This window comes from Escherichia sp. MR (assembly GCF_005280595.1).
Taxonomy (GTDB): domain Bacteria; phylum Pseudomonadota; class Gammaproteobacteria; order Enterobacterales; family Enterobacteriaceae; genus Escherichia; species Escherichia ruysiae.
This window is the reverse complement of the sequence record NZ_SZVK01000006.1, coordinates 1-57,671: the sequence shown is the minus strand read 5'-3', so window position 1 is coordinate 57,671 and position 57,671 is coordinate 1. Positions and strand designations below refer to the sequence as shown.

Annotated in this window: 57 protein-coding genes (1 of these 57 running past the window's edge); 23 read left to right on the top strand and 34 right to left on the bottom strand. The window is 51.3% G+C overall.

The window, feature by feature from the left end:
- From cyoA to FC814_RS04310, 6 genes are all read left to right on the top strand, one after another.
- On the top strand, window positions 1-277 hold the 3' portion of the coding sequence (cyoA, locus tag FC814_RS04335; RefSeq protein WP_137325566.1) for a cytochrome o ubiquinol oxidase subunit II. It extends 671 nt beyond the left edge of the window; 277 of the gene's 948 nt are visible here — the last part of the coding sequence; the start codon falls outside the window, past its left edge; its stop codon occupies window positions 275-277.
- Between the two features lie 21 nt (window positions 278-298).
- A complete protein-coding gene (gene cyoB, locus FC814_RS04330; RefSeq protein ID WP_000467154.1) occupies window positions 299-2,290 on the top strand; it encodes a cytochrome o ubiquinol oxidase subunit I in 1,992 nt (663 codons plus the stop codon).
- The gene (locus FC814_RS04325) at window positions 2,280-2,894 is read left to right on the top strand and encodes a cytochrome o ubiquinol oxidase subunit III (RefSeq protein ID WP_000179822.1); all 615 of its coding nucleotides are present in this window, start codon (window positions 2,280-2,282) and stop codon (window positions 2,892-2,894) included. Before cyoB ends, FC814_RS04325 begins: the two co-directional genes overlap by 11 nt.
- Window positions 2,894-3,223: a cytochrome o ubiquinol oxidase subunit IV gene (locus FC814_RS04320; protein ID WP_000019801.1), complete on the top strand. Its 330-nt coding sequence runs from the start codon at window positions 2,894-2,896 to the stop codon at window positions 3,221-3,223. Before FC814_RS04325 ends, FC814_RS04320 begins: the two co-directional genes overlap by 1 nt.
- Window positions 3,224-3,234: 11 nt before the next feature.
- A complete protein-coding gene (cyoE, locus tag FC814_RS04315) occupies window positions 3,235-4,125 on the top strand; it encodes a heme o synthase (RefSeq protein WP_000971347.1) in 891 nt (296 codons plus the stop codon).
- A gap of 150 nt (window positions 4,126-4,275) precedes the next feature.
- Window positions 4,276-5,640, top strand: coding sequence for an MFS transporter (locus tag FC814_RS04310; protein ID WP_137325565.1), 1,365 nt, complete (start codon window positions 4,276-4,278; stop codon window positions 5,638-5,640).
- Between the two features lie 138 nt (window positions 5,641-5,778).
- Here the strand turns inward: FC814_RS04310 and yajQ are convergent, their stop codons facing one another.
- The gene (gene yajQ / locus FC814_RS04305) at window positions 5,779-6,270 is read right to left on the bottom strand and encodes a nucleotide binding protein YajQ (protein ID WP_001138897.1); all 492 of its coding nucleotides are present in this window, start codon (window positions 6,268-6,270) and stop codon (window positions 5,779-5,781) included.
- Between the two features lie 167 nt (window positions 6,271-6,437).
- Here yajQ and panE point away from each other — a divergent pair, with 167 nt between their 5' ends.
- Window positions 6,438-7,349, top strand: coding sequence for a 2-dehydropantoate 2-reductase (gene panE / locus FC814_RS04300; RefSeq protein WP_000705825.1), 912 nt, complete (start codon window positions 6,438-6,440; stop codon window positions 7,347-7,349).
- Window positions 7,312-7,902 carry a protein deglycase YajL gene (gene yajL, locus FC814_RS04295; protein ID WP_001276330.1) on the top strand — a complete coding sequence of 197 codons (591 nt, stop codon included), beginning with the start codon at window positions 7,312-7,314 and terminating at the stop codon, window positions 7,900-7,902. The genes panE and yajL overlap by 38 nt, the downstream gene beginning before the upstream one ends.
- A gap of 53 nt (window positions 7,903-7,955) precedes the next feature.
- On the opposite strand, the gene FC814_RS04290 is transcribed toward yajL, so the two are convergent.
- The gene (locus FC814_RS04290; protein ID WP_000668662.1) at window positions 7,956-9,404 is read right to left on the bottom strand and encodes a tRNA 4-thiouridine(8) synthase ThiI; all 1,449 of its coding nucleotides are present in this window, start codon (window positions 9,402-9,404) and stop codon (window positions 7,956-7,958) included.
- A gap of 205 nt (window positions 9,405-9,609) precedes the next feature.
- Here FC814_RS04290 and xseB point away from each other — a divergent pair, with 205 nt between their 5' ends.
- Genes xseB through yajO form a run of 4 tightly spaced genes read left to right on the top strand, consistent with a single transcriptional unit; the run spans window position 9,610 to window position 13,667 of the window.
- Window positions 9,610-9,852: an exodeoxyribonuclease VII small subunit gene (gene xseB, locus FC814_RS04285; RefSeq protein ID WP_137325564.1), complete on the top strand. Its 243-nt coding sequence runs from the start codon at window positions 9,610-9,612 to the stop codon at window positions 9,850-9,852.
- A complete protein-coding gene (gene ispA / locus FC814_RS04280; RefSeq protein ID WP_000347245.1) occupies window positions 9,852-10,751 on the top strand; it encodes a (2E,6E)-farnesyl diphosphate synthase in 900 nt (299 codons plus the stop codon). Before xseB ends, ispA begins: the two co-directional genes overlap by 1 nt.
- Window positions 10,752-10,775: 24 nt before the next feature.
- On the top strand, window positions 10,776-12,638 hold the full coding sequence (dxs, locus tag FC814_RS04275; protein WP_000006803.1) for a 1-deoxy-D-xylulose-5-phosphate synthase: 1,863 nt from the start codon (window positions 10,776-10,778) through the stop codon (window positions 12,636-12,638).
- Between the two features lie 54 nt (window positions 12,639-12,692).
- A complete protein-coding gene (gene yajO, locus FC814_RS04270) occupies window positions 12,693-13,667 on the top strand; it encodes a 1-deoxyxylulose-5-phosphate synthase YajO (RefSeq protein ID WP_001199776.1) in 975 nt (324 codons plus the stop codon).
- Between the two features lie 85 nt (window positions 13,668-13,752).
- Here yajO and pgpA read toward each other — a convergent pair whose 3' ends face one another.
- The 6 genes from pgpA to nrdR form a co-directional block, all read right to left on the bottom strand.
- A complete protein-coding gene (gene pgpA, locus FC814_RS04265; RefSeq protein ID WP_000154045.1) occupies window positions 13,753-14,271 on the bottom strand; it encodes a phosphatidylglycerophosphatase A in 519 nt (172 codons plus the stop codon).
- The gene (gene thiL, locus FC814_RS04260) at window positions 14,249-15,226 is read right to left on the bottom strand and encodes a thiamine-phosphate kinase (RefSeq protein WP_105281357.1); all 978 of its coding nucleotides are present in this window, start codon (window positions 15,224-15,226) and stop codon (window positions 14,249-14,251) included. Before thiL ends, pgpA begins: the two co-directional genes overlap by 23 nt.
- 77 nt (window positions 15,227-15,303) lie before the next feature.
- Window positions 15,304-15,723: a transcription antitermination factor NusB gene (gene nusB / locus FC814_RS04255; protein WP_000801125.1), complete on the bottom strand. Its 420-nt coding sequence runs from the start codon at window positions 15,721-15,723 to the stop codon at window positions 15,304-15,306.
- Window positions 15,724-15,742: 19 nt separating this feature from the next.
- A complete protein-coding gene (ribE, locus tag FC814_RS04250; protein ID WP_001021161.1) occupies window positions 15,743-16,213 on the bottom strand; it encodes a 6,7-dimethyl-8-ribityllumazine synthase in 471 nt (156 codons plus the stop codon).
- An 88-nt stretch (window positions 16,214-16,301) separates the two neighbouring features.
- On the bottom strand, window positions 16,302-17,405 hold the full coding sequence (gene ribD, locus FC814_RS04245; RefSeq protein WP_137325563.1) for a bifunctional diaminohydroxyphosphoribosylaminopyrimidine deaminase/5-amino-6-(5-phosphoribosylamino)uracil reductase RibD: 1,104 nt from the start codon (window positions 17,403-17,405) through the stop codon (window positions 16,302-16,304).
- 3 nt (window positions 17,406-17,408) lie between these two features.
- The gene (nrdR, locus tag FC814_RS04240) at window positions 17,409-17,858 is read right to left on the bottom strand and encodes a transcriptional regulator NrdR (RefSeq protein ID WP_000543535.1); all 450 of its coding nucleotides are present in this window, start codon (window positions 17,856-17,858) and stop codon (window positions 17,409-17,411) included.
- Between the two features lie 150 nt (window positions 17,859-18,008).
- On the opposite strand from nrdR, the gene FC814_RS04235 reads away from it, so the two are divergent.
- Window positions 18,009-18,548, top strand: coding sequence for a DUF3251 domain-containing protein (locus tag FC814_RS04235; protein WP_001093513.1), 540 nt, complete (start codon window positions 18,009-18,011; stop codon window positions 18,546-18,548).
- Between the two features lie 297 nt (window positions 18,549-18,845).
- Window positions 18,846-19,730, top strand: a complete 885-nt coding sequence (tsx, locus tag FC814_RS04230; RefSeq protein WP_010344683.1) for a nucleoside-specific channel-forming protein Tsx — start codon at window positions 18,846-18,848, stop codon at window positions 19,728-19,730.
- A gap of 37 nt (window positions 19,731-19,767) precedes the next feature.
- Here the strand turns inward: tsx and yajD are convergent, their stop codons facing one another.
- The 6 genes from yajD to queA all read right to left on the bottom strand — a co-directional run bounded on the left by yajD (window position 19,768) and on the right by queA (window position 25,705).
- Window positions 19,768-20,115, bottom strand: a complete 348-nt coding sequence (gene yajD / locus FC814_RS04225; RefSeq protein WP_000974807.1) for an HNH nuclease YajD — start codon at window positions 20,113-20,115, stop codon at window positions 19,768-19,770.
- Window positions 20,116-20,240: 125 nt separating this feature from the next.
- Window positions 20,241-21,212, bottom strand: coding sequence for a protein translocase subunit SecF (secF, locus tag FC814_RS04220; protein ID WP_000046637.1), 972 nt, complete (start codon window positions 21,210-21,212; stop codon window positions 20,241-20,243).
- A 10-nt stretch (window positions 21,213-21,222) separates the two neighbouring features.
- Window positions 21,223-23,070, bottom strand: a complete 1,848-nt coding sequence (gene secD / locus FC814_RS04215; RefSeq protein WP_000934830.1) for a protein translocase subunit SecD — start codon at window positions 23,068-23,070, stop codon at window positions 21,223-21,225.
- Between the two features lie 27 nt (window positions 23,071-23,097).
- Window positions 23,098-23,430: a preprotein translocase subunit YajC gene (gene yajC / locus FC814_RS04210; protein WP_000007629.1), complete on the bottom strand. Its 333-nt coding sequence runs from the start codon at window positions 23,428-23,430 to the stop codon at window positions 23,098-23,100.
- Between the two features lie 22 nt (window positions 23,431-23,452).
- Window positions 23,453-24,580 (bottom strand): tRNA guanosine(34) transglycosylase Tgt, encoded by a 1,128-nt coding sequence (tgt, locus tag FC814_RS04205; protein WP_000667317.1) that lies wholly within the window; start codon window positions 24,578-24,580, stop codon window positions 23,453-23,455.
- A 54-nt stretch (window positions 24,581-24,634) separates the two neighbouring features.
- Complete coding sequence (queA, locus tag FC814_RS04200) at window positions 24,635-25,705, bottom strand: tRNA preQ1(34) S-adenosylmethionine ribosyltransferase-isomerase QueA (protein WP_016159202.1); 1,071 nt, start codon at window positions 25,703-25,705, stop codon at window positions 24,635-24,637.
- 92 nt (window positions 25,706-25,797) lie between these two features.
- Between queA and acpH the strand changes: the two genes are divergently transcribed.
- On the top strand, window positions 25,798-26,379 hold the full coding sequence (gene acpH, locus FC814_RS04195; protein WP_137325562.1) for an ACP phosphodiesterase: 582 nt from the start codon (window positions 25,798-25,800) through the stop codon (window positions 26,377-26,379).
- A gap of 4 nt (window positions 26,380-26,383) precedes the next feature.
- Here the strand turns inward: acpH and malZ are convergent, their stop codons facing one another.
- The 5 genes from malZ to phoB all read right to left on the bottom strand — a co-directional run bounded on the left by malZ (window position 26,384) and on the right by phoB (window position 33,573).
- On the bottom strand, window positions 26,384-28,201 hold the full coding sequence (gene malZ, locus FC814_RS04190) for a maltodextrin glucosidase (RefSeq protein ID WP_170967943.1): 1,818 nt from the start codon (window positions 28,199-28,201) through the stop codon (window positions 26,384-26,386).
- Between the two features lie 153 nt (window positions 28,202-28,354).
- On the bottom strand, window positions 28,355-29,728 hold the full coding sequence (proY, locus tag FC814_RS04185; protein ID WP_010344685.1) for a proline-specific permease ProY: 1,374 nt from the start codon (window positions 29,726-29,728) through the stop codon (window positions 28,355-28,357).
- A 76-nt stretch (window positions 29,729-29,804) separates the two neighbouring features.
- On the bottom strand, window positions 29,805-31,124 hold the full coding sequence (brnQ, locus tag FC814_RS04180) for a branched-chain amino acid transporter carrier protein BrnQ (RefSeq protein WP_000149639.1): 1,320 nt from the start codon (window positions 31,122-31,124) through the stop codon (window positions 29,805-29,807).
- Between the two features lie 406 nt (window positions 31,125-31,530).
- Complete coding sequence (gene phoR / locus FC814_RS04175; RefSeq protein WP_000893608.1) at window positions 31,531-32,826, bottom strand: phosphate regulon sensor histidine kinase PhoR; 1,296 nt, start codon at window positions 32,824-32,826, stop codon at window positions 31,531-31,533.
- 57 nt (window positions 32,827-32,883) lie between these two features.
- Window positions 32,884-33,573, bottom strand: coding sequence for a phosphate response regulator transcription factor PhoB (gene phoB / locus FC814_RS04170; protein WP_000113933.1), 690 nt, complete (start codon window positions 33,571-33,573; stop codon window positions 32,884-32,886).
- Between the two features lie 189 nt (window positions 33,574-33,762).
- Here phoB and sbcD point away from each other — a divergent pair, with 189 nt between their 5' ends.
- The 3 genes from sbcD (at window position 33,763) to araJ (ending at window position 39,424) form a co-directional block, all read left to right on the top strand.
- Window positions 33,763-34,965: an exonuclease subunit SbcD gene (sbcD, locus tag FC814_RS04165; RefSeq protein ID WP_001221336.1), complete on the top strand. Its 1,203-nt coding sequence runs from the start codon at window positions 33,763-33,765 to the stop codon at window positions 34,963-34,965.
- A complete protein-coding gene (gene sbcC / locus FC814_RS04160) occupies window positions 34,962-38,105 on the top strand; it encodes an exonuclease subunit SbcC (RefSeq protein WP_137325561.1) in 3,144 nt (1,047 codons plus the stop codon). The genes sbcD and sbcC overlap by 4 nt, the downstream gene beginning before the upstream one ends.
- A 125-nt stretch (window positions 38,106-38,230) precedes the next feature.
- Window positions 38,231-39,424 carry an MFS transporter AraJ gene (gene araJ, locus FC814_RS04155; protein WP_032224900.1) on the top strand — a complete coding sequence of 398 codons (1,194 nt, stop codon included), beginning with the start codon at window positions 38,231-38,233 and terminating at the stop codon, window positions 39,422-39,424.
- 232 nt (window positions 39,425-39,656) lie between these two features.
- On the opposite strand, the gene mak is transcribed toward araJ, so the two are convergent.
- On the bottom strand, window positions 39,657-40,565 hold the full coding sequence (gene mak, locus FC814_RS04150; RefSeq protein ID WP_205713600.1) for a fructokinase: 909 nt from the start codon (window positions 40,563-40,565) through the stop codon (window positions 39,657-39,659).
- A 124-nt stretch (window positions 40,566-40,689) separates the two neighbouring features.
- On the opposite strand from mak, the gene rdgC reads away from it, so the two are divergent.
- Window positions 40,690-41,601 carry a recombination-associated protein RdgC gene (gene rdgC, locus FC814_RS04145; RefSeq protein ID WP_024165072.1) on the top strand — a complete coding sequence of 304 codons (912 nt, stop codon included), beginning with the start codon at window positions 40,690-40,692 and terminating at the stop codon, window positions 41,599-41,601.
- 355 nt (window positions 41,602-41,956) lie between these two features.
- Here the strand turns inward: rdgC and ppnP are convergent, their stop codons facing one another.
- From ppnP to FC814_RS04120, 5 genes are all read right to left on the bottom strand, one after another.
- A complete protein-coding gene (ppnP, locus tag FC814_RS04140) occupies window positions 41,957-42,241 on the bottom strand; it encodes a pyrimidine/purine nucleoside phosphorylase (protein ID WP_000941942.1) in 285 nt (94 codons plus the stop codon).
- A 71-nt stretch (window positions 42,242-42,312) separates the two neighbouring features.
- The gene (locus FC814_RS04135; RefSeq protein WP_001276432.1) at window positions 42,313-42,990 is read right to left on the bottom strand and encodes an AroM family protein; all 678 of its coding nucleotides are present in this window, start codon (window positions 42,988-42,990) and stop codon (window positions 42,313-42,315) included.
- Between the two features lie 257 nt (window positions 42,991-43,247).
- Entirely contained in the window at window positions 43,248-43,439 is a 192-nt protein-coding gene (yaiA, locus tag FC814_RS04130; protein WP_001142439.1) for a protein YaiA, read from the bottom strand.
- 49 nt (window positions 43,440-43,488) lie between these two features.
- Window positions 43,489-44,013 carry a shikimate kinase AroL gene (gene aroL, locus FC814_RS04125; protein ID WP_137325560.1) on the bottom strand — a complete coding sequence of 175 codons (525 nt, stop codon included), beginning with the start codon at window positions 44,011-44,013 and terminating at the stop codon, window positions 43,489-43,491.
- A 182-nt stretch (window positions 44,014-44,195) separates the two neighbouring features.
- Window positions 44,196-44,654 carry a YaiI/YqxD family protein gene (locus tag FC814_RS04120; protein WP_000158147.1) on the bottom strand — a complete coding sequence of 153 codons (459 nt, stop codon included), beginning with the start codon at window positions 44,652-44,654 and terminating at the stop codon, window positions 44,196-44,198.
- A 119-nt stretch (window positions 44,655-44,773) separates the two neighbouring features.
- Here FC814_RS04120 and proC point away from each other — a divergent pair, with 119 nt between their 5' ends.
- On the top strand, window positions 44,774-45,583 hold the full coding sequence (gene proC, locus FC814_RS04115) for a pyrroline-5-carboxylate reductase (RefSeq protein ID WP_010344698.1): 810 nt from the start codon (window positions 44,774-44,776) through the stop codon (window positions 45,581-45,583).
- Window positions 45,584-45,600: 17 nt separating this feature from the next.
- Here the strand turns inward: proC and adrA are convergent, their stop codons facing one another.
- The 4 genes from adrA to iraP form a co-directional block, all read right to left on the bottom strand.
- Window positions 45,601-46,716, bottom strand: coding sequence for a diguanylate cyclase AdrA (gene adrA, locus FC814_RS04110; protein ID WP_000484073.1), 1,116 nt, complete (start codon window positions 46,714-46,716; stop codon window positions 45,601-45,603).
- A gap of 101 nt (window positions 46,717-46,817) precedes the next feature.
- Entirely contained in the window at window positions 46,818-47,138 is a 321-nt protein-coding gene (gene psiF, locus FC814_RS04105) for a phosphate starvation-inducible protein PsiF (RefSeq protein WP_010344700.1), read from the bottom strand.
- Window positions 47,139-47,259: 121 nt separating this feature from the next.
- Window positions 47,260-48,672, bottom strand: coding sequence for an alkaline phosphatase (gene phoA, locus FC814_RS04100; RefSeq protein ID WP_137325559.1), 1,413 nt, complete (start codon window positions 48,670-48,672; stop codon window positions 47,260-47,262).
- Between the two features lie 101 nt (window positions 48,673-48,773).
- Window positions 48,774-49,034 (bottom strand): anti-adapter protein IraP, encoded by a 261-nt coding sequence (gene iraP, locus FC814_RS04095; RefSeq protein WP_000792977.1) that lies wholly within the window; start codon window positions 49,032-49,034, stop codon window positions 48,774-48,776.
- A gap of 460 nt (window positions 49,035-49,494) precedes the next feature.
- Here iraP and ddlA point away from each other — a divergent pair, with 460 nt between their 5' ends.
- Window positions 49,495-50,589 (top strand): D-alanine--D-alanine ligase, encoded by a 1,095-nt coding sequence (gene ddlA / locus FC814_RS04085; RefSeq protein WP_000413688.1) that lies wholly within the window; start codon window positions 49,495-49,497, stop codon window positions 50,587-50,589.
- A gap of 204 nt (window positions 50,590-50,793) precedes the next feature.
- On the opposite strand, the gene FC814_RS04080 is transcribed toward ddlA, so the two are convergent.
- On the bottom strand, window positions 50,794-51,006 hold the full coding sequence (locus tag FC814_RS04080) for a DUF2754 domain-containing protein (RefSeq protein WP_016159209.1): 213 nt from the start codon (window positions 51,004-51,006) through the stop codon (window positions 50,794-50,796).
- A gap of 259 nt (window positions 51,007-51,265) precedes the next feature.
- Between FC814_RS04080 and FC814_RS04075 the strand changes: the two genes are divergently transcribed.
- Window positions 51,266-51,574 carry a YaiY family protein gene (locus tag FC814_RS04075; RefSeq protein WP_000763150.1) on the top strand — a complete coding sequence of 103 codons (309 nt, stop codon included), beginning with the start codon at window positions 51,266-51,268 and terminating at the stop codon, window positions 51,572-51,574.
- A gap of 58 nt (window positions 51,575-51,632) precedes the next feature.
- Here the strand turns inward: FC814_RS04075 and yaiW are convergent, their stop codons facing one another.
- Entirely contained in the window at window positions 51,633-52,727 is a 1,095-nt protein-coding gene (gene yaiW / locus FC814_RS04070; RefSeq protein ID WP_000084714.1) for a surface-exposed outer membrane lipoprotein YaiW, read from the bottom strand.
- A 12-nt stretch (window positions 52,728-52,739) separates the two neighbouring features.
- Window positions 52,740-53,960 carry a peptide antibiotic transporter SbmA gene (gene sbmA, locus FC814_RS04065; protein ID WP_000477003.1) on the bottom strand — a complete coding sequence of 407 codons (1,221 nt, stop codon included), beginning with the start codon at window positions 53,958-53,960 and terminating at the stop codon, window positions 52,740-52,742.
- Window positions 53,961-54,311: 351 nt separating this feature from the next.
- Between sbmA and ampH the strand changes: the two genes are divergently transcribed.
- The gene (ampH, locus tag FC814_RS04060; RefSeq protein WP_000830753.1) at window positions 54,312-55,469 is read left to right on the top strand and encodes a D-alanyl-D-alanine-carboxypeptidase/endopeptidase AmpH; all 1,158 of its coding nucleotides are present in this window, start codon (window positions 54,312-54,314) and stop codon (window positions 55,467-55,469) included.
- Here the strand turns inward: ampH and iprA are convergent, their stop codons facing one another.
- Both iprA and FC814_RS04050 read right to left on the bottom strand, forming a co-directional pair.
- On the bottom strand, window positions 55,470-56,093 hold the full coding sequence (iprA, locus tag FC814_RS04055; RefSeq protein ID WP_024212617.1) for a hydrogen peroxide resistance inhibitor IprA: 624 nt from the start codon (window positions 56,091-56,093) through the stop codon (window positions 55,470-55,472).
- Window positions 56,094-56,178: 85 nt separating this feature from the next.
- The coding region (locus FC814_RS04050) for an autotransporter outer membrane beta-barrel domain-containing protein (RefSeq protein WP_301546355.1) at window positions 56,179-57,671 on the bottom strand (1,493 nt) is incomplete at its 5' end.

Genomic DNA, 57,671 nt, shown 5'->3' with positions numbered 1-57,671 from the left:
AACACCGGATCGTGCCGCATTCGACCAATGGGTCGCAAAAGCCAAACAGTCGCCGAACACCATGTCTGACATTGCTGCGTTCGAAAAACTGGCCGCGCCTAGCGAATACAACCAGGTGGAATATTTCTCCAACGTGAAACCAGATTTGTTTGCCGATGTGATTAACAAGTTTATGGCTCACGGTAAGAGCATGGACATGACCCAGCCAGAAGGTGAGCACAGCGCACACGAAGGTATGGAAGGCATGGACATGAGCCACGCGGAATCCGCCCATTAAAGGGGTTGAGGAAGAATAAAGATGTTCGGAAAATTATCACTTGATGCAGTCCCGTTCCATGAACCTATCGTCATGGTTACGATCGCTGCCATTATTTTGGGAGGTCTGGCGCTCGTTGGCCTGATCACTTACTTCGGTAAGTGGACCTACCTGTGGAAAGAGTGGCTGACCTCCGTCGACCATAAACGCCTTGGTATCATGTATATCATCGTGGCAATTGTGATGCTGCTGCGTGGTTTTGCTGACGCCATTATGATGCGTAGCCAGCAGGCTCTTGCCTCAGCGGGCGAAGCGGGCTTCCTGCCGCCTCACCACTACGATCAGATCTTCACCGCGCACGGCGTGATTATGATCTTCTTCGTGGCGATGCCTTTCGTTATCGGTCTGATGAACCTGGTGGTTCCGCTGCAGATCGGCGCGCGTGACGTTGCGTTCCCGTTCCTCAACAACTTAAGCTTCTGGTTTACCGTTGTTGGTGTGATTCTGGTTAACGTTTCTCTCGGCGTGGGCGAGTTTGCGCAGACCGGCTGGCTGGCCTATCCACCGCTATCGGGAATAGAGTACAGTCCGGGGGTCGGTGTCGATTACTGGATATGGAGTCTCCAGCTATCCGGTATTGGTACGACGCTAACTGGTATCAACTTCTTCGTTACCATTCTGAAGATGCGCGCACCGGGCATGACCATGTTCAAGATGCCAGTATTTACCTGGGCATCATTGTGCGCAAACATTCTGATTATTGCTTCCTTCCCAATTCTGACGGTTACCGTCGCGTTGTTGACCCTGGATCGCTATCTGGGCACCCATTTCTTTACCAACGATATGGGTGGCAACATGATGATGTACATCAACCTGATTTGGGCATGGGGACATCCGGAAGTTTACATCCTGATCCTGCCTGTTTTCGGTGTGTTCTCCGAAATTGCGGCAACCTTCTCGCGTAAACGTCTGTTTGGTTATACCTCGCTGGTATGGGCAACCGTCTGTATCACCGTGCTGTCGTTCATCGTCTGGCTGCACCACTTCTTTACGATGGGTGCGGGCGCGAACGTAAACGCCTTCTTTGGTATCACCACAATGATTATCGCCATCCCGACCGGGGTGAAGATCTTCAACTGGCTGTTCACCATGTATCAGGGTCGCATCGTGTTCCATTCCGCGATGCTGTGGACCATCGGTTTTATCGTCACCTTCTCGGTGGGCGGTATGACTGGCGTGCTGCTGGCAGTACCGGGCGCGGACTTCGTTCTGCATAACAGCCTGTTCCTGATTGCGCACTTCCATAACGTGATCATCGGCGGCGTGGTCTTCGGCTGCTTCGCAGGGATGACCTACTGGTGGCCTAAAGCGTTCGGTTTCAAACTGAACGAAACCTGGGGTAAACGCGCGTTCTGGTTCTGGATCATCGGCTTCTTCGTTGCCTTTATGCCGCTGTATGCGCTGGGCTTTATGGGTATGACCCGTCGTTTGAGCCAGCAGATTGACCCGCAGTTCCACACTATGCTGATGATTGCAGCCAGCGGTGCGGTACTGATTGCGCTGGGTATTCTCTGCCTCGTGATTCAGATGTACGTTTCTATTCGCGACCGCGACCAGAACCGTGATCTGACTGGCGACCCGTGGGGTGGCCGTACGCTGGAGTGGGCAACCTCTTCCCCGCCTCCGTTCTATAACTTTGCCGTTGTGCCGCACGTTCACGAGCGTGATGCATTCTGGGAAATGAAAGAGAAAGGCGAAGCGTACAAAAAGCCTGACCACTATGAAGAAATTCATATGCCGAAAAACAGCGGCGCCGGTATTGTCATTGCGGCTTTCTCCACCATCTTCGGTTTCGCCATGATCTGGCATATCTGGTGGCTGGCGATTGTTGGCTTCGCAGGCATGATCATCACCTGGATCGTGAAAAGCTTCGACGAGGACGTGGATTACTACGTGCCGGTGGCAGAAATCGAAAAACTGGAAAACCAGCATTTCGATGAGATTACTAAGGCAGGGCTGAAAAATGGCAACTGATACTTTGACGCACGCGACTGCCCACGCGCACGAACACGGGCACCACGATGCAGGCGGAACCAAAATCTTCGGATTCTGGATCTACCTGATGAGCGACTGCATTCTGTTCTCCATCTTGTTTGCTACCTATGCCGTTCTGGTGAACGGCACCGCAGGCGGCCCGACAGGTAAGGACATTTTCGAACTGCCGTTCGTTCTGGTTGAAACCTTCTTGCTGTTGTTCAGCTCCATCACCTACGGCATGGCGGCTATCGCCATGTACAAAAACAACAAAAGCCAGGTTATCTCCTGGCTGGCGTTGACCTGGTTGTTTGGTGCCGGATTTATCGGGATGGAACTCTATGAATTCCATCATCTGATTGTTAACGACATGGGTCCGGATCGCAGCGGCTTCCTGTCAGCGTTCTTTGCGCTGGTCGGGACACACGGTCTGCACGTCACTTCCGGTCTTATCTGGATGGCGGTGCTGATGGTGCAAATCGCCCGTCGTGGCCTGACCAGCACTAACCGTACCCGCATCATGTGTCTGAGCCTGTTCTGGCACTTCCTGGATGTGGTGTGGATCTGTGTGTTCACTGTTGTTTATCTGATGGGGGCGATGTAATGAGTCATTCTAACGTGAGCGGCGGCGCATCCCATGGCAGCGTAAAAACCTATATGACAGGCTTTATCCTGTCGATCATTCTGACGGTGATTCCGTTCTGGATGGTGATGTCAGGTTCTGCCTCTCCGGCCGTAATTCTGGGAACAATCCTGGCAATGGCAGTGGTACAGGTTCTGGTGCATCTGGTGTGCTTCCTGCACATGAATACTAAATCAGATGAAGGCTGGAACATGACGGCGTTTGTCTTCACCGTGCTAATCATCGCGATTCTGGTTGTAGGCTCCATCTGGATCATGTGGAACCTCAACTACAACATGATGATGCACTAAGAGCGGCGGTTATGATGTTTAAGCAATACCTGCAAGTAACGAAACCAGGCATCATCTTTGGCAACCTGATCTCGGTGATTGGGGGATTCCTGCTGGCCTCAAAGGGCAGCATTGATTATCCCCTGTTTATCTACACGTTGGTTGGAGTGTCACTGGTTGTGGCGTCGGGTTGTGTGTTTAACAACTACATCGACAGGGATATCGACAGAAAGATGGAAAGGACGAAGAATCGGGTGCTGGTTAAAGGCCTGATCTCTCCTGCTGTCTCGCTGGTGTACGCCACCGTGCTGGGTATTGCTGGCTTTATGCTGCTGTGGTTTGGCGCGAATCCGCTGGCCTGCTGGCTGGGGGTGATGGGCTTTGTGGTGTATGTTGGCGTTTATAGCCTGTACATGAAACGCCACTCTGTCTACGGCACGTTGATTGGTTCGCTCTCCGGCGCTGCGCCGCCGGTGATCGGCTACTGTGCGGTGACAGGCGACTTCGATAGCGGCGCTGCAATCCTGCTGGCTATCTTCAGCCTGTGGCAAATGCCTCACTCTTATGCCATCGCCATTTTCCGCTTCAAGGATTATCAGGCGGCGAACATTCCGGTACTGCCGGTAGTGAAAGGCATTTCAGTGGCGAAGAATCACATCACGCTGTATATCATCGCCTTTGCTGTTGCCACGCTGATGCTCTCTCTTGGCGGTTACGCTGGATACAAATATCTGGTGGTCGCTGCGGCAGTCAGTGTCTGGTGGTTAGGTATGGCCCTGCGTGGTTATAAAGTTGCTGATGACCGAATCTGGGCGCGCAAGCTGTTCGGCTTCTCTATCATCGCCATCACTGCCCTCTCGGTAATGATGTCAGTTGATTTTATGGTGCCAGACTCGCATACGCTGCTGGCTGGCGTTTGGTAACTGCGACTTCCCTGTTAAAAAAGGTGCTACGGCACCTTTTTTCTTAGCATTAGAAACATATCCCTCACGAAATATTTACTAAAAAATCCGCATGTTTACCCCATTCGTTTGCCGCTTTACACTAGTCGCGAATTTAAAACAGAGGTGGTAATGAACGATTATAAAATGACGCCAGGCGAGCGGCGCGCGACCTGGGGTTTAGGAACCGTATTTTCATTGCGTATGCTGGGCATGTTTATGGTTCTGCCGGTTCTGACCACGTACGGCATGGCTCTGCAAGGCGCCAGTGAAGCGTTGATCGGTATTGCGATTGGCATTTATGGTCTGACTCAGGCCGTTTTTCAGATTCCATTTGGCCTGCTTTCCGACCGCATAGGCCGCAAACCGCTTATCGTTGGCGGGTTAGCTGTGTTCGTCGCGGGTAGCGTGATTGCCGCGCTTTCCGACTCCATCTGGGGGATCATTCTGGGTCGTGCGTTACAAGGTTCTGGCGCCATAGCCGCAGCCGTTATGGCGCTACTTTCTGATCTGACTCGCGAACAAAACCGTACCAAAGCGATGGCATTTATCGGCGTCAGTTTTGGCATTACCTTCGCCATTGCGATGGTGCTTGGCCCGATCATCACTCACAAACTTGGGCTACATGCGCTATTCTGGATGATCGCTATTCTGGCAACGACCGGCATTGCGTTGACCATTTGGGTTGTGCCTAACAGCCGCACGCACGTACTTAATCGTGAGTCCGGGATGGTGAAAGGCAGTTTCAGTAAAGTGCTGGCGGAACCACGCCTGCTGAAACTCAACTTCGGCATTATGTGTCTGCACATGTTGCTGATGTCGACGTTTGTTGCCCTGCCAGGGCAACTGGCTGGCGCGGGTTTTCCGGCAGCTGAACACTGGAAGGTCTATCTGGCGACGATGTTAATCGCCTTTGGCTCGGTTGTGCCTTTCATTATCTACGCCGAAGTTAAGCGCAAAATGAAACAGGTCTTTGTCTTCTGCGTCGGGCTGATCGTGGTTGCGGAAATCGTGTTGTGGAACGCACAAACGCAGTTCTGGCAGTTAGTGGTCGGCGTGCAGCTTTTCTTTGTGGCGTTTAACCTGATGGAAGCCCTCCTGCCTTCACTTATCAGTAAAGAGTCGCCAGCAGGTTACAAAGGCACGGCGATGGGTGTTTACTCCACCAGCCAGTTTCTTGGCGTGGCGATTGGCGGTTCTCTGGGCGGCTGGATTGACGGCATGTTTGACGGTCAGGGGGTTTTTCTGGCAGGTGCAATACTGGCGGCGGTGTGGCTGGCGGTCGCCAGTACGATGAAAGAACCGCCGTATGTCAGCAGCTTGCGCATTGAAATCCCGGCTGAAGTTGCCGCAAATGATTTGTTAAAAGTTCGTTTACTGGAAACGGCTGGCGTCAAAGAAGTGTTGATTGCAGAAGAAGAACATTCGGCTTACGTGAAAATCGACAGCAAAGTGACAAATCGCTTTGAGGTTGAACAGGCAATTCGCCAGGCATAAAAACGAGGCTAAATTGCCTGATGCGCTACGCTTATCAGGCCTACAAAGTTGCTGTAATCTTTTGAAATCACAAACTTTTGCAGGCCAGTTAAGGCGATCATGCCGCATCCGGCATGAACAGAGCGCACGTTATCGAGATTAATCGCGGAAGTTTTTGAACTGGAACGGCTGGCCGAGATCGCCACCGCGTACCATCGCCATAACAGCCTGCAAATCATCACGGGATTTACCGGTCACACGGATCTCATCGCCCTGAATTTGCGCCTGCACTTTCAGTTTGCTGTCTTTGATCATCTTGACGATTTTCTTCTGGGTCGCACTCTCAATGCCCTGCTTCAGCTTCGCTTCCACAAACCAGGTTTTACCGCTATGAACGATATTTTCCGGTACATCCAGCGAACTGCCTTCAATGCCGCGTTTCAGCAGTTTGGCACGCAGAATATCCAGCAACTGATTGACCTGGAAATCGGACTCACTCAGCACTTTGATAGTTTTGTTAGCGTCGTTCAGCTCAAACGACGCTTCAACGTTACGGAAGTCAAAACGAGACTCTACTTCGCGACTCGCGTTATCGACCGCGTTACGCGCTTCCTGAAGATCAACTTCAGAGACAATATCGAAAGATGGCATCTTTTTCTCTCCCTTCATTTTTGATGCGAAGCATAATACCTGCAAAGTTAAATAACAGACAGTCCTGCGCCAGGACGTATCCCTTAATTGTGCATAGTCACAACACCATGCACAATTAAGGGATAGCCTTATTGAACACCCGGTGTGGTTGCGGGTGAGGAGGAACAATGAAAATTACCGTATTAGGATGCGGTGCCTTAGGGCAATTATGGCTTACAGCATTTTGCAAACAAGGTCACGAGGTTCAGGGCTGGCTGCGCGTACCGCAACCTTATTGTAGCGTGAATCTGGTGGAGACAGACGGTTCGATATTTAACGAATCGCTGACCGCCAATGATCCTGATTTTCTGGCCACCAGCGATCTACTCCTGGTGACGCTGAAAGCCTGGCAAGTATCTGATGCCGTCAAAAGCCTGGCGTCGACGCTACCTGTAACCACGCCAATTCTGCTGATCCACAACGGCATGGGCACCATTGAAGAGTTACAGAACATCGGGCAACCGTTACTGATGGGCACGACCACCCATGCAGCGCGCCGCGACGGCAACGTCATCATTCACGTGGCAAACGGTATCACACATATCGGCCCGGCACGGCAACAGGACGGTGATTACAGTTATCTGGCGGATATTTTGCAAACCGTGTTGCCTGACGTTGCCTGGCATAACAATATTCGCGCCGAGCTGTGGCGCAAGCTGGCGGTAAACTGTGTGATTAATCCGCTCACTGCCATCTGGAATTGCCCGAACGGTGAATTACGTCATCACCCGCAAGAGATTATGCAGATATGCGAAGAAGTCGCGGCGGTGATCGAACGCGAAGGGCATCATACTTCAGCGGAAGATTTACGTGATTACGTGATGCAGGTGATTGATGCCACAGCAGAAAACATTTCGTCGATGTTGCAGGACATCCGCGCAATGCGCCATACAGAAATCGACTATATCAATGGTTTTCTCTTACGCCGCGCCCGCGCGCATGGGATTGCTGTACCGGAAAACACCCGCCTGTTTGAAATGGTAAAAAGAAAGGAGAGTGAATATGAGCGCATCGGCACTGGTCTGCCTCGCCCCTGGTAGTGAAGAAACCGAAGCGGTCACCACTATCGATCTGCTGGTTCGCGGTGGTATTAATGTCACCACTGCAAGCGTCGCCAGCGATGGCAACCTGGCAATTACCTGCTCGCGCGGCGTGAAGCTGCTGGCGGATGCGCCGCTGGTCGAAGTGGCGGATGGCGAATATGACGTGATCGTGCTGCCTGGCGGCATTAAAGGCGCGGAGTGTTTTCGCGATAGCACCCTGCTGGTCGAAACTGTTAAACAGTTCCACCGTTCCGGGCGTATCGTTGCCGCTATTTGCGCCACACCAGCTATCGTGCTGGTGCCGCACGATATCTTCCCGATTGGCAATATGACCGGTTTCCCAACGCTGAAAGACAAAATTCCCGCTGAACAATGGCAGGACAAGCGCGTCGTCTGGGATGCACGGGTAAAACTGTTGACCAGTCAGGGACCGGGCACGGCTATTGATTTTGGTCTGAAAATTATTGACCTGCTGGTTGGGCGCGAGAAAGCCCATGAGGTGGCATCACAACTGGTGATGGCGGCAGGGATTTATAATTATTACGAGTAGTGTCGGATGCGGCAAACGTCGCATCTGACCAGATGCGACGTAAAAACCACAAATTACGGGCGATACACCTTCACATTGTTAAAGCCCTGCTCGCGCAGATAGAGCGCCTGCAGACGGCTCATCACCCCGCGCTCACACCACAACAGCCAGGTTTTGTTCTGGTCGAGATCGCCAAATTTGGTGCTCAGTTTATAGAACGGCAGAGAAACCACGTCGATCCCTTCGACTTTCAACGGCTTATCTTCCTGTTCATCGATAGAGCGAATATCGAGGATCACGTCGTTCGGGCCGAAGCCATTGACGGTTTCCACTTCCACCACTTCCTGCTCGGTCTGCTGAGCGATTTCGCGGATATCAACGTTATTCGCTTCCTCAACTACTTTGTCGAGAATGCTGAAGTCGAACTTCTCTTCTTCCGCTTCAATCTTCGATTTAACCGCTTTCACCGTCGGGCTTTTGGAGATCACACCGCAATATTCCGGCATCGTGCGGGCAAAGTCTTCGGTGCCAATCTGGCGAGCCAGGTTGATGATGTGCTCTTTGTCGTAAGAGATCAGCGGACGCAGGATCAGCGTATCGGAGACGTTATCAATCAGGCGCAGGTTGGTCAGCGTCTGGCTGGAGACCTGACCCAGCGCCTCGCCGGTGACCAGCGCCTGTACGCCATAACGTTCAGCCACTTTCGACGCGGCACGCACCATCATACGTTTGAGGATAACGCCCATCTGACCGTCGTCGATTTTCTCAAGAATCTCCCCGACGACCGGCTCGAAGTTAATCGCAACAAAACGCACGCGGTGAGAGCTGCCAAAACGGTTCCACAGATAATGCGCCACCTGACGAACGCCGATTTCGTGCGCCGCGCCGCCGAGATTAAAGAAGCAGTAATGCACGCGGCAGCCGCGACGCATCAACATATAGCTGGAAACACCGGAGTCGAAACCGCCGGAGATCAGCGACAGCACATCTTCCTGGGTGCCGATCGGGAAACCGCCAATACCTTCGTAGCGGCCTTTGATCAGCAGGAGACGATCGTCCTCAACTTCCAGATGGACAGTCACATCCGGATTGGTCAGCTTCACGCGCGCGGACTCAATATGCTGATTTAAACCGCCGCCGACGTAACGTTCCACATCAATCGAGCTAAAATCATGTTTGCCACGGCGCTTCACGCGTACACAGAAGGTTTTACCTTCCAGCTGATCGCGATACTGAACCAACGCTTTCTCAAAAATATCGTGCATGTCAGTAAACGGCACGTCTTCGACTTCGAGAATATGGTGGATACCCGGAATACGGGTCAGGGCATCGCGAATGGCCAGACGCTGATTTTCATCTTTTGCGCGAACTTCGATGTTATCCCAGTGGCGGACGACAGCGAGCGTCTCATCATAGTGCTTTAAAACGTTACGAATATTCCCGGTAAGGATTTTTATAAAGCGCAAGCGCACAGATTGGCTCTTGATGGTGATTTCCGGGAACAATTTAATGATAAACTTCATGGCGGCAATGGTTCGTTGGCAAGTCTTAAGCGACTTGTATAGGGAAAAATACAGCAGCCCACACCTGCGGCTGCATCCAGGCGCGGAAGTATACCACTAACATCGCTTTGCTGCGCACATCACCTTACCATTGCGCGTTATTTGCTATTTGCCCTGAGTCCGTTACCATGGCGGGGCGTAAAATATTGAGAGTCAGACATTCATTATGCCGAAGAAAAATGAGGCGCCCGCCAGCTTTGAAAAGGCGCTAAGCGAGCTGGAACAGATTGTGACCCGTCTGGAAAGTGGCGACCTGCCGCTGGAAGAGGCACTGAACGAGTTCGAACGTGGCGTGCAGCTGGCACGTCAAGGGCAGGCCAAATTACAACACGCCGAACAGCGCGTACAAATCCTGCTGTCTGACAACGAAGACGCCTCTCCTACACCTTTTACACCGGACAATGAGTAATGGACTTTCCGCAGCAACTCGAAGCCTGTGTTAAGCAGGCCAACCAGGCGCTGAGCCGTTTTATCGCCCCACTGCCCTTTCAGAACACTCCCGTGGTAGAAACCATGCAGTATGGCGCATTATTAGGTGGTAAGCGCCTGCGACCGTTCCTGGTTTATGCTACTGGTCAAATGCTCGGCGTTAGCATGAGCACGTTAGACGCACCCGCTGCCGCCGTAGAGTGTATCCACGCTTACTCATTAATTCATGATGATTTACCGGCAATGGATGATGACGATCTGCGTCGCGGGTTGCCGACCTGCCATGTGAAGTTTGGCGAAGCGAACGCAATTCTTGCTGGCGATGCTTTACAAACGCTGGCGTTTTCGATTTTAAGCGATGCCGATATGCCGGAAGTATCAGATCGCGACAGAATTGCGATGATTTCTGAACTGGCAAATGCCAGCGGTATTGCCGGAATGTGCGGCGGTCAGGCATTAGATTTAGACGCAGAAGGCAAACACATACCTCTGGAGGCGCTTGAGCGTATTCATCGTCATAAAACCGGCGCATTGATTCGCGCCGCCGTTCGCCTTGGTGCATTAAGCGCCGGAGATAAAGGACGAAATGCACTGCCTATACTCGACAAGTATGCAGAGAGCATCGGCCTTGCCTTCCAGGTTCAGGATGACATCCTGGATGTGGTGGGAGATACTGCAACGTTGGGTAAACGCCAGGGTGCCGACCAGCAACTTGGTAAAAGTACCTACCCTGCACTTCTGGGTCTTGAGCAAGCCCGGAAGAAAGCCCGGGATCTGATCGACGATGCCCGTCAGTCGCTGAAACAACTGGCTGAACAGTCACTCGATACCTCGGCACTGGAAGCGCTAGCGGACTACATCATCCAGCGTAATAAATAAACAATAAGTATTAATAGGCCCCTGATGAGTTTTGATATTGCCAAATACCCGACCCTGGCACTGGTCGACTCCACCCAAGAGTTACGACTGTTGCCAAAAGAGAGTTTACCGAAACTCTGCGACGAACTGCGCCGCTATTTACTCGACAGCGTGAGCCGTTCCAGCGGGCACTTCGCCTCCGGGCTGGGCACGGTCGAACTGACCGTGGCGCTGCACTATGTCTACAACACTCCTTTTGACCAATTGATTTGGGATGTGGGGCATCAGGCTTATCCGCATAAAATTTTGACCGGACGCCGCGACAAAATCGGCACCATCCGTCAGAAAGGCGGCCTGCATCCGTTCCCGTGGCGCGGCGAAAGCGAATATGACGTATTAAGCGTCGGGCATTCATCAACCTCCATCAGTGCCGGAATTGGTATTGCGGTTGCTGCCGAGAAAGAAGGCAAAAATCGCCGCACCGTCTGTGTCATTGGCGATGGCGCGATTACCGCTGGCATGGCGTTTGAAGCAATGAACCATGCGGGTGATATCCGTCCTGATATGCTGGTTGTCCTTAACGACAATGAAATGTCGATTTCCGAAAATGTCGGCGCGCTCAACAACCATCTGGCGCAGCTACTTTCTGGTAAGCTTTACTCTTCACTGCGCGAAGGCGGGAAAAAAGTTTTCTCTGGCGTGCCACCCATTAAAGAGCTGCTCAAACGTACCGAAGAACATATTAAAGGCATGGTAGTGCCTGGCACGTTGTTTGAAGAGCTGGGCTTTAACTACATCGGCCCGGTTGACGGTCACGATGTGCTGGGGCTAATCACTACGCTTAAGAACATGCGCGACCTGAAAGGCCCACAGTTCCTGCATATCATGACTAAAAAAGGTCGTGGTTATGAACCGGCAGAAAAAGACCCTATCACCTTCCACGCCGTGCCTAAATTTGATCCCTCCAGCGGTTGTTTGCCGAAAAGTAGCGGCGGTTTGCCGAGCTATTCAAAAATCTTTGGCGACTGGTTGTGCGAAACCGCAGCGAAAGACAACAAGCTGATGGCGATTACTCCGGCGATGCGTGAAGGTTCTGGCATGGTCGAATTCTCACGTAAATTCCCGGATCGCTATTTTGATGTGGCAATCGCTGAGCAACACGCAGTGACCTTTGCTGCGGGTCTGGCGATTGGGGGGTACAAACCAATCGTGGCGATCTACTCCACCTTCCTGCAACGCGCCTATGATCAGGTACTGCATGACGTGGCGATTCAAAAGCTACCGGTTCTGTTCGCCATCGACCGCGCGGGCATTGTTGGTGCTGACGGTCAAACCCATCAGGGCGCGTTTGATCTCTCTTACCTGCGCTGCATTCCGGAAATGGTCATTATGACCCCGAGCGATGAAAACGAATGTCGCCAAATGCTCCATACCGGCTATCACTATAACGAGGGGCCGTCAGCGGTGCGCTACCCGCGCGGCAATGCCGTCGGCGTGGAGCTGACGCCGCTGGAAAAACTGCCGATTGGCAAAGGCATCGTGAAGCGTCGTGGTGAAAAGCTAGCGATCCTCAACTTTGGTACGCTAATGCCAGAAGCGGCGAAAGTCGCCGAATCGCTGAACGCTACGCTGGTCGATATGCGTTTTGTGAAGCCGCTTGATGAAGCGTTAATTCTGGAAATGGCCGCCAGCCATGAGGCGCTGGTCACCGTTGAAGAAAACGCCATTATGGGCGGCGCGGGCAGTGGCGTGAACGAAGTGCTGATGGCTCATCGTAAACCGGTGCCGGTACTGAACATTGGCCTGCCGGACTTCTTTATTCCGCAAGGAACTCAGGAAGAAATGCGCGCCGAGCTCGGCCTCGATGCCGCCGGAATGGAAGCCAAAATCAAGGCCTGGCTGGCATAATCCCTACTCCACTGCTGCTATGCTTAAGAAATTATTCATGGCAGGAGTGGCAGCATGCAATACAACCCCTTAGGAAAAACCGACCTTCGCATTTCCCGACTTTGCCTTGGCTGTATGACATTTGGCGAGCCAGATCGCGGTAATCACGCATGGACACTGCCGGAAGAGAGCAGCCGTCCAATCATCAAACGTGCGCTGGAAGGCGGCATAAATTTCTTTGATACCGCCAACAGCTATTCTGACGGCAGCAGCGAAGAGATCGTCGGTCGCGCATTGCGGGATTTCGCCCGCCGTGAAGACGTGGTCGTTGCCACCAAAGTATTCCATCGTGTCGGTGATTTGCCAGAAGGATTATCCCGCGCACAAATTCTGCGCTCTATTGACGACAGCCTGCGCCGTCTCGGCATGGATTATGTTGATATCCTGCAAATTCATCGCTGGGATTACAACACGCCGATCGAAGAGACTCTTGAAGCCCTGAACGATGTGGTAAAAGCCGGGAAAGCGCGTTATATCGGTGCGTCATCCATGCACGCCTCGCAGTTTGCTCAGGCTCTGGAGCTGCAAAAACAGCACGGCTGGGCGCAGTTTGTCAGTATGCAGGATCACTACAATCTGATTTATCGCGAAGAAGAACGCGAGATGCTGCCGCTATGTTATCAGGAGGGCGTCGCGGTGATCCCGTGGAGCCCGCTGGCGCGGGGACGTCTGACTCGTCCGTGGGGAGAAACCACCGCACGATTAGTTTCCGATGAAGTAGGAAAAAATCTCTACAACGAAAGCGACGAAAATGACGCGCAGATTGCAGAACGATTAACGGGCGTGAGTGAAGAATTGGGGGCTACGCGAGCACAAGTGGCGCTGGCGTGGCTATTGAGCAAACCGGGCATTGCCGCGCCGATTATCGGAACTTCGCGCGAAGAACAGCTTGATGAGCTGTTGAACGCAGTGGATATCACCTTGAAGCCGGAACAAATTGCCGAACTGGAAACGCCGTATAAACCGCATCCGGTGGTGGGATTTAAATAGAAATCCTGGCCTGATAAGACGCAACAAGCGTCGTATCAGGCATCGGTGCGCAACCGCTGGATGCGGCGTGAACGCCTTATTCGGCCTACGACAGAATACCCATCGGCCAGTGATGGCCGATAAAATAGAGTATTCCAGCAGAAATCACCCCAGCGACAATATCATCGATCATGATCCCCATGCCGCCATGCACATTGCGATCAAACCAGCGGATCGGCCACGGTTTCCACATATCCAGAATACGGAAAATCACAAACCCGGCGGCAACCCACTGCCAGTCATTGGTCGGCAGCGCCATCAGGGTGATCCACATGCCAATAAATTCGTCCCAGACGATACTGCCGTGATCGTGCACGCCCATATCTTTCGCCGTCTGATGGCAAAGATAGACACCGATACAGATCCCCAGCATCACCACCAGCGAATAGAGCTGCCAGGGCAAAAAGGTCATCAGATACCAGAACGGAATCGCCGCCAGCGAGCCCATCGTCCCAGGAACGATCGGGCTTAATCCACTTCCGAATCCGACAGCAAGCAAATGCCACGGATTACTCATCTTCAGGCGACTTTTCGCGACATCTTTATGGCGTGGCAAAATGGTCATATCCTTTCCAGTCTAACGTGACAGGTTCGCCGTCACGAATAAAACAAAGCCCTTCGATATCGGCGGTCATTTGCCCGATACAGGTAAACGGTACGCCCAGGTGTCCGAGAGCCACATCCAGCGCGCCACGGTTCAGTTCCGGCACAGTGAAACACAACTCGTAATCTTCACCGCCAGAGAGCGCCCAGCGCAACGCCTGTTCAGGTTCAACATGGTGAGAAAGCGCATCAGAAAACGGCAGCAATGCCAGGTCAATACGTGCGCCGCAGTCGCTGGCTTTCACGATATGGCCGAGGTCGGAGATCAGACCGTCAGAGAGATCGATGGCTGAACTCGCCAGATCGCGCAATGCCTGCCCCTGTAAAATACGCGGCGACGGACGGAGATGACGTTTGATTAAATACTCCGCATCTTTAGCATCGGCAACTTGCAAACGATTTTGCAAAATCGCCAGCCCGGCGGCGCTATCGCCCGGCGTACCGGTCACGTAAATCCAGTCGCCCGGCTTAGCACCAGAGCGCGTTAAGGCTCGACCCATCGGAACAAAGCCGTGGATACCCAACGTCATCGCCAGCGGTCCACGCGTGGTATCGCCGCCAATGAGTTGCATATCGTAATAATTAAGCAGATCGAAAAGACTGTCGCTGAAAGATTCAAGCCACGCTTCGTCTACGTTCGGTAAAGTCAATGCCAGCGTCAACCAGGCCGGATCAGCGCCCATCGCCGCCAGATCGCTTAAGTTTACTGCCAGTGCTTTATACGCCAGATCCGCAGGATCGATATCAGGGAGGAAGTGGTTGCCCGCCACCAGCGTATCAGTACTGATCGCCAGGGTCTGTTTCTCGGGGATATTGAGAAGTGCACAATCGTCACCGATGCCAAGTTCGACATCAAGACGAGAGCTTCTTACACGGTCAAAATAACGGGCAATCAGGGAGAACTCGCCACATGCCATACGTTATGCCTCAGCAGGTAAAAAAGAAAAGGCCGGAGAGTACGGACATGCTTTCCGTTACTCTGCCGGCCTGGATATCACTTTTTGTTAGGGCGAATCACAGGTGCTGCTTTATCGAGTACGCCGTTGACGAACTTATGGCTGTCTTCTGCGCCGAACGATTTCGCCAGTTCGATCGCTTCGTTAATGGCCACTTTATACGGCACATCGCTACGTTTAGACAGCTCGTACAGCGCAATGCGTAGTACTGCTTTTTCTACCTGGCCCAGCTCTTCCAGCAGGCGCGAAAGATATGGCTTCATCAGTCCGTCGAGGTATGCGGTGTTAGTCGCCACCCCGGCCAGTAGCTCACGGAAGTACAGGACGTCAACGTCTTTTACATCCTGTTCAGCCAGGAACTGGTATTCAACATCAGCGATGTCGTTCTGGGACAACTGCCAGGAGTAGAGCGCCTGGACGGCACACTCACGAGCGCGGCGACGAGCAGCAGGTTTCACGGATTTCCCCTTACTAATTTCAGGCCTTGATGGCTTTCAATACATTAATCATTTCAAGCGCGGTCAGTGCAGCTTCTGCACCTTTGTTACCAGCTTTGGTGCCAGCACGTTCGATCGCTTGTTCAATGCTTTCAGTGGTCAGAACCCCAAAAGCAACCGGAATTTCGCTGTCCTGGGCAACATGCGCCAGGCCGTTGCTTGCACCACCAGCGACGTATTCAAAGTGGGCAGTGCCACCACGAATAACCGTACCCAGCGCGATCACCGCATCGTATTTACCGGTTTTAGCCAGTGCACCAGCCGCCAGCGGCAGCTCATAGGCACCTGGCACCCAAACAACGGTAATGTTTTCATCTTTTACCTGACCAATACGTTTCAGTGCGTCAATCGCACCTTCCAGCAGGCTGTCATTGATAAAGTTGTTGAAACGCGCAATGGTGATGGCGACGCGAGCGTCCGGGGTAGCAACGTTAGCTTCAATAATGTTCATTTTTTTCCTTCGGGTTCGAGTATGGCCCCGCAGGGGGGCGGATTTTAGCATAATATTTCGTGCGCTGCTTCCCTTTCGAGCCGGGAGATCATGCACCCACTAAATGCAGGCAAACATCCGGGCCTACATGACGTATCTCTTTGAATTTAAATTGGGGGGCGTCAGCTAATTTCTCAAGCCCTGGCAGCGTACATAATCCACGGGCGTCGCTACCTAAAAGTTTAGGTGCGATATAGACAATCAGCTCATCGACTAAACCAGCCTGTAGCAGTGCGCCAGCGAGCGTTGGCCCCGCCTCTACCCACACACTATTAATTTGTTGCTTGCCCAGTTGCATCATCAGCACAACCAAATCCAGATGACCTTTATGTTCCGGGATCAGCAAAGTGCGCACTGTTTCCGGCCACTCGCGGGTGTCATCCTGCGTTCGGGCAAACCAGGTCTCGCCTGGCTGCTGCACGATGCGGTGTTCCGGCGTCACGCGATTCTGACTGTCAATGACGATGCGTACCGGCTGGCGGAGATTTTGTTGCGGATAGAGCGCCTGAGTTTGTTCATCCAGTTCAGACCAACGCACCGTTAAGGCCGGATCGTCCGCCAGCACCGTGGCGCTACTGGTTAAAATGGCATGACTTTGCGCACGCAGACGTTGTACATCGCGCCGCGCCTGAGGCGAAGTGATCCACTGGCTCTCACCGCTCGCCATCGCCGTGCGACCATCAAGCGATGCGCCAAGTTTTAACTGGATATAAGGAAAGCCAGTGCGCATCCGCTTGAGAAAGCCTTTATTCAATTGCTCGGCTTCACTCATCATCAGCCCGTGGCTGACGTCAATGCCAGCCTGTTGCAGACGGTAAAGTCCACGTCCAGCGACCTGCGGGTTCGGATCCTGCATCGCAGCGACCACGCGCGCTACGCCAGCGGCGATGAGTGCGTCACAGCACGGCGGCGTTCGACCATGATGACTGCAAGGTTCGAGTGTGACATAGGCGGTCGCACCTTTGACTTTTTCACCCGCCATACGCAACGCGTGTACTTCGGCATGTGGTTCACCCGCACGGTGATGGTAACCTTCGCCGACAATTTCACCATCTTTCACAATGACACACCCAACATTTGGGTTTGGGTGAGTAGTGAAACGTCCTCGTTGCGCCAGCTTTAGCGCCCGCGCCATGTAATACTCGTCCTGCACGGTTTAATCCTCCAGGCGCGCGATCTCTTCGCCAAATTCTTTGATATCTTCGAAACTGCGATAGACAGAGGCAAAACGGATATAGGCGACTTTATCGAGTTTTTTCAATTGTTCCATCACCAGATTGCCAATCATCTTGCTCGGCACTTCACGCTCACCGGTGGCACGTAGCTGTGACTTTATATGGTTGATCGCCATTTCGACGTCGTCGGAACTTACCGGACGTTTTTCCAGCGCCCGCAACATTCCGCTGCGCAATTTCTCTTCATTAAACGGTTCGCGCACGTCGTTGCTTTTTACAACGCGCGGCATAACCAGTTCCGCCACCTCAAAAGTGGTGAAACGTTCATTACACACCAGACACTGCCGACGGCGGCGTACAGATGAACCCTCGCCCACGAGACGAGAGTCAATAACCTTAGTGTCCACGGCGAAACAGAATGGGCAATGCATACGGCGTCCTGACCAGGTGGTTAACAGAAACCTATTTTACCCTGAACTGACGATACAACAAAGGCGCAACGCTTTTGAGATAAAGGAGCGATGTTTTCGCTGCTTTTACGCTCTACTATTAAGCTAATTGCGACAAGAAAGGGACGACCTATGAACACTAAAGTTATTCGACTATTCCTGCTGGGAAGCCTGTTCAGCTTAAGCGCCTGCGTACAGCAAAGCGAAGTACGCCAGATGAAACAAAGCGTCAGCACGCTGAATAAAGAGATGACGCAGCTCAATAAAGAGACCGTCAAAATCACTCAGCAAAACAGGCTGAATGAAAAATCCAGCAGTGGGGTTTACCTTCTGCCGGGCTCGAAAACAGCCGCACGTCTGGAAAGCCAGATCGGCACCTTACGAATGTCGCTTATGGATATTGCGCCAAATGCAGAGGGCACTACGCTGACCTTACGGATTCAGGGCGAATCCAATGACCCTTTACCCGCATTCAGCGGAACCGTTGAATATGGACAAATTCAGGGAACAATAGATAACTTTCAGGAAATCAATGTGCAGAATCAATTGATTAATGCACCAGCAAGTCTCCTCGCGCCCAGCGATGTTGACATCCCACTACAGTTAAATGGCATCACGCCTGAACAATTAGGCTTTGTACGCATTCACGACATTCAGCCTGTTATGCAATAAACGTTTGGCGGGGTGTTTTGTGCGTCCCGCAACATCTTCCCCTATTATTTTGTTACTCCGCTTACATCACCCGGATTGATAGTAAAAGTTTGCAACAAGGGTGAAAGTCAGTACAATCCCCGCCCGAATATGTGTAAACGTGAACGCAATCGATTACGTAAATGATAGAACTGTGAAACGAAACATATTTTTGTGAGCAATGATTTTTATAATAGGCTCCTCTGTATACGTAATATTTAGAAACGCAATTTGCGCCTTTTTCACTCCCGCAAGGGATTTTCAAACAGTGGCATACATATGAAAAAAACATTACTGGCAGCCGGCGCGGTACTGGCGCTCTCTTCGTCTTTTACTGTCAACGCAGCTGAAAACGACAAACCGCAGTATCTCTCCGACTGGTGGCACCAGAGCGTTAACGTCGTAGGAAGTTATCACACCCGTTTCGGACCGCAGATCCGCAACGATACCTACCTGGAGTACGAAGCATTCGCTAAAAAAGACTGGTTCGACTTTTATGGTTATGCGGATGCGCCGGTATTCTTCGGCGGTAACTCCGATGCAAAAGGTATCTGGAACCACGGTTCTCCGCTGTTTATGGAAATCGAACCGCGTTTCTCCATCGACAAGCTGACCAATACTGACCTTAGCTTCGGTCCGTTCAAAGAGTGGTACTTCGCGAACAACTACATTTACGACATGGGTCGTAATAAAGATGGTCGCCAGAGCACCTGGTACATGGGTCTGGGTACGGACATCGACACTGGCCTGCCGATGAGCCTGTCCTTGAACGTGTATGCGAAATACCAGTGGCAGAACTACGGTGCAGCGAACGAAAACGAGTGGGACGGTTACCGTTTCAAAGTTAAATACTTTGTGCCGATTACCGATCTGTGGGGCGGTCAGTTAAGCTACATCGGTTTCACCAACTTTGACTGGGGTTCCGATCTGGGTGATGACAGCGGTAACGCAATCAACGGTATTAAGACGCGTACCAATAACTCTATCGCTTCCAGCCATATTCTGGCTCTGAACTATGATCACTGGCACTACTCTGTCGTTGCTCGTTACTGGCACGACGGTGGTCAGTGGAACGACGATGCAGAGCTGAACTTCGGTAACGGCAACTTCAACGTTCGCTCTACCGGTTGGGGTGGTTACCTGGTGGTAGGTTACAACTTCTAATAGTTGAAATGCCGGATGCAACATCCGGCATTTTTTATCACTTCTTCTTATTCATCATCGCTTTTAAATCAGCGAAAGGGTTGTATTTCGCTTCACCGACATCTTTCTGCGCATCTTCCCCTGCGATAACCGTCGTACCATACTGATCCGCTTCGGTATATTTCGAATGCTCATGATCGTGGCAATACAGACACAACAATTCCCAGTTACTACCATCTTCCGGGTTATTGGTATGGTCATGATCAATGTGGTGAACGGTAAGCTCACGCAGGTTGGAGTAAACAAACTCACGGGAGCAACGTCCGCACACCCACGGATAGAGTTTCAGCGCCTTTTCGCGATAACCGTTTTCTAACCGCGCATAGTTTTTTGGGATGATAGCCATGAAAAGTTACCTGGATAAAATGTAGGGTTACGCGCAGTTTCCCAAGATGGGGAGATTTTCGCAATCATCTCATATAAAAAATCCCGATCCTCTGACCGGGATTTTCAACATCAACTGAAACTTGATTAAGGCAGAATTGACGGCTGATCCGCCCCTTCTTTTTCCACTTTCTGCTGCAGCATGTGCTCACGCTTCATGCCCAGTTTCAGAGCCAGCGCCGATGCAACATAGATGGAAGATGCCGTACCGATGGAAACACCGATAAGCATAGTCAGCGAGAAGCCTTCCAGCACCGGACCACCGAAGAGATACAGCATCAGGATAACCATCAAGGTAGTACCGGATGTGATCAAGGTACGGTGCAGCGTCTGGGTCAAGGACACGTTAAAGATTTCGTAAGGTGTACCGCGACGGATCTTGCGGAAGTTTTCACGAATACGGTCCGATACCACGATACTGTCGTTAAGCGAGTAACCGATGACCGACATCAGCGATGCCACAATGGTCAGGTCAATCTCGATATGGAATAACGACAAAATACCCAGCGTAATGATCACGTCGTGCGCCAGCGCGATAACGACCCCTGCCGCCAGTCGCCACTCAAAGCGGAAACCTACGTACACGAGGATAGACAGCAACGCCGCCATCAGCGCCATTGCGCCAGTTTGTGCAAGGTCTGCACCCACGCTCGGACCGACGAACTCAATACGCTTCACCGCCGCGTTCTGATTGGTGGATTCGTTAATCACCTTCAGAACCTGGCTGCCCAGCACCTGACCGCCGGTTTCACCTTCGGCAGGCGGCATACGAACCATGATGTCGTGGCTGCTACCAAAGTTTTGCAGCATCGGCTCTTCAAAACCCGCTTTTTGCAATGCATCACGCATTACATCAATTTCAGCCGGTTTTTCGAGCGTAATTTCGATAACCGTACCACCGGTGAAATCCAGCCCCCAGTTAAAGCCGCGCACGCCCATAATGACGATAGCGGCGATTAACAGCAGACCAGAGATGCCAAAAGCCCAGTAGTCCCAGCGCATAAAGTCATAGACTTTACGGCCGTGGTTTAGTTGTTCAACAGTATATTCCTGTGCCACATCGCACTCCTCAGATTGACAGCTTCTTGACGCGCTTGCCGCCATATAGCAGGTTTACGATGGCACGCGTACCAACAATCGCGGTAAACATCGACGTTGCCACACCGATACCGGTAGTAATCGCGAACCCTTTAATTGCCCCGGTTCCCACTGCGTACAGGATGATGACTTTAATCAGCGTGGTGATGTTCGCATCAAAGATGGAACTGAATGCACCGCGATAACCTTCATCAATTGCCTGCTGAACAGTACGCCCGTTGCTCAACTCTTCTTTAATACGTTCGTTGATCAGTACGTTCGCATCGACCGCCACCGCAAGGGTTAAGACGATACCCGCGATACCAGGCATACTCAGCGTTGCGCCTGGCAACAGTGACATAATACCGACGATCAAGATCAGGTTGGCAACCAGAGCACTGGTCGCAATCAGACCAAACTTCTTATAGAAGAGGATCATGAACAGAATAGAAACCAGCAGGCCAGCCAGACACGCTTCCAGCCCCTGTTCAATGTTCTGCATACCCAGAGTCGGGCCAATGGTACGTTCTTCAACAATCTGAATTGGCGCGATCAATGCACCAGCACGCAGCAGCAGTGACAGCTGGCGGGCTTCGTTCGGGTTGTTGATGCCGGTGATACGGAAGCTATTGCCCAGACGAGACTGGATATTAGCGATGTTAATCACCTCTTCCTGTTTCACCAGTACCGCACGACCGTTTGCATCTTTCTTACCGCTGTCTTTGTACTCCACAAACAGGGTCGCCATCGGTTTACCGATGTTGTCCTTCGTGAAGTTAGACATGATGTTGCCACCTGCGCTGTCGAGCGAGATGTTAACCTGCGGTTGGTTGTATTCGTCCTGGCTGGAAGTGGAGTCGGTGATATGGTCACCGGTCAGGATCACGCGTTTGTACAGCACAACCGGCTGACCTTCGCGGGTCTGTTTCACTTCAGAGTCACCCGGTACGCGGCCAGACGCGGCAGCGGCCTGGTCAACGTTGGTGTTTACCAGACGGAATTCCAGCGTTGCCGTCGCGCCCAGAATCTCTTTCGCGCGAGCGGTATCCTGGATACCTGGCAGTTCAACAACGATACGGTCAGCGCCCTGGCGCTGTACCACCGGCTCAGCAACACCAAGCTGGTTTACACGGTTACGCAGAATGTTGATGTTCTGCTGCACCGCATATTCACGCGCTTCGCTCAGACGTGCATCGCTCATTACCGCACGCAGCTGGTTGCTGCCCTGACTGCTAATCACCAGATCAGGATGACGCTTGCTCAGATACGCAATGGCTTCATCACGCGCATTAGAGTCACGGAAGGTGATGCTCAGGCCGTAGTTGTTTTCTTTACGAACGGTGGTATATGGGATGCCTTTTTCACGCAGGTCGCTGCGCAGGCTATCGATATTTTGTTCCTGGAGCTTGCCAAGCGCGGTGTCCATATCCACTTCCATCAGGAAGTGAACGCCGCCACGCAGGTCAAGACCGAGCTTCATCGGCTCAGCGTGAATAGCTGCCAGCCAGCGCGGCGTTGCCGGGGCAAGGTTAAGCGCCACGACGTATTTGTCACCCATAACGCCCATTAATGCTTCACGAGCGCGCAGTTGGGTGTCAGTGGAGTCGAAGCGCGCAAGAATAGCGCCCTCTTCCAGTGCCACAGACTTAGCAGTTATTTTTTCTTCTTGTAACGTTTTCTGGACCTGGATCAGCGTTTGCTCACTGGCGGCGACTCCGCGCGCACCAGTGATCTGAACAGCCGGATCCTCACCAAACAGGTTGGGAAGCGCATACAGCAGACCGATGACAATCACCACGATCAGCATGACGTACTTCCACAAAGGATAACGGTTTAACACGGCAATTCCCTTAGGGAAAAATTTGAATTACAGCGCCTTCATGGTGCCTTTCGGCAGAACGGCAGCTACGAAGTCACGTTTAATAACTACTTCAGTGGTGTCATTCAGCGCGATAGCAATGTAGCCGTTTTCCGCTACTTTGGTTACGCGACCAACCAGGCCACCGTTCGTCAGAACTTCATCACCTTTAGCAATGGAGTCCATCAGCTTTTTGTGTTCTTTGGTGCGCTTCTGCTGTGGGCGCAGGATCATGAAATAGAAAATCAGACCGAATACCACCAGCATCAAAATCAAAGACATCGGGCTACCTTGTGCCGGAGCACCCGTTGCCGCTACCGCATCAGAAATAAAAAAGCTCATTAAATTTCCCTCATTATTAATATTAATCAACGTTCAAAGGTGGTACTTCTCGCCCCTGACGCTGGTAAAAATCAGCTACGAAGCTCTCTAATTTACCCTCTTCAATAGCCTTGCGTAAACCCGCCATCAAACGCTGGTAGTAACGAAGGTTATGAATGGTGTTGAGTCGCGCGCCTAATATTTCGTTGCAACGGTCGAGATGATGCAAGTAGGCACGTGAATAATTGCGACAGGTGTAGCAATCACACTCAGGATCGAGCGGCCCTGTGTCGCTCTTATACTTCGCATTGCGGATTTTCACCACGCCATCGGTCACGAACAGATGACCGTTACGCGCATTACGTGTTGGCATTACGCAGTCAAACATATCGATACCGCGACGCACGCCTTCAACCAGATCTTCCGGTTTACCCACGCCCATCAGGTAACGCGGTTTGTCTGCCGGAATTTGCGGGCATACATGCTCCAGAATACGGTGCATATCTGCTTTCGGCTCACCCACAGCCAGACCGCCGACAGCGTAGCCATCAAAACCGATATCTACCAGACCTTTAACAGAAATATCACGTAAATCTTCGTAAACGCTGCCCTGAATGATACCAAACAGCGCATTTTTGTTTCCGAGACTGTCAAAACGCTCACGGCTACGCTTCGCCCAACGCAGAGACATCTCCATCGAACGTTTTGCGTAATCCCAGTCAGCAGGATACGGCGTACACTCGTCAAAAATCATGACGATATCTGAACCAAGATCGTACTGAATCTCCATCGATTTTTCAGGATCGAGGAAAATCGGATCGCCGTTGATCGGGTTACGGAAGTGTACGCCCTGTTCGGTGATTTTACGGATATCGCCAAGGCTGAAGACCTGGAAACCACCGGAATCGGTGAGGATTGGGCCTTTCCATTGCATGAAATCGTGCAGATCGCCATGCAGCTTCATGATTTCCTGACCTGGGCGCAACCACAGGTGAAAGGTGTTACCAAGGATAATCTGTGCGCCGGTCGCTTCAACTTCTTCCGGCGTCATCCCTTTTACAGTGCCGTAGGTGCCAACAGGCATAAAACAAGGCGTTTCCACTACGCCACGATCGAAAACCAGGCGACCACGGCGTGCGCGACCGTCGGTGGTATCCAGTTCAAATTTCATTTTTTCTCCACTACGTCAGAAAAACAGTCCAACGTTTAAACCAGCGCCGCAGAATTACTCCCCGACGCGCTCATTAATTGCCTGCGGATTGTACGTGATAAACATCGCATCACCGTAACTAAAAAAGCGATATTTCTCTTCTACCGCCGCTTTATAGGCGTTCATCGTGTGTTGATAACCGGCAAATGCTGAAACCAGCATAATCAGCGTCGACTCTGGCAGGTGGAAGTTAGTCACCAGCGCATCGACCACTTTGTACTGGAAGCCCGGATAGATAAAGATTTGGGTATCGTCAAAGAACGGTTCGATGAGATCGTTTTTCGCCGCCTGCGCTGCGCTCTCCAGAGAGCGTACAGAGGTTGTGCCAACCGCAATCACCCGATTTCCGCGCGCTTTCGCTGCCAGCACCGCATCAACCACCTCCTGCGGCACTTCAGCGTATTCCGAGTGCATGATGTGATCTTCAATAGTGTCGACGCGCACCGGCTGGAAAGTACCCGCGCCAACGTGCAAGGTCACAAATGCCATCTCCACGCCTTTGGCACGCAATTTTTCAAGCAAAGGTTCGTCAAAATGCAGTCCGGCGGTCGGCGCGGCTACCGCGCCCGGTTTTTCGCTATAAACCGTTTGATAAAGTTCGCGGTCGGCATCTTCGTCCGGACGGTCGATGTACGGCGGCAACGGCATATGACCGATGCTGTTGAGAATATCCAGCACCGAACGGTCATCATTAAATTCGACTTCAAACAGCGCGCCGTGGCGAGCGGTCATTGTTGCTTTAATGCTTTCGTCATCGCCCAGCAGCAGTTCAGCGCCCGGCTTTGGTGCTTTCGAGGCGCGAATATGCGCAAGAATGCGTTTGTCGTCGAGCATCCGCTCAACCAGCACTTCAATCTTGCCGCCGCTGGCTTTACGCCCAAACAGGCGTGCCGGGATCACGCGGGTATTGTTAAAAACCAGAAGATCGCCGGGGTTGAGCTTATCGAGTAAATCGGTGAAAGTACCGTGCGTCAGCGCGCCCGTTGGCCCGTCCAGCGACAGTAAACGACAGCTACTGCGTTCAGGCATGGGATAGTGGGCAATCAGGGATTCGGGCAATTCAAAGGAGAAATCGGTAACGCGCATGACACTGACTCAGACTAAAATAAGAGGCGGGTAGTCTAGTGCCGGGGCGCTCTCCCTGCAACCTTTACCCCCCTTTGGATAGAATATAATCGATGAATTTTTTAGCTCACCTGCATTTAGCTCACCTGGCGGAAAGCTCGCTTTCCGGCAATTTACTGGCAGATTTCGTTCGCGGAAACCCCGATGAAATTTATCCACCCGACGTCGTGGCTGGTATTCATATGCATCGGCGAATCGACGTATTAACCGACAACCTGCCGGAAGTCCGCGAAGCGCGGGAGTGGTTTCGTAGTAAAACCCGCCGGGTTGCGCCTATCACGCTGGATGTCATGTGGGATCATTTTCTTTCCCGCCACTGGTCGCAGCTGTCACCCAATTTTCCGCTAGAGGAATTTGTCTGTTATGCCCGCGAACAAGTGATCACTATTCTGCCGGACTCACCGCCACGCTTTATCAATCTGAACAACTACTTATGGTCAGAGCAGTGGCTGGTGCGCTATCGCGATATGGATTTCATCCAGAGCGTGTTAAACGGTATGGCTAGCCGTCGCCCACGCCTGGATGCCCTGCGTGACTCCTGGTACGATTTAGACGCCCATTACGATGCCCTTGAAACCCGCTTCTGGCAGTTTTATCCCCGGATGATGGCGCAGGCGTCGCGCAAGGCGTTATAAGACGTTAATTCATCCACACCGTCGCCGATATCGCAGGCAATGTCAAAATGCCATCCGCCAGTTGCCCGTGACCTTCTTTACGTTGCCATTGCGCGACATTAAGCAACGGCGATGCGGGCAGCACTACTTCACAGGCGTCGCCACGGTTGATCGCCACCAGCACATGCTGCTGATTTAGCACGCGCACAAACACCACCACGTTATCTTCCGCGTACAGCACCTGACAGCCACCGCGACGCAGTGCCTGACTCTTCTTACGCAGCGCAATCATTCGCTGGTACAGCGAAAATAGCTCAGCATCTTGTTTTTCCGGCTGCCACGGGAATGGCTTACGGCAAAATGGATCGTTATTGCCATCCAACCCCACTTCATCACCGTAATAAATACAGGGCACGCCAGGCCAGGTGAGCAGCCAGACCACCGCCAGCGGCAGGCGCGCAACATCCCGACCGAGCAAGGTTTTAAATCGCGCAGTATCGTGGCTATCGAGCTGATTAAACATACGCAATTGCTGTTGATGAGAAAGGCCGGCGCGGTAATTATCCATCCAGGCCATACAGGTTTGGGCATCAATCTGCTGCGGATCGTAAGAGATGTCGGTATTGGCGAGAAATCCCCACAACGGGAATGTGAAGCCGCGATAGTTCATGGCAGCATCTTCCACATCTGCCTGTAGCCATTGTCGTGCATCGCCAAAATGCTCGCCAACAATATAGGCTTCCGGCAGGGTTTCTTTCGCCGCTTCGGTGATCCCGGCGACGTGCTGCAAATTATTACGCGCGCCGCCCGCTTCCCCCAGCATATGCACCACATCCAGCCGCCAACCGTCCATATTCCACGGTGCTTTCAGCCAGTGGCGGACAATGCTGTCTTCGCCGCGATAAATTTCATTCACCAGACTTTCCGATTGATAATCCAGCTTCGGCAGGCTGGCATAGCCCAGCCAGTCGAGCGCCGTGCCATCATCGCTAAACGAGTACCAGTCACGCCAGGGCGATTCGGGGTTGTGACAAGCACCACCCGTCCCGCGATTGTGCCTGTCAAACCAGGCATGGGAATCACCACTGTGGTTAAACACACCGTCCAGAACCAGCCGCATTCCCTGTTGCTGTGTATTGTGGCGTAAGCGCAGCAATGCCCCGTCGCCGCCAAACTGCGGGTCAACGTGGCGATAATCTTCGGTATCGTATTTATGCACGCTGGGAGCTTTGAACACCGGATTGAGATACAGCGCCGTCACGCCGAGTTTTTTCAGATACGGCAGTTTTTCGCTGATACCGTCCAGATCTCCGCCATAGAACGTTGATCCGCCCGCCTGCGCCGTAACCGGCTCATTCCAGTCACGCAATATGATCTCTTGTCCAGCTGCGTGATGGTAATAGACATGATCCTGCCCGGCTTCGCGTGGCAAGCTACGGGCAAAACGATCCGGGAAGATCTGATAAAAAATCTGGTCTGCGACCCATTGTGGCCCAATATCTGGTACATCAACAGCAAACTGTTCCAGCCGCGCTGGCGGTATTTGGCTAAGACCTTGCGGCGAAAACCATCGCTGGCGATCGTGCCACAGCAATTTGAAGCTATAGCGCCGCCGAGGTTGTCCGGTGGAGAGATCGACAGCCGCCCGCCATGCCGTTACGCCCGGCTGTGGCTGACTGCGCAGTTTGTACATCGGTACTGACGTTTCTTCGTTATCGTTTTCCGTGCGCAGCATAATGCGCTGCGGCGGTTCTTCACCCGTCAACCACAGTGTAATAAGCAGTTGATCTTTGCTTTGCTTAACAAATGGGGGCACCGGCAGGTGCCATGTATTCAACATTATAATTCCCCTGTGATGAAAATCTGATCACATTGCCATAGCCTACTGCAGGATCACTCATCGTCTGAAGGATATTTGGGGGAGGAGGTCGGGGGCGGATAACTTTCGGAATAACCGGTTCAGGCTCTACCCTGAACCGGCTTACAAACGTGGGAATTAGTGGTTTTCAGCCAACTGGCGGTCATGGCGGCGTTTAAACATCCAGCCAATCAACAGCAGAACAATCCACGCGAAACCAACGTACAGAGAGATTCGCGTTTCAGGGTGATAACCGATCAGTCCGATGATAAAGACCAGGAAAATCAGCCCCGCGATAGTCGTTGCCACCCCGCCAGGCACTTTGAATTTCAGCGCCTTAACTTCTTCCGGCGGTAGGCGGCGACGGAAGGCAATCTGCGACAACAAAATCATAATCCACACCCACACCGTGGCAAAAGTTGCCAGCGAAGCGATCACCAGGAAGACGTTTTCCGGCATGATGTAGTTCAGATACACCGCAAACAGTAGCGCAGTGGTCATCACCAGCACAGTTACCCACGGAATACCGCGACGCGAGGTTTTACTGAAGATTTTCGGTGCGCTGCCCTGCTCTGCCATGCCGTGCAGCATACGACCTACGCCAAACACGTCACTGTTAATTGCCGACAGCGAAGCGGTCAGCACAACAAAGTTAAGAATGCTGGCGGCAAAGGTAATCCCCATATGCTGGAACGTCAGCACGAACGGGCTACCGGCAGTGCCAACCTGATTCCAAGGGTAAATAGACATAATGACGAACAGCGTACCGACATAGAACACCAGAATACGCATCGGCACTGAGTTAATCGCGCGAGGAATGGATTTCTCTGGCTCTTTCGCTTCCCCGGCGGTAATCCCGATAATTTCAATCCCACCATAGGCAAACATCACCATTTGTAACGACATCACCATGCCAAGCCAGCCGTTACTGAAGAAGCCACCGTTGCTCCACAGGTTATGAATACCCGTCGGTTGCCCGCCGTTGCCAATCCCCCAGATGATGATACCGAAACCGGCGACAATCATGATGATAATGGTGGCAACTTTAAAGAACGAGAACCAGAACTCCAGCTCGCCGAACACTTTCACGCTCATCAGGTTGATGGCGCAAATGATTAACACCACACTCAGCACCCAAATCCAGTGTGGTACTGTCGGGAACCAGACGCCCATATAGATACCGAAAGCGGTCACATCGGCAATGGCGACAATAAGGATTTCAAAGCAGTAGGTCCAGCCGGTGATATAACCTGCCAGCGGCCCCAGGTTTTCCTGCGCATAACGCGAGAAAGAGCTGGCAGCCGGGTTATGTACCGACATTTCCCCCAGCGCACGCATAATGATATATGCCGCGACACCACCAATAATATAGGCCAACAACACGCTCGGACCGGCCATTTTGATGGCGTCTGCCGAACCGTAAAACAGCCCGGTGCCGATTGCTGACCCCAGTGCCATAAAGCGTATGTGTCGGGTACTTAGCCCACGCTTTAGCTTGTTCTTACTTTCCATCAATTCCTAACCCATCAACACAATAAAAAAACCACGGGGCATCGCAGCCCCGTGGTTAAAACAAATTATCAGTGATTTAGTGGGCGCTGGAGGTCACCTGACGACCTGCCGCGCGATCCCAGATAATGGCCAGAACCACCATCACCACTGTTGGCATTAACCACGCCAGACCTTGTTCGGCCAGCGGTAAACGCTGCGCCCAGGACGGTAAGATATCGCTGAATGCAGATGCTTTGATCCCGTCGAGAATACCAAAAAGCAGGCTGATAAACATCGGCGGAGCAATCACGCGGGACGAATTATGCCACCATGAGCGTGTAAAACTTAATACAACCAGTGCGATACACGGCGGATAAATGGCGGTCAGCACCGGCACAGAGATCTGAATCAACTGACTCAAACCAAGGTTAGACACCACCATCGAGAAGCCGCCGAGGATAAACACCAGCGTACGGTAAGAGAGCGGTACGTACTGGGCGAAAAATTCTGCACAAGCACAGGTCAGGCCAACTGCCGTTACCAGGCAAGCGATGAAGATTAACGCCGCCAGCAGGAAGCTACCGCCGCCGCCAAAGGTGTGTTGAACATAAGCGTGCAGAATAGCCGCACCGTTTGCTGACTGATCAACCAGCGACGCACTATCTGACCCCAGACGGAACAGCGCCAGGTAAAGCAGAGTCAGACCGACACCCGCCATCAGGCCAGCCCAGACGGTATAACGGGTCAGCAGACGCGCTTCGGTAACGCCACGAGAACGCGCCGCGTTAACAATAACGATACCAAACACCATTGCGCCCAGCGTATCCATTGTCAGATAGCCGTTGACGAAGCCGTTAGAAAACGCAGCGTTTTGATAAGCCTCAGTCGCCGTGCTGATAGAACCCGCAGGCCAGACAATCGCGGCGACAGACAGGATGACCAGCGCGATAATTTTCAGCGGCGCAAGGAAGTTGCCCACGGTATCCAGCAGCTTGCCCGGATAGAGCGAAACCAGAATAACGATAGCGAAATAGACCAGGCTGTAGATAAACAGCGGCAGCGCGGAGTCACCCGTCAGCGGCGCAATCCCCACTTCAAAGGAGACGGTGGCTGTACGCGGCGTGGCGAACAGCGGCCCCACAGCCAGGTAGCAAACCGTTGCCAGCAGTACGCCAGCGACTTTACCGATTGGCGTGCTCAGGCTGTCAACACCGCCACCAACTTTCGCCAGCGCCACTACCGTTAATACCGGCAGACCAACGGCAGTAATGAGGAAGCCGAATGCCGCAGTCCAGACGTGTTCGCCTGCCTGCAAGCCGACCATTGGAGGGAAAATAATGTTACCTGCGCCGACGAACAACGCAAATGTCATAAAGCCCAGAGCGATGATATCGCGCGATCTTAATTGATGGGTCATAAATCATACTGCCTGTGGATGTGGTGTTGTAACGTTAAATTTTTGTGCCAATCCCTGGGGATGATACAGCGGTATATTTAAACAATTTTAGCGGGAAATACTCCCAACCAGGCGCGGCGAAGAATAGTTTTTCGATTTACCGCGTGAATGCAGTCAGTATGACAGCACCTGAAGCGCAATTTAAACGCTTATAACGTTTTAAAGCAAGAAGGGATCTAAAAACCAGAGGGATATAACGATAAGAAATCACCAACCAGTATAAAACACTATTTCCGTGAAAAAGATATGGCTTATCATGCGAACAAAAAATCACCAGCCGGTGTAAAGTTCAGCGTCCATTTTTTGACTGCAAAGAAAAAAAGCCAGCATCGGCTGGCTTATGGCAACAAAAAATGACAAAGGCAGATTAATTGCTGTTTTTGGCAATTAAACGTTCCGGCAGAACAAAACTGAAACGCGTACCTTTGCCCACCGTACTGTCAATATTCAGGCGGCTTTCGTGGTGATTTACCGCATGTTTAACAATTGCTAACCCCAGTCCGCTACCGCCTGTTTGTCGGGAACGCGCTTTGTCTACACGATAAAAACGCTCGGTCAGGCGCGGAATATGCTCCGGTGCGATGCCCGGCCCGTTATCTTCAACGCTAAATTCGGCACCGTGCGGCACTCGCTGCCAGCGTACCGTGATATGCGTGCCTTCTGGCGTGTGATTCACAGCGTTATAGACCAGGTTCGAAATCGCACTGCGTAGCTGATCTTCATTGCCAGACACTTTGAGGTCGTTATCTATTTCAAAGGTAAATGTCTGTTTTTTCTGGCTCAGAGTCTGAGCTTCGCGCTCAACAACGCGCAGCATCATCGGCACATCAACCTTTTCATTGAGCAACTGCGTCGGTGCGGCTTCGATTTTCGACAGTGTCAGTAACTGCTTCACCAGCCCTTCCATCCGCTGAGTCTGCTCGCGCATGGTGTGCAACGCTTTTTCGCGAACCGCGCCTTCCAGCGGTTGCTCATCCATCATCTCCAGGTAACCCTGTAACACCGTCAACGGCGTGCGTAACTCATGGCTTACGTTGGCAAAAAAGTTACGCCGCGCCCCTTCCAGTTGATGCATTTGCGTGACATCACGCGCCACCATCAGCAACTGTTTATGGGTATAAGGCATGACGCGAATTTCCAGATGCCGCCCGGTGTTGAGCACCAGATTGAGCGGGCGAGAAAAATCACGCGTTTTCAGATATTGCGTAAACTCCGGGTAACGCAGCAGGTTAAGGATGTTCTGCCCGTTATCTTCCGGCCAGCGCAGGCCAAGAATCTGTTGCGCCAGTCCGTTACACCAGAAAATACCGCCCTCTTCCGTGGTCAGCACCACCGCATCGGGCAGCGACTCCGCGCCACTACGAAAGCGTTTAATCAGATTGCCCAGCTCGCGGCGGCGTTTTTTATTTCGCAGCTGCATCTGGTGTAAGCCATATAGTAGCGGTTCCCAGCTACCACGCCCCGGTGGCGGCGTCATACTGCGATCAACCCACAGCCACCATGAAAGGCGCAATAAATTCCAGAAATGCCAGATAAGCAGTCCTGTTACCGATGCCAGCAAAAACCAGGGCAGGTAACCAAAAAATGCACCCAGGATGAAAGCCGGGAGGCAGCAAAGTAGCAGCTCCAGCACCAGCCTTTTCCACGACAGCCGTTCCAGCACGTAAGATACTCCAGTTATGAAATCATAAGCCCTGCTCTGCGTCCGATGAGCAAGGCGTTAAAAGCGGGTTGAAAAACGATATCCTGTACCGCGCACGGTCTGCACCATGCGGTCATGCCCGCCGGGTTCCAGTGCTTTACGCAGGCGACGAATGTGGACATCGACCGTGCGGTCTTCTACATACACGTTGGTTCCCCAGACGTGGTTTAATAGCTGCTCGCGGCTGTACACGCGCTCAGGATGCGTCATAAAAAAGTGCAGCAATTTAAATTCTGTCGGCCCCATCTCCAGCGGCTCTTCGCCCGCCATCACCCGGTGAGATGTCGGATCCAGACTTAGCCCCTGCATCTCGATCACCTCTTCCACCGCCATTGGCGAAATACGGCGCATTACCGCTTTGATTCGCGCCACCAGCTCCTTCGGCGAAAACGGCTTGGTGATATAGTCGTCCGCACCGGTTTCAAGACCACGCACGCGATCTTCTTCTTCCCCTCTGGCGGTCAACATCACCACTGGAATATCCCGGGTCATCGACTCGCGCTTAAGGTGTTTGATGAACTGGATACCCGAGCCGCCGGGTAACATCCAGTCGAGGAGAATCAAATCCGGCCAGGGTTCATTCAGTTGATTCACAGCACTGTCATAATCTTCCGCTTCGACCGGCTGAAAGCCATTTTGTTCGAGCACGAAGCAGACCATTTCGCGAATTGGAGCTTCATCTTCTACGACCAGAATACGTCTCGCCATGATTTGCCCTGTTGTAATAAATAGGTTGCGATCATTAATGCGACGCCATTATGCGTCAGATTTATGACAGATTTATGAAAAGCACGTCGCACATATCTTCAGGTTATTGATTTCCGTGGCGCAGAAAAAAGCAAATGACACATCTGTTTGGGTATAATCGCGCCCATGCTTTTTCGCCAGAGAATCGTTATGCGCATCCTTCACACCTCAGACTGGCATCTCGGCCAGAACTTCTACAGTAAAAGCCGCGAAGCTGAACACCAGGCTTTTCTTGACTGGCTGCTGGAGACAGCACAAACCCATCAGGTGGATGCGATTATTGTTGCCGGTGATGTTTTCGATACCGGCTCGCCGCCCAGTTACGCCCGCACGTTATACAATCGTTTTGTTGTCAATTTACAGCAAACTGGCTGTCATCTGGTGGTACTGGCGGGAAACCATGACTCGGTCGCCACGTTGAATGAATCGCGCGATATCATGGCGTTCCTCAATACTACTGTGGTCGCCAGCGCCGGACATGCGCCGCAAATCTTGCCTCGTCGCGACGGGACGCCAGGCGCAGTGCTGTGTCCCATTCCTTTTTTACGCCCGCGTGACATTATTACCAGCCAGGCGGGACTTAACGGCATGGAAAAACAGCAACATTTGCTGGCAGCGATCACCGATTATTATCAACAACACTATGCAGATGCCTGCAAGCTGCGCGGCAATCAACCTCTTCCCATCATCGCAACGGGGCATTTAACGACTGTGGGTGCCAGTAAAAGTGACGCCGTGCGTGACATTTATATTGGCACGCTGGACGCGTTTCCGGCACAAAACTTTCCGCCAGCCGACTACATCGCGCTTGGACATATTCACCGCGCGCAAATTATTGGCGGCATGGAACATGTTCGCTATTGCGGTTCCCCCATCCCACTGAGTTTTGATGAGTGCGGCAAGAGTAAATATGTCCATCTGGTAACTTTTTCAAACGGCAAATTAGAGAGCGTGGAAAACCTGAACGTACCGGTAACACAACCGATGGCGGTGCTGAAAGGCGATTTGGCGTCGATTACCGAACAGCTTGAACAATGGCGCGATGTGCCACAGGAGCCACCTGTCTGGCTGGATATTGAAATCACTACCGATGAGTATCTGCATGATATTCAGCGCAAAATCCAGGCATTAACCGAATCACTGCCTGTCGAAGTATTGCTGGTACGCCGGAGTCGTGAACAGCGCGAGCGTGTGTTAGCCAGCCAACGGCGTGAAACCCTCAGCGAACTTAGCGTCGAAGATGTTTTTAATCGCCGTCTGGCACTGGAAGAACTTGATGAATCGCAGCATCAACGCTTGCAACATCTTTTCGCCACGACATTGCAGACCCTCGCCGGAGAACACGAAGCATGAAAATTCTCAGCCTGCGCCTGAAAAACCTGAACTCATTAAAAGGCGAATGGAAGATTGATTTCACCCGCGAACCGTTTGCCAGCAACGGGCTGTTTGCGATTACCGGCCCGACTGGCGCGGGGAAAACCACTCTGCTCGACGCCATCTGCCTGGCGCTGTATCACGAGACTCCGCGTCTCTCCAACGTTTCACAATCGCAAAATGATCTGATGACCCGCGATACCGCCGAATGTCTGGCGGAAGTGGAATTTGAAGTGAAAGGTGAAGCGTACCGCGCGTTCTGGAGCCAAAATCGGGCACGTAACCAGCCGGACGGTAATTTGCAGGTGCCGCGCGTAGAGCTGGCGCGCTGTGCAGACGGCAAAATCCTCGCTGATAAAGTGAAAGATAAGCTGGAAATGACAGCGACGTTAACCGGGCTGGATTACGGGCGTTTCACCCGTTCGATGCTGCTTTCGCAGGGACAATTTGCTGCCTTCCTCAATGCCAAACCGAAAGAACGCGCGGAATTGCTGGAGGAGTTAACCGGCACCGAAATTTACGGTCAAATCTCCGCGATGGTCTTTGAACAGCATAAATCGGCCCGTACTGAGCTGGAGAAACTGCAAGCGCAGGCCAGCGGTGTCGCATTATTAGCACCAGAACAAGTGCAATCGCTGACAGAAAGTTTGCAGGTACTCACTGATGAAGAAAAACAGTTACTCGTCACACAGCAGCAAGAACAACAATCGCTTAACTGGTTAACGCGTCTGGATGAATTGCAAAAAGACGCCAGCCGCCGTCAGCAGGCACTGCAACAGGCGTTAGCCGAGGAAGAAAAAGCGCAACCTCAACTGGCGGCGCTCAGTCTGGCACAACCGGCACGAAATCTTCGTCCGCACTGGGAACGCATCGCAGAACACACTGCGGCACTAACGCATACTCGTCAGCAGATTGAAGAAGTAAATACTCGCTTACAGCGCACAATGGCGCTTCGCGCAAATATTCGTCACCACGCGGCGAAGCAGTCGGCAGAATTACAACAGCAGCAACAAAATCTGAATGCGTGGTTACACGAACACGACCGCTTCCGGCAGTGGAATAACGAACTGGCGGGTTGGCGGGCGCAGTTCGCCCAACAGGCCAGCGATCGCAAGTATCTGCGGCAATGGCAACAGCAATTAACCCATGCAGAGCAAAAACTTAATGCCCTTCCGGCGATCTCTTTAACTTTAACCGCCGCCGAAGTTGCCGCTGCGCAGGCACAACATGCCGAACAACGTCCGCTGCGTCAGCGCCTGATCGCACTATATGGGCAGATTGTTCCCCAGCAAAAACGCCTGTCGCAGCTACAGGCCGCTATTCAGAGCGTTACGCAGGAACAGACACAACGTAACGCCGCGCTCACTGAAATGCGCCAACGTTATAAAGAAAAGACGCAACAGCTTGCCGATGTCAAAACCATTTGCGAGCAGGAAGCACGCATCAAAACCCTGGAAGCTCAACGTGCGCAGTTACAGGCAGGTCAGCCTTGCCCACTTTGTGGTTCCACCAGCCACCCGGCGGTCGAGGCGTATCGGGCGCTGGAACCGGGGGTTAATCAGTCTCGATTACTGGTGCTGGAAAATGAAGTTAAAAAGCTCGGTGAAGAAGGCGCGGCGCTACGTGGGCAACTGGACGCCTTAACGAAGCAGCTTCAGCGGGATGAGAACGAAGCACAAAGCCTCCGACAAGATGAGCAAGCACTTACTCAGGAATGGCATACACTAACTGCCAGCCTCAGTATCACCTTGCAGCCGCAGGGCGATATTCAACCATGGCTTGCCACCCAGGAAGAGCATGAAAAGCAACTGCAATTACTCAATCAGCGTCATGAATTACAAGAGCAAATTGCCGCGCACAATCAACAAATTATCCAGTATCAACAACAGATTGAACAACGCCTTCAGCAACTCTCTGCGGCGTTAACGGGTTACGCGCTGGCACTGCCACAGGAAGATGAAGAAGAGAGCTGGTTGGCGACACGTCAGCAAGAAGCGCAGGGCTGGCAGCAGCGCCAGAACGAATTAACCGAGCTGCAAAACCGTATTCAACAGCTGACGCCGATTCTGGACACATTGCCGCAAAATGATGAACTGCCACACAGCGAAGCTACTGTGACGCTGGAAAACTGGCGGCAAGTTCATGAGCAATGTCTCGCGTTGCAAAGCCAGCGGCAAACCTTGCAGCAACAAGAGGTTTTGGCGGCGCAAGGTCTGCAAAAAGCCCAGACACAGTTTGACACCGCGCTACAGGCCAGCGTCTTTGACGATCAGCAGGCGTTCCTTGCGGCGCTAATGGATGAACAGACACTAACGCAACTGGAACAACTCAAGCAGAACCTGGAAAACCAGCGTCGTCAGGCGCAAACGCTGGCCACTCAAACAGCAGAAACGCTGGCACAGCATCAGCAACACCGACCTGACGAGTTAGCTCTCACTGTGACGGTGGAGCAGATTCAACAAGAGTTAGCGCAAACTAACCAAAAGTTGCGTGCAAACACCACGAGTCAAGGCGAAATTCGCCAGCAGTTGAAGCAGGATGCAGACAACCGTCAGCAACAACAAACCTTAATGCAGCAAATTGCCCAGACAACACAGCAGGTTGAAGACTGGGGTTATCTCAATTCGCTGATTGGCTCCAAAGAGGGCGATAAATTCCGTAAGTTTGCCCAAGGGCTGACGCTGGATAATTTAGTTCATCTCGCTAACCAGCAACTTACCCGCCTGCACGGGCGCTATTTGTTACAGCGTAAAGCCAGCGAGGCGCTGGAAGTCGAGGTTGTCGATACCTGGCAGGCAGATGCAGTACGCGATACCCGAACGCTTTCCGGCGGAGAGAGTTTTCTCGTCAGTCTGGCACTGGCGCTGGCGCTTTCGGATCTGGTCAGCCATAAAACGCGCATTGACTCGTTATTCCTCGATGAAGGTTTCGGCACGCTGGATAGCGAAACGCTGGATACCGCCCTTGATGCGCTGGATGCCCTGAACGCCAGTGGTAAAACTATCGGCGTGATTAGCCACGTTGAAGCGATGAAAGAGCGTATTCCGGTGCAGATCAAAGTGAAGAAGATCAACGGACTGGGCTACAGCAAACTGGACAACACGTTTGCGGTGAAATAACTATTCAGCAGGATAATGAATACAGAAGGGCGAATTATCTCTTGGCCTCGCTGGTCGTTATCCTGCAAGCTATCACTTTATTGGCTACGGTGATTCGTAGCCGTCCTGGTGGTTGTGATGGTGGTATGAAAAAAGTCATTTTATCTTTGGCTCTGGGCACGTTTGGTTTGGGGATGGCCGAATTTGGCATTATGGGCGTGCTCACGGAGCTGGCGCATAACGTAGGAATTTCGATTCCTGCTGCCGGGCATATGATCTCGTATTATGCGCTGGGGGTGGTGGTCGGTGCGCCAATCATCGCCCTCTTTTCCAGCCGCTACTCACTCAAACATATCTTGTTGTTTCTGGTGGCGTTGTGCGTCATTGGCAACGCCATGTTCACGCTCTCTTCGTCTTACCTGATGCTCGCCATTGGTCGGCTGGTTTCCGGCTTTCCGCATGGTGCATTTTTTGGTGTCGGAGCAATCGTGTTATCGAAAATTATCAAACCCGGCAAAGTCACCGCCGCCGTGGCGGGGATGGTTTCCGGGATGACAGTCGCCAATCTGCTGGGCATTCCGCTGGGAACGTATTTAAGTCAGGAATTTAGCTGGCGTTACACCTTTTTATTGATCGCTGTTTTTAATATTGCGGTGATGGCATCGGTCTATTTTTGGGTGCCGGATATTCGCGACGAGGCGAAAGGAAAGCTGCGCGAACAATTTCACTTTTTGCGTAGCCCCGCACCGTGGTTAATTTTTGCCGCCACGATGTTTGGCAATGCCGGTGTATTTGCCTGGTTCAGCTACGTAAAACCTTACATGATGTTTATCTCCGGTTTTTCGGAAACGGCGATGACGTTTATTATGATGTTAGTTGGGCTGGGGATGGTTCTGGGAAATATTCTAAGTGGACGTATTTCAGGACGTTACTCGCCTTTGCGTATTGCAGCAGTAACTGACTTCATTATTGTGCTGGCGTTGCTCATGCTTTTTTTCTTCGGCGGCATGAAAACAACGTCGCTTATTTTTGCTTTTATTTGTTGCGCAGGGTTATTTGCCCTTTCGGCACCGCTGCAAATATTGTTACTGCAAAATGCCAAAGGCGGAGAATTATTAGGTGCCGCAGGCGGGCAAATAGCGTTTAACCTCGGCAGCGCCGTCGGCGCATATTGCGGTGGTATGATGCTGACGCTGGGGCTGGCATATAATTATGTGGCGCTGCCTGCTGCCCTGCTCTCGTTTGCAGCGATGTCTTCGTTGCTGCTGTATGGTCGCTATAAGCGCCAGCAAGTGGCGGACAGTCCGGTGCTGGCGAAACCACTGGGTAAGTTGCACTAACTGTGCGCGTTGTTTATTGCCGGATGCGGCGTGAACGCCTTATCCGACCACGAGCTGCTCATTTCGTAGGCCTGATAAGACACGCCAGTGTCGCATCAGGCATCTGAGCACGGTGCCGGATGCGGCGCGAGCGCCTTATCCGGCCTACGGGCTCCGGGACGGCTCATTTTGTAGGCCTGGTAAGGCGCGGCAAGCGTCGCATCAGGCATGATGTACCAATTACCTGAATTTTTTACTCTTGCGGCCATAACCACGCGGCGCCGCGTACGCCGCTGGAATCACCATGCTTCGCCTTGCGCACCGGCGTTTCACATTCGCCGCCGAAGACAAATTGTTTAATCAACTGCGGAACCGTTTGATATAAACGGTCAACATTGCTCATCCCGCCCCCCAGCACAATCACATCCGGGTCGAGAATATTCACCACGTGTGCCAGCGACTTTGCCAGCCGCAGCTCATAGCGACGCAATGCCAGCTCTGCAACCGGATCGCTTTCTTCAACCAGGCGGATAATTTCACTACCTTTCAGCGCATGTCCGCTCAACCGATGATAATCCGTCGCGAATCCCGTGCCCGAAATAAAGGTTTCAATACAACCTTTTTTACCGCAATAACAAGGGACTTCTTCGCGATAACGCAGTTCATCTTCGTCCATCCACGGTAGCGGATTATGTCCCCACTCACCTGCCGTGCCGTTGCCGCCAATATGCGCCCGCCCATTGAACGCCACGCCCGCGCCGCATCCCGTACCGATAATCACGGCAAATACCGTCTGCGCTCCCGCTGCCGCGCCATCTACCGCTTCCGAAACCGCCAGACAGTTGGCGTCATTTGCCAGGCGCACTTCCCGCTGCAACCGCGCGCTTAAGTCTTTATCGAATGGCTGACCATTAAGCCAGGTCGAATTAGCGTTTTTCACCACGCCGGTGTAGGGCGAAATCGAGCCGGGAATGCCCATGCCTACTGTTCCGCTCTGCCCCGTCGCCTGCTCCGCCATATCAACCAACGTGGCGATTGTTTCAATGGTCTGCCGATAATCATCACGCGGCGTGGGCAGACGATGACGGTACAATTGCTCTCCTGCATCGCCCAGTGCAATCACTTCAGTTTTGGTGCCACCTAAATCGATACCTATACGCACGGTACTCTCCTTATTTTTTTCAATATCAATAGCGTAGAGACGGACAACCGGATTGGCAATGCAAGGCCGCCGACAATTCGTTATCATGCCCGCTAAATTTAACGACAAGGCCGTGGAAATTATCATGCTGTGGTTCAAAAATTTAATGGTTTACCGTCTTAGCCGCGAAATTTCGCTGCGTGCAGAAGAGATGGAAAAACAGCTAGCCTCGATGGCATTTACCCCATGCGGAAGCCAGGACATGGCGAAGATGGGCTGGGTTCCTCCGATGGGATCGCACAGCGATGCATTAACGCACGTTGCCAATGGTCAAATTGTTATCTGCGCGCGTAAAGAAGAAAAAATCCTTCCGTCTCCGGTGATTAAACAGGCGCTGGAAGCGAAAATCGCCAAACTGGAAGCAGAACAGGCGCGTAAGCTGAAGAAAACCGAAAAAGATTCGCTGAAAGATGAAGTGCTGCACTCTCTGTTACCGCGCGCTTTTAGCCGCTTCAGCCAGACCATGATGTGGATCGACACGGTTAACGGGTTGATTATGGTGGACTGCGCCAGCGCCAAAAAAGCAGAAGATACGCTGGCACTGCTGCGTAAAAGCCTGGGGTCGTTACCGGTTGTGCCATTGACCATGGAAAACCCGATTGAACTGACGCTGACCGAATGGGTACGCTCCGGTAGCGCGGCGCAGGGCTTCCAGTTGCTTGATGAAGCCGAGCTGAAATCGCTGCTGGAAGATGGCGGCGTGATCCGCGCGAAGAAACAGGATCTGACCAGCGAAGAGATCACCAATCACATTGAAGCCGGAAAAGTGGTGACTAAACTGGCGCTCGACTGGCAGCAGCGCATTCAGTTTGTGATGTGTGATGATGGTTCGCTCAAACGCCTGAAATTCTGCGACGAACTGCGCGATCAAAACGAAGATATCGACCGAGAAGATTTCGCCCAGCGTTTTGACGCCGATTTCATCCTGATGACCGGTGAACTGGCGGCATTAATTCAAAACCTGATCGAAGGATTGGGTGGCGAAGCACAACGTTAATTGCTGATTTGCCTTCAATGCCGGATGCGACGCCAGACGCGTCTTATCCGGCGTAAAAAGTCAAACCTGACATTGATATAATCATTCGCGATTTTTAAGGCGATAACCGGTGTTTCCACTATTTTAAATTACGCGCGGATAACTGATGCAATGAATTTATAGACGGTTCGTCAAAGTCAGTAATACAAGTTATCAACCTATTATTTTTATTCACAATCTTCGCTAAGGTTTATATCAATTTGATATTTTATGTATATATCGAAAATATAAAAACCAGCAGCCACTGGCGTTTATTATTACCAAAATAAAGAATATTCCAGAAAAATGCCCTCCCATTAAATGGGAAGGCGAGATATTACAGATAGCGGCACAAATAAGAGGTCGGTTCAGCAACTTGCAGATGGAACTCGCTGTGGCCGGGAACATTAAATACAGAGCCGGCTTCATACACTTGCCAGTCGGTCGCGTCAGGCAGTAACACATTCAGCGCCCCGCTGATTACCGTCATCTCTTCAGGTTCGGCGGTGCTGAAGGTGTATTCGCCTTCAACCATGACACCAACGCTGGCGCGACCAGTGCTGCTGCTGGAAAAGCCGATCGATTTCACTTTGCCGGAAAAGTACTCATTACTTTGAAGCATAAACTGGCCCTGTCTGGTAGTTGAACGTCTACTTCACTATAGGGGCCAGAGGCGCTGGCTGTCACGCAAAATCACATCAGTAATTCTGCAGCCAGCCTTGTAATCAATACGTTAGAGAGCAAAACAGGAACATCGAGCTGTTTTTGCAGTAAATCACGATGGCGCTGATTAAATCCCAAACAATCCAGCATGATGACATCCGCACCGTTTTCCAGTAGTTCTTTCCCGGCATCAATGATTTTCTGTTCAGAATCATGAATAGGGTTCCCCAGGGAAAACAAGGGCGGTTTCTGCAAGATTTGCCATTTTTGTGCCTGAACGTGCAACAGTTCTTCAACCGGTACGATTACACCGACCTGATGACCTTCGACAATGGTAGAAACCAGCGGTGGCAATATACGCAACGGCTCCAGAAAGATTGTATTACGCGCCGTCATACTGCTAATGTTTGCCGTACTCATCAACAAAATGACGTCGTAACCCTGGTTATCAAGCACTTCAACCACGCTTTGCAGATCGCGTTCTACTTTACGACGCGAGACGTGAGCCGGTTGATTGTCATTTAATAATGTAAGAATCGTTTCTTCGCCTGCTTCTGGCGCATACTCCGCCATCACTTCTTCGCGGCTTAACTTCCCCAGCAGGCTATGATGGGAAATGTTATTTTCGTCAATGTACTCAGTCAGGAGCGGTAAAACTTCCTGCATAGGTACAATGCCGATGGTCAGGATCGCCAACGACGCACTCATTGTTATTCCACCTTACTTTTACTTCGTCGTTAATTACCGGGCAAATGTTAAGCACCACTGCTGGCACTTACCTGTGCTACAAATGACAAAAAGCGTAGCAGTAGACGCGCCCGGAATAATGTAAAGATTCCAAATGATTCCAGTAATAGATTGTTATTGTTTAATATTCTAATTATTTGAAAAACATGAATTGTGAAAAATGTGACGCAGATCCTTTGTAGTAGCACTCAGAGTCCCTTCCGAGCAGTCTGATACGGTCACTCTTTGTCAGGATCCTCATAGCGTTTTTTAGCATCCATCGCTTCCTGAGCGGTCGGATGTTCGCTGATTAAAGAGTCAGGTTTGGGATGATCGGCTCTGAGCTGATACCAGGTTACGGTCTGCCCTGGTTTTCCTTTTTCAATCGTTACAATATATGCTTCACGAGGATAAGGCGGTTTCGTTGGCATCGTTCTTCCTTATTTCACGGGATGAACGTTAAGTATAGGCGCTCGGGAGTCAACAATTGATCGTCTGTGCCAGGGCGCTACGAATTTCAGAAATCACCTGACTGGGTTCATTATTAGCGTTAATGATAATATGCGCGACTTCACGATATAACACATCGCGTTCTTCCAGTACTTCCTGAACTTCTTCACTTAGCGGCTTTCCGGTTAAAGTTGGCCGCAAATCCTCTTCGGGTGCCGCTTGCAGGCGATTAACCAGTACCGCTACTGGCGCACACAGATAAACCACAATCCCGTTATTACGCATGTAGTGACGATTAAATTCCGTCAGAATAATGCCGCCCCCCGTGGCGATAACGGTCGATGGTGCTGTCACCGCTTCCAGTGCTGCGGTTTCTCTGGCGCGAAATCCGGCCCACTCTTCCCTTTCGACGATCTCCGCGACCGTCATATTGAGCTGTGATTGCAACCACTGGTCGGTATCGACAAACCGACGGTTAAGCGAATCGGCAAGAGCCATTCCGACCGTTGTTTTACCACAGCCCCGAGGCCCGATCAGAAAAAGAGGTTGTGTCATCGTGGGTTTTCCCCAAAAGGTCGCAATGCGGCGAAAGCCGGGTTCGTAAGAATAGCGATCATACCATCAAGCTAGTACAATTTCGATTGTAAAGAAATGATTCCACTTAGGGTGAAATTTTCAATACACTCTTTACTATACCAAGAAATACTCAAGAAAGAAGTGTAACTAATAAATTACATTCATGAGCGACTACGTTGCACTTCCAGCCACCACTTTTCCAGTTCAGCGGCGAATGCCTGGCGGTCACGCTGCGAAAAGCTATCTGGCCCTCCGGTCTGGATACCACTGGCGCGTAAGGTATCCATAAAATCGCGCATCATCAGACGTTCACGAATGGTCGCTGGCGTGTAACGTTCACCACGTGGATTAAGTGCCGCTGCTCCCTTCTCAATGGCTTCAGAAGCCAGAGGAATGTCTGCGGTGATCACCAAATCGCCCGCTTCACACTGACGTACAATTTCATTATCGGCAACGTCAAAACCTGCCGCGACGCGTAGCGTGCGAATAAACGGCGATGGCGGTACACGTAAACTCTGGTTAGCCACCAGTACCAGCGGCATTTGCATACGTTCAGCCGCGCGATACAAAATCTCTTTAATTACATTGGGACACGCGTCGGCGTCCACCCAAATTGTCATAAAGTCATCCTTTGTTGGGTAATCCTCTATTGTGTCGCGCTTTTGCCTTCCGGCATAGTTCTGTTTATGCTTCTGCCAGCGATTATCAAAACAATGAATTTCACGGCAGGAGTGAGGCAATGGAAAAGAAAATCGGTTTTATTGGCTGCGGTAATATGGGAAAAGCCATTCTCGGCGGTCTGATTGCCAGTGGTCAGGTGCTTCCAGGGCAAATCTGGGTGTATACCCCCTCCCCGGATAAAGTCGCTGCTTTACACGATCAATTCGGCATCAACGCCGCAGAGTCAGCGCAGGAAGTGGCACAAATCACCGACATCGTTTTTGCCGCCGTTAAACCGGGCATCATGATCAAAGTGCTTAGTGAAATCACGTCCAGCCTGAATAAAGACTCGCTGGTTGTCTCTATTGCAGCGGGCGTCACACTCGACCAACTTGCCCGCGCACTGGGCCATGACCGGAAAATTATCCGCGCGATGCCAAATACCCCTGCGCTGGTCAATGCCGGGATGACTTCCGTAACGCCAAACGCGCTGGTTACGCCTGAAGATACTGCTGATGTGCTAAATATTTTCCGCTGCTTTGGCGAGGCGGAAGTGATTGCCGAACCAATGATCCATCCGGTGGTCGGCGTGAGTGGTTCTTCTCCTGCCTATGTCTTTATGTTTATCGAAGCGATGGCCGACGCAGCCGTGCTGGGGGGAATGCCACGCGCGCAGGCGTATAAATTTGCCGCCCAGGCGGTAATGGGTTCTGCAAAAATGGTGCTGGAAACCGGAGAACATCCGGGCGCGTTGAAAGATATGGTTTGCTCACCAGGAGGCACCACCATTGAAGCGGTGCGCGTACTGGAAGAGAAAGGTTTCCGTGCCGCAGTGATCGAAGCAATGACGAAGTGTATGGAAAAATCAGAAAAACTTAGCAAGTCCTGATGCACTCTCCCCGGACGTCAGGCCGCCACTTCGGTGCGGTTACGTCCGGCTTTCTTTGCTTTATAAAGTGCCATATCTGCCGATTTCAGCCACTCACGATAGTGACTCATTTGCGGGCTCAGCGGCGCGACACCGACACTTATCCGCAACATTACCTGCGGCGTATTTGGTAAACGTAATGTATTTAACCCTTCATGTACCCGTAACATGGCGGTAATGGCATTTTCTGCTGGCGTACCAGACATAATCACCGCAAATTCATCCCCCCCAAAACGACCAATCACATCACTACCGCGCAGAGTAATTTGTAACTGACGGGTGAGAGCAACTATCGCTTCATCGCCCACATCGTGGCCCCAGGTGTCGTTGATACTTTTGAAATGGTCGATATCGATGATTAACAACGTCGCATCGCGGTTATGTCGCCGACAATTATCAAACTCATTGCGCAACATTAGTTCCCAGTGACGCCTGTTGTAAACGCCCGTCATGCCATCGCGGGTACTCATTACCTGCAATCTGCGTTTATGTTCTGCAAGTTTTGTTGCCGTCTGATAGCTAACCCAGCCAAACAGCAAAGGATAAATGACGATAATGGGCAGTGAGAGCCACCATTCCAGCGGCGCACTATTTAGTGACACCGTGATACCCGTCAGTTCGAGGGTGACAAGGCAGGAAACGACCATCAGCACCAGACCAGCGACAAACAGACGAGGGCCACCGGCTCCCATCAAATTCAGACACATAATCATCAACATCGCGATCGAAGGCAGCACGTTTACGCCCATCACGCCTACCCACATTCCCGCTAACACCGCATCGGTTTTTAAGTTGTAAATTTCCCGACCAAGCGGATCAATGGCTCTGCTCGCTAACTGCCAGGCTAAATGCGGCCAGACAAAAGCCCAGCCCACTAACACCAGCCACCACCAGCCCGACGGCGGATGCGAAACCAGCGTTGAAGCAATCGGTAAGAACATCCCCGCCAGTCCTACCATACGGGGTAACCTGACGCGCCGGGCGAAGCGCAGCCCGGAACGCTGATGTTCGTTTTGAGGAGTTAATGGTGGTTCCTCCCCGTGCGCCGCCGCTTTTTTGAAAAAATTTTCATCATTCATTATTTTTGGGAACATTCAGAAACAATTTTCCCAAATTATAGAGATGGGGCGAAAAGCGGAAGTATGATATTTCGGGTGAGCCATTTTCTTAGCTCACCCGTTAGCACTATCAGGGATCAGGCGGCGTTCTTAAGGCAAGTGCTCATAAACTTATTGCGATCATCGCCTTTCAGAGATTGCTGCGTCGCCTGGCCATTGCATTCACGCATCTTCTGCTGCTGCGGCGTCAAGCTCTTCTCGCCGGGCGCAGATTTGCTGTTCTTCAGGCAATCACTCATATACGTCTTACGGGCATCCCCTTTCAACGCCTTCGCCGTCGCCTGTTGATTACAGGAGGTCATACGTTGTTGTTGCGGGGTTAACGTCTTCTCGGCAGCGCCGACAGTGGTTAAAAAAACTAAACCGAATAACAGGGTAACCAGTAATGTTATTTTCATAGCACCATCCCTCTTCACATTTTAACCAAGAGCGTTTGCGCCCGTGATCTGCCTTTAAGTCTGGTTGCTAACAGAAAAAATACCAACCGGCGGCAAAAATTCACCGCCAGATGCGTTTTGACTACAGACCCAGCGCGGCTTTCATGGTGTAGAAGAGATCGGTCTGATCGGTCAGACCAACCACATTGGCAGCGTAAGAACCATAAGCGGCAATACGCAACTGGCTGCCGGTATGTTCTTGTGAATCTTCTTCCGAGTTACCGTAGCTCATTACCATCACCGCACCATCTTTGGTCATTAATGCCTGAGTCAGACCCGGAGCTTTGGTATCCGGCGCGACAATCTGGCTGGCGTGAGCGTGGTCAGCGGTAACTATCACCAATGTATTGCCATCTTTTTTGGCAAACTCAAGCGCACGTTGTACCGCTTCATCGAGGTCAATCGTCTCACCAATTTGCCCACAAGGATTAGCGGCATGATCCTGTTTATCGATAGATGCACCTTCAACTTGCAGGAAGAATCCTTTCTCGTTTTTACTCAATAACTCAATAGCTTTATCGGTCATCTGCGCTAACGTCGGCACACTGTCATTTCGTTGCGGATTCGGGGTACAGGTTACTGCGGGTTTATCGATATTACCGTGATAAGACGCCTTCGGCCCTTCCCAACGAACTGGCATATTGCCGTCAGAAAACAGCCCAAGTAGCGGTTTATCCTGATTTGCCTCCGTTACTGCCTCCAGCGATGCTGCGTCACTCACTAACTGATAGCCGCGAGCCTGCGCCTGTTCACGCAGCGTTTTTCCCTGCCACTCACCGGCGGTTGCCGTTTCTGCAAACGTTTTTGCACCGCCGCCAAGCGTAACATCGGCACGGGCGTTAAGAAGTTGTTCGGTAATGGAACCTTTACCGCCTTTTTCCAGCGCATTACTTGGGCATTTTTCACTGGTCACGCTCGGTCCGTAGCATTTGCGCGATGTCACATGCGCCACCAGCGCGGCGGGTGTGGCATCCTGCAATTCTGCCGTTGAAACGTTGCCGGTCGCCAGTCCTGCGGCTTTTGCTATCTCCAGAATCGTTGGATGATCTTTTTCATGAATATCGACGCCCAGCGCGCCGTTATAAGTTTTGACGCCAGTTGACCAGGCGGTTGCTGATGCAGCGGAGTCGGTGACATAGTCCGGTTTACCGGTTTTTTTATCCAGCGAGTAGTGGGTGTATTGTCCGGTAAGCGGTAAGGCATCGATTCCTTTAAAAAAACCGCCCGCACCTTCGGCATAATTTCGTGCGGCAGTTATTTCCGAATCCCCCATCCCATCGCCAATAAGTAAAATAATATTTTTCGCCGGTTTATCGCTAAGAGAATCACGCAAGGCAGCAGTCTGATCGCCAGTTAAACGGCGAGCGCCGCCCGGCGTAGTAATATCTCCTTGTGCAGCTCGTTTTTCCAGAATGGGTACATCAGGTGTCCGGGCTTTTGTCACAGGGGTAAACAGTAACGGTAAGAGAGCCAGTGCAATAGTGCTTTGTTTCACTTTATTTTCTCCATGTACAAATACAGTAAAAAATAAAAACAAAGCGACTATAAGTCTCTGCCGTGACAGCTTTATGACAACGGTTGAAAAGGTTTAACGTTTTACTGACGAGGATGCCTCAATAACTTTTTTACGTAATCGCGCAGCAGCTCCGTATCGTCGTCAGGAATGCTGGCATCGGGCTTTACCGCGTACAGTGCCCCCTCAACCTGATCAATCAACTGCTGTTGGTCTTTTTGCGTCATATTGCGAAGCATCGCGGTGACTATAATCTCCAGTGCCTCAACCTGCGCGCACAGTTCTTTCGACTCTTCTTCTTTTTGGGCAAGCTTAAATAACAACTCAGCAATGAGATTTTTCATGTCTGTATTTCCTTATCCAAAGTATGGAGAAGTTAACATTATGCTTCATAACTGCATAGGGGTTGTAAGTAGTATTTTTATGACACAGGAAATACTTTGCAAAAATATTTGCACATATTTATCAGCGAAACGTTTCTCTTATTTAAATAATTCCCTTATAAATAAAACAGCTATTCAATTATAAAGCATTAATATAATAAAAAGTTATGAAATATATTTACTTCGTTAACTTATTATTAAGCTATTCACTGATTGAACCATGGTTAATACCAGAGATAAATTAGCTTCCCGTTCATCATTTTTGTGATCTAACGCACATAATTTAGCCATTGATATTTCTCAGTCAGTACGCTGGGCGCTTTGTGACCAGAAGATTGCAACATTCTGTCAGAAGGCCGCGAATCAACCGTTTCGTCGTGGTAATGTATGTGCTTTATGTTCGACGGGATAGGTTTTTAAGATGGAAAAACTGCGGGTAGGTATCGTTTTTGGTGGAAAATCAGCGGAACATGAAGTGTCTTTGCAATCGGCAAAAAACATTGTTGATGCCATTGATAAAAGTCGCTTCGACGTTGTGCTGCTGGGCATTGATAAACAAGGGCAATGGCACGTCAGCGATGCCAGTAATTATCTGCTAAACGCAGACGATCCTGCCCATATTGCGTTGCGTCCTTCGGCGACCAGCCTTGCGCAGGTGCCGGGTAAACATGAACACCAGCTTATTGATGCACAGAATGGTCAACCATTACCAACGGTGGATGTCATTTTCCCGATTGTCCACGGTACGCTGGGCGAAGATGGCTCCCTGCAGGGGATGTTACGCGTCGCCAATTTACCATTTGTTGGTTCCGATGTTCTGGCTTCTGCTGCATGTATGGATAAAGATGTCACCAAACGTCTACTGCGTGATGCCGGATTGAACATCGCGCCATTTATTACCCTGACGCGCGCCAATCGCCACAACATCAGTTTTGCCGAAGTGAAGTCTAAACTGGGTTTACCGCTGTTTGTAAAACCGGCTAACCAGGGTTCCTCCGTAGGCGTCAGCAAAGTAACCAGCGAAGAACAGTATACAATTGCCGTCGATCTGGCGTTCGAGTTCGATCACAAAGTGATCGTTGAGCAAGGAATCAAAGGGCGTGAGATCGAATGCGCGGTTCTGGGCAATGACAATCCGCAGGCCAGCACCTGTGGCGAGATCGTACTGACCAGTGATTTCTACGCCTACGACACCAAATACATTGATGAAGATGGTGCAAAAGTGGTGGTTCCGGCGACCATTGCGCCAGAAATCAACGATAAGATCCGGGCGATTGCGGTTAAGGCTTACCAGACGTTGGGATGTGCTGGCATGGCGCGTGTAGACGTCTTTTTAACGCCGGAAAACGAAGTGGTGATCAACGAGATCAACACGCTGCCAGGCTTCACTAATATCAGCATGTATCCGAAATTGTGGCAAGCCAGCGGCCTGAGTTACACCGACCTGATCACGCGTTTGATTGAGCTGGCACTGGAACGTCATGCTGCGGATAACGCATTGAAAACCACTATGTAATTTTCAATCGCCCGGTAATATTTTTATTGGCCGTTTAAGACTGATAGCAAAGGTAAGATTGCCTGATACGCTTCGCTTACCAGGCCTACCAGATAATTGCAATGTATTGATTTTGCACTATTTTGTAGGCAGGGTAAGACGTTCAAGCCATATCCGGCAAAACAACGAACACTTTGTCAGCACTCCAGAACGCCCAATCCTCTGTTATTGGGCGTTTTCAGTATCCTCTTCGCGACGACGAATAATCATTCCCGCCAGCCAGAAACTGATCACCCACGTCAGCAGACCGACTGCATAGGTTTGCCAGCCTTTTGCTTCAAATCCCAGCAACCCCACCACACCGTTAAGAATGAAAATCAGGCCAATAGCGAACGCATAATAGTGCCAGTCACGGCGGATTTTTACAGGCAGATTCATGGCGGCTCCGTTAACGAAAAATCACATCCTCGCATAATCGATAACATACGTCTGTGGTGTAGACAGCATTTCCCGTATCGTTAAAAAATTTAACTTAAAGTTACCGTTTTGTGACTCATGGCGAATATTCACGCTTCGGGAATATTCCCACCATCAATTTACCATGATTCTGATATTGACAATCTAAATGACCTGTCAGACTTGCCATAAGCCGCTGGTATCACACCAGAAGAGAAGCAGATGACTTCCGGAGGTTTTTATGGCTGATTTCACCCTGTCAAAATCGCTGTTTAGCGGAAAATATCGCAACGCCTCTTCAACGCCTGGCAACATTGCCTATGCGCTGTTTGTACTGTTTTGCTTTTGGGCTGGGGCGCAATTGCTTAATCTCCTGGTACATGCGCCCGGCGTTTATGAGCGTTTGATGCAGGTGCAAGAGACAGGCCGTCCACGGGTGGAAATTGGTCTGGGAGTCGGCACTATTTTCGGGCTGATCCCGTTTTTAGTTGGCTGCTTCATTTTTGCAGTGGTGGCGCTATGGCTGCACTGGCGACATCGCCGCCAGTAAGATTTACTTTGCCAGATGCGGCCTAAAACGCCTTATCTGGCCTGGTGTTCTCGATTGATCACTGTTTCATACAACGCGCGCGTCGTTCATCAACGCGCTTCGCAAACCATGCGGTGGTAAGATTACGGGTGATTTTCGGGCTTTCCAACTGAATGCCAGGCAACATCTCTCGTGGCAGAGATTTCCCCGTTTTCGCTTCTGCAAGCTGATAAACTTTCTTGTACAGCGCCGTCTCTTCAAAAGAGAAGCTATCCCCTTTCTCTAACTGTCGGCGGATTTCGCTGTCGCTCATTCCCAGTTTGCCCGCCAGTTTGCGCGTTGCCAGTTCTGTTTTCCCAGGCTCTTTGCTGTCATAGCGAATTAAATCACCATCCAGCGCCAGCTTCACGCCGCTGGCTTTACTGACCGCGTTCTGAAACGCGGCATTCCGGCTGGCATACCAGCCAGCGTTAAAATCGGCAAAACGGAAGATTGGCGCACTGTAACTCGCAGGATAATTCAGTAAATGGTAAGTACCGAACCACAAGCCACCGCGACGACTGAAGACTTCCTGACGTACCGTTCCGTCCATTTTCCACGGATAACCTTTGGTATGCTGTTCGGCAAAAGCAATGCTGACCTGCATCGGCCCACCGGTGCGTACCGGGTTGAGCGAACCAAACAGCGTCTGCCCCATCGGCACCATGCTGATCAGATCATCAAAAATCGCGCTTAACTGCTTTTCTGTACGCACAGAATCTAACCGTTCGCTGTAACTTTTGCCGTTTGGCGATTTAATTTTTAGCGCGGTATGAACCAAAAACGCGGGGATATGCATCCGTTCGGCGCGACGGTCAATCTCTTGCCAGGCAATTTTGCTTAAGCCCGGAACAGCCGGATCTGCCTGATAATTTGACTCCTGCTGCGCCACTGCCAGCACCGAGCAGACGTTTTCCAGCGTCGGTGCCAGCCCCTGACTTTCAAAAGTGGTGGCAAGATCTTTCGCCCAGGCATCGCGGTCTTTCACGCTGGCGGGTAGCTTCTGCCGCACCACGCTCGCCACATCTATCGCTTTTTCACCCTTTTTCAACGGTTGCGGAGCCTGACTACTACACCCCGCTAAAACCAGAACTACCAATAATGAAAGCGAAGAAAGACGAGTGACCTGCGACATTACCTCTCCTTTTTAACTCAACGTATGGGTTACTTCCTGAATTTTGTCACTATCCAGCTCATGTTCAAAGCTACGCAGACGTTTGTAGATAGACATCAGCTCAACCAGCGTAGTCCACGAGTTAATCAGATACTGGAAAGCACCACGAACCTGACCGAAAACGTTGGTAATTTGCGTCATCAGTCCGAGCGTAATCGTACCGGCAACAATCGACGGAAACAGCAGGAACAAACCGAAAACGTTATCGACTTGCAAATAGAGGATACGGGCGATGTTGAAATACATATAGTGAAAATAGAGGCGGAAATAGTTTTTCCGCACGGCGCTGAACAACTCACGTACCGTTGGCGGCGTCGCGCGCGATGCATCATCTTCACCGTAGACCAACTCTTTACGATAAGCCGCTTCTACGCGTTGGTTTTTAAATTCCAGCCCCGGCAGTTTGATACCCACAACCGCCAGCAATCCGGTTCCCATCAACGACCATACGATGGCTGCAATCACCAGTCCATATGGTATATGCCCGATAATCGGCAATTCCGGTACATGTGCGGAGAGCGTCACCAGTACCGGTAAGAAAGCGATTAACGTCATGATAGCGTTAATAAAACTGACACCCATATTCTCCAGCGTTGAGGCAAAACGCATAGTATCTTCCTGCACACGCTGGGCGGCACCTTCGATATGACGCAGTTGTTGCCAGTTCGCCATGTAATATTCGTTCATCGCCGTACGCCAGCGAAACACGTAATGGCTGACAAAGAAGTTGTTCAGCACACTGATTACCACAGCAATCAGCGCGATTCCAAGAAAGACGCCCACTTCGCGATAAAATTGTTCGATGGTGACTTTATGCGGCGAACTTAGCGCGGTTTGAATCAGGTCATAGAACGGTGCATACCAGGCGTTGACGGCAACCCCAACTTCCACCAGAAACCAGGTAACGAAGATAATCAGCGCAGTGCCGAGTATTGACCAGTATTGCCAACGATGCGGACTGTAGATAAACCAGAACAGCGCAAAAAGCCCTACACAAACAATGTAGTAAGCGTAAAAAACCAGGAAGTCTAACGACCAGAAACGTGCGGCGCTAATCGGGATCTGCCCAGTAGCTCCGGTGATACGCGCCACCCAATCACCACCACCGGCTTGCCAGAAGATCACGGCAATCAGTGCCCAAATAAAGGCCGAGAGAAAAAAGGCTCCCGGCTTTGGGAAAAAAGACTTAAACATATGCTCTCCTGCTAACTTCTTATCGTTTTAACAACTGCTGTGCATTAACCGCATGATTGCTCCGAGGAGCCAGCTAAATGAAACCGCCCATTGTGACCAACGGCAAGGTACTTAGTTCGTCATGCTGACCGTAAGAATTGTTTCGACGGATTTCACAAACAAAGGATTGTTTACATTAGCAGATTCACACGCGCAGGATCACAAATGCAGGCATTGGTGCTCAGGAAAAAGATCGTGTTTACGCGCCGTTACGTTTTTAACACTATTATTGCACTAATTCGCCCTTTGCAATCCATCTATGAGTAGTATAAATACGCTCAGTTACCTTCATTTAATTTATGGACACCACCGTTGAAACGTAGTCTGCTTTTTTCTGCCGTGCTGTGTGCGGCGTCATTGACCTCAGTCCATGCGGCGCAGCCGATCACCGAACCGGAGTTCGCCTCTGATATTGTCGATCGCTATGCCGATCATATTTTTTACGGCAGCGGTGCCACGGGGATGGCACTGGTCGTTATTGACGGTAATCAGCGCGTCTTTCGCAGTTATGGGGAAACGCGTCCCGGTAATAACGTTCGCCCACAATTAGACTCTGTAGTCCGAATTGCGTCCCTCACTAAACTGATGACCAGTGAAATGCTGGTTAAGCTGCTCGATCAAGGCACGGTGAAGTTAAACGACCCGTTAAGTAAATATGCTCCACCAGGCACACGCGTGCCGACCTACAATGGAAAGCCCATTACGCTGGTGAATCTGGCAACCCATACCAGCGCCCTGCCGCGTGAACAGCCTGGCGGTGCAGCAAATCGTCCGGTGTTTGTCTGGCCGACACGCGAACAACGCTGGAAATACCTTTCTACGGCGAAGCTGAAAGCCGCGCCCGGCAGTCAGGCTGCATACTCTAACCTTGCGTTTGATCTGCTGGCGGATGCGCTGGCGAATGCGTCCGGAAAGCCTTATACACAGTTGTTTGAAGAGCAGATCACTCGTCCGTTGGGGATGAAAGACACCACCTACACGCCATCGCCAGATCAGTGCCGACGTTTAATGGTTGCCGAGCGCGGTGCCAGTCCGTGCAATAACACGCTGGCGGCAATCGGTAGCGGCGGCGTCTATTCCACGCCTGGCGATATGATGCGCTGGATGCAGCAGTATTTGTCGTCTGATTTTTATCAGCGCAGTAACCAGGCGGATCGTATGCAGACGCTGATTTATCAACGCGCGCAGTTTACGAAAGTGATCGGCATGGATGTACCTGGCAGAGCGGATGCGCTCGGTTTAGGCTGGGTATATATGGCGCCGAAAGATGGGCGTCCGGGAATTATTCAGAAAACTGGTGGCGGCGGCGGATTCATTACCTATATGGCGATGATCCCGCAAAAAAATATTGGTGCTTTTGTGGTCGTCACTCGCTCGCCGTTGACTCGCTTTAAAAACATGAGCGATGGTATCAATGATCTGGTAACCGAACTGAGCGGGAATAAACCGCTGGTCATCCCCGCGTCCTGATTAATACTCTGAAGGCAAACGGTTGATAGCGACCAGTTTGCCTTTATTCATTTCGATATAGCCGCCTTTGCGCAAAGCCGCGAGAACTTCTGCGACGACGGAACGTGATATGCGTGTACGTTGATGGATATAATTCATCACACCAATACGTGCGCGTAATTCGTCATTCCAGTCAATCATTGATAATAAAGTGGCGCGAATTTGTTCGTAAGAATTATGTCCAATAAGCTGAACGTCACGTAATTCCAGAATTCGATTTTGCCACGCTAACCAGTAAAAAGCGTCACGCCAGAGTTGATGTTGTTCAATCAGAGAAATGGTTTGTCTGGCAGGCAGATGATATCCCGTACAGTTTCCTTCTGATATTAATTTGTATGGTATATCGTTTTTCATTAAACCATCAGCCAGTCCCATAATAAAAGGAGCCTGGGTAATACCGATAAGTACATTTTCTTCTCTACGCAGAGAGATAACACCTTCTAAAATAACGAATGTGTCTTCGCTATTAACGTCACTTGAAAATATAACTTGCTTTTCATTATTAAACTCGAAGCGAGTGCCGTATCTGGACAAACATTTATCGAGCTTACCAAATTCCTGAAGAGGTTTAACTACAGATAACATTTGCGCGTCCTTTGCAGTAATGCCCGTCAAATCCTTGACGGGCATTATTTAGATTAAATTACCTATTTCTTCGCAGTGAAGAATATTACCAAGTATATTTAACACCCACGTTCGCGGACCAGTCTTGATCTACGTCACCACCACCGAGGTAGTTAGCATCGGTATAGGCGCTGAAGTTTTTGGTGAAGCTGAACTGAGTACCCAGACCAACACGTACCGCAGACCCTTCAGTACCGTTATCGATGGAATCACCATTCACATCGTTATCGTTGTTAGAGTCGTCGTAAACGTAAGCCAGTTTGAAGTACGGAGTCAGAGCCTGGTCTTCGCTGTAGGTGAAGGTATAACCTGCATCTACACCCAGTTCATAACGCATGCTGTCGTAAGACTGACCGTCAACTTTCATGTCGTTGCTCAGCTGGTAGTCATCACCAGACTGGAACAGACCAGAAACGCTGCCGTAAGGAGTCACGTAACCAGCATCACCCAGTTTGAAGTCGTAACCGGCTTTCAAACCGAAGCCCCAAGCGTCGGAGTTGGTGCTACCGTCAACGTAAGTACCGTTGCTCATGGTTGCAGACAGATCGTTGTTGAAGTGAGAGTAGCTCAGGCTACCATCAACAAAGATGTTGTTCGCGAAGCGAGCAGAAGAGTAGATGTAGGCAGACTGGCTGTCTTGATCTACCTGACCAGAACGGTCGTTCATGTCACCTTTAGCGAAGCCTGCTGCTGCACCGACGATCCACTTAGCGTTGTTACCGTCAACTTTGGTATCAACACCGACCATGATGCCGTTAACATCCTGATCATAGTTGATGGTGCCGTTGTCGCCGTTAAAGTTACCACCGAAGTAGCTTACCCATGCGCCGCCGTTATCAGCCAGGCCATGACGAGAGTTGGTCAGACGAGTACCAACGGTGTCTTGTTCCAGGTTCCAGATATTGGTGTTTGCAGACGGGATGCTCAGCGCCATGTTAGCGTAGTCGGTCAGCTCCATCTGTTGCAGAACAACGGTGTTACCGCGCTGTTCAGCCTGATAGGTGTATGCACCCAGGTCAGCTTTGTTAGCAGCAGAGAAGGTAGCGTTGGTGTTGACGTCGTTTACGTAGATAATTTCTTTATCTTTGTAATCAGCGATTGCGCCAGCGCCAGTTGCGTTGTCGATACGAACTTTGTAGTTACCGGTCGCCGCAACAACGTTGTCTACAGAGCTGTTATCCAGTTCAGTACCGTTGTCTACGTCGCCGTTACCGTTGATAGTCAGGTGACCATCAGAGTTCATAGCAACAATACCATAGCCGTAGTTAGCCTGAGCAGTATCCCAGGTACGGTCGTTCACCAGGTCAGCGTTCAGAACATAATCGCTGCTGTTGATATCAAATACACCAGAAACCACGTTACCGTTATGGTCAGCGATGTTGCCGCTGGTCAGCTCCAGTTTATCGGTACGGAATGCTTCAGTATCAAACTGATCAACGTTCACATCCAGTACACCACCGTTAGGGTGATGCTGCCAACTTACTGATTTAGTGTATGATGGTGTTTTTGAGGTGCTCCAGTGGCTTCTGTTTCTATCAG

Bases quoted from the DNA above. Each gene is read 5' to 3' on its own strand.
- cyoB (WP_000467154.1), top strand. From the start codon at position 299: ATGTTCGGAAAATTATCACTTGATGCAGTCCCGTTCCATGAACCTATC.
- FC814_RS04325 (WP_000179822.1), top strand. From the start codon at position 2,280: ATGGCAACTGATACTTTGACGCACGCGACTGCCCACGCGCACGAACAC.
- FC814_RS04320 (WP_000019801.1), top strand. From the start codon at position 2,894: ATGAGTCATTCTAACGTGAGCGGCGGCGCATCCCATGGCAGCGTAAAA.
- cyoE (WP_000971347.1), top strand. From the start codon at position 3,235: ATGATGTTTAAGCAATACCTGCAAGTAACGAAACCAGGCATCATCTTT.
- FC814_RS04310 (WP_137325565.1), top strand. From the start codon at position 4,276: ATGAACGATTATAAAATGACGCCAGGCGAGCGGCGCGCGACCTGGGGT.
- yajQ (WP_001138897.1), bottom strand. From the start codon at position 6,270: ATGCCATCTTTCGATATTGTCTCTGAAGTTGATCTTCAGGAAGCGCGT.
- panE (WP_000705825.1), top strand. From the start codon at position 6,438: ATGAAAATTACCGTATTAGGATGCGGTGCCTTAGGGCAATTATGGCTT.
- yajL (WP_001276330.1), top strand. From the start codon at position 7,312: ATGAGCGCATCGGCACTGGTCTGCCTCGCCCCTGGTAGTGAAGAAACC.
- FC814_RS04290 (WP_000668662.1), bottom strand. From the start codon at position 9,404: ATGAAGTTTATCATTAAATTGTTCCCGGAAATCACCATCAAGAGCCAA.
- xseB (WP_137325564.1), top strand. From the start codon at position 9,610: ATGCCGAAGAAAAATGAGGCGCCCGCCAGCTTTGAAAAGGCGCTAAGC.
- ispA (WP_000347245.1), top strand. From the start codon at position 9,852: ATGGACTTTCCGCAGCAACTCGAAGCCTGTGTTAAGCAGGCCAACCAG.
- dxs (WP_000006803.1), top strand. From the start codon at position 10,776: ATGAGTTTTGATATTGCCAAATACCCGACCCTGGCACTGGTCGACTCC.
- yajO (WP_001199776.1), top strand. From the start codon at position 12,693: ATGCAATACAACCCCTTAGGAAAAACCGACCTTCGCATTTCCCGACTT.
- pgpA (WP_000154045.1), bottom strand. From the start codon at position 14,271: ATGACCATTTTGCCACGCCATAAAGATGTCGCGAAAAGTCGCCTGAAG.
- thiL (WP_105281357.1), bottom strand. From the start codon at position 15,226: ATGGCATGTGGCGAGTTCTCCCTGATTGCCCGTTATTTTGACCGTGTA.
- ribE (WP_001021161.1), bottom strand. From the start codon at position 16,213: ATGAACATTATTGAAGCTAACGTTGCTACCCCGGACGCTCGCGTCGCC.
- nrdR (WP_000543535.1), bottom strand. From the start codon at position 17,858: ATGCATTGCCCATTCTGTTTCGCCGTGGACACTAAGGTTATTGACTCT.
- FC814_RS04235 (WP_001093513.1), top strand. From the start codon at position 18,009: ATGAACACTAAAGTTATTCGACTATTCCTGCTGGGAAGCCTGTTCAGC.
- tsx (WP_010344683.1), top strand. From the start codon at position 18,846: ATGAAAAAAACATTACTGGCAGCCGGCGCGGTACTGGCGCTCTCTTCG.
- yajD (WP_000974807.1), bottom strand. From the start codon at position 20,115: ATGGCTATCATCCCAAAAAACTATGCGCGGTTAGAAAACGGTTATCGC.
- yajC (WP_000007629.1), bottom strand. From the start codon at position 23,430: ATGAGCTTTTTTATTTCTGATGCGGTAGCGGCAACGGGTGCTCCGGCA.
- tgt (WP_000667317.1), bottom strand. From the start codon at position 24,580: ATGAAATTTGAACTGGATACCACCGACGGTCGCGCACGCCGTGGTCGC.
- queA (WP_016159202.1), bottom strand. From the start codon at position 25,705: ATGCGCGTTACCGATTTCTCCTTTGAATTGCCCGAATCCCTGATTGCC.
- acpH (WP_137325562.1), top strand. From the start codon at position 25,798: ATGAATTTTTTAGCTCACCTGCATTTAGCTCACCTGGCGGAAAGCTCG.
- proY (WP_010344685.1), bottom strand. From the start codon at position 29,728: ATGGAAAGTAAGAACAAGCTAAAGCGTGGGCTAAGTACCCGACACATA.
- brnQ (WP_000149639.1), bottom strand. From the start codon at position 31,124: ATGACCCATCAATTAAGATCGCGCGATATCATCGCTCTGGGCTTTATG.
- phoB (WP_000113933.1), bottom strand. From the start codon at position 33,573: ATGGCGAGACGTATTCTGGTCGTAGAAGATGAAGCTCCAATTCGCGAA.
- sbcD (WP_001221336.1), top strand. From the start codon at position 33,763: ATGCGCATCCTTCACACCTCAGACTGGCATCTCGGCCAGAACTTCTAC.
- sbcC (WP_137325561.1), top strand. From the start codon at position 34,962: ATGAAAATTCTCAGCCTGCGCCTGAAAAACCTGAACTCATTAAAAGGC.
- araJ (WP_032224900.1), top strand. From the start codon at position 38,231: ATGAAAAAAGTCATTTTATCTTTGGCTCTGGGCACGTTTGGTTTGGGG.
- rdgC (WP_024165072.1), top strand. From the start codon at position 40,690: ATGCTGTGGTTCAAAAATTTAATGGTTTACCGTCTTAGCCGCGAAATT.
- ppnP (WP_000941942.1), bottom strand. From the start codon at position 42,241: ATGCTTCAAAGTAATGAGTACTTTTCCGGCAAAGTGAAATCGATCGGC.
- FC814_RS04135 (WP_001276432.1), bottom strand. From the start codon at position 42,990: ATGAGTGCGTCGTTGGCGATCCTGACCATCGGCATTGTACCTATGCAG.
- yaiA (WP_001142439.1), bottom strand. From the start codon at position 43,439: ATGCCAACGAAACCGCCTTATCCTCGTGAAGCATATATTGTAACGATT.
- aroL (WP_137325560.1), bottom strand. From the start codon at position 44,013: ATGACACAACCTCTTTTTCTGATCGGGCCTCGGGGCTGTGGTAAAACA.
- FC814_RS04120 (WP_000158147.1), bottom strand. From the start codon at position 44,654: ATGACAATTTGGGTGGACGCCGACGCGTGTCCCAATGTAATTAAAGAG.
- proC (WP_010344698.1), top strand. From the start codon at position 44,774: ATGGAAAAGAAAATCGGTTTTATTGGCTGCGGTAATATGGGAAAAGCC.
- adrA (WP_000484073.1), bottom strand. From the start codon at position 46,716: ATGTTCCCAAAAATAATGAATGATGAAAATTTTTTCAAAAAAGCGGCG.
- psiF (WP_010344700.1), bottom strand. From the start codon at position 47,138: ATGAAAATAACATTACTGGTTACCCTGTTATTCGGTTTAGTTTTTTTA.
- iraP (WP_000792977.1), bottom strand. From the start codon at position 49,034: ATGAAAAATCTCATTGCTGAGTTGTTATTTAAGCTTGCCCAAAAAGAA.
- ddlA (WP_000413688.1), top strand. From the start codon at position 49,495: ATGGAAAAACTGCGGGTAGGTATCGTTTTTGGTGGAAAATCAGCGGAA.
- FC814_RS04080 (WP_016159209.1), bottom strand. From the start codon at position 51,006: ATGAATCTGCCTGTAAAAATCCGCCGTGACTGGCACTATTATGCGTTC.
- FC814_RS04075 (WP_000763150.1), top strand. From the start codon at position 51,266: ATGGCTGATTTCACCCTGTCAAAATCGCTGTTTAGCGGAAAATATCGC.
- yaiW (WP_000084714.1), bottom strand. From the start codon at position 52,727: ATGTCGCAGGTCACTCGTCTTTCTTCGCTTTCATTATTGGTAGTTCTG.
- sbmA (WP_000477003.1), bottom strand. From the start codon at position 53,960: ATGTTTAAGTCTTTTTTCCCAAAGCCGGGAGCCTTTTTTCTCTCGGCC.
- iprA (WP_024212617.1), bottom strand. From the start codon at position 56,093: ATGTTATCTGTAGTTAAACCTCTTCAGGAATTTGGTAAGCTCGATAAA.